General features: G+C 38.6%; 41 protein-coding genes, 1 pseudogene and 2 riboswitches (1 of these 44 running past the window's edge). Of the genes and pseudogenes, 36 read left to right on the top strand and 6 right to left on the bottom strand.

Features of this window, described 5'->3' with window-relative positions; translation table 11 throughout:
- From H541_RS13475 to H541_RS0100405, 14 genes and pseudogenes are all read left to right on the top strand, one after another.
- Positions 1-233, top strand: a pseudogene (locus H541_RS13475) (group II intron reverse transcriptase/maturase); the annotation flags it as partial.
- A gap of 213 nt (positions 234-446) precedes the next feature.
- Positions 447-1565 carry a hypothetical protein gene (locus H541_RS0100465; RefSeq protein ID WP_022795391.1) on the top strand — a complete coding sequence of 373 codons (1119 nt, stop codon included), beginning with the start codon at positions 447-449 and terminating at the stop codon, positions 1563-1565.
- 320 nt (positions 1566-1885) lie between these two features.
- The gene (locus tag H541_RS0100460; protein WP_022795390.1) at positions 1886-3058 is read left to right on the top strand and encodes an aminotransferase class I/II-fold pyridoxal phosphate-dependent enzyme; all 1173 of its coding nucleotides are present in this window, start codon (positions 1886-1888) and stop codon (positions 3056-3058) included.
- Positions 3058-4173: a PTS sugar transporter subunit IIC gene (locus H541_RS0100455; protein ID WP_022795389.1), complete on the top strand. Its 1116-nt coding sequence runs from the start codon at positions 3058-3060 to the stop codon at positions 4171-4173. The genes H541_RS0100460 and H541_RS0100455 overlap by 1 nt, the downstream gene beginning before the upstream one ends.
- 653 nt (positions 4174-4826) lie before the next feature.
- Positions 4827-5567, top strand: coding sequence for an alpha/beta fold hydrolase (locus H541_RS0100450; protein WP_022795388.1), 741 nt, complete (start codon positions 4827-4829; stop codon positions 5565-5567).
- Positions 5568-5775: 208 nt separating this feature from the next.
- A complete protein-coding gene (locus tag H541_RS0100445) occupies positions 5776-6534 on the top strand; it encodes a tyrosine-protein phosphatase (RefSeq protein WP_022795387.1) in 759 nt (252 codons plus the stop codon).
- A gap of 144 nt (positions 6535-6678) precedes the next feature.
- Positions 6679-7965, top strand: a complete 1287-nt coding sequence (locus H541_RS0100440) for a PTS sugar transporter subunit IIC (protein WP_022795386.1) — start codon at positions 6679-6681, stop codon at positions 7963-7965.
- Entirely contained in the window at positions 7955-8695 is a 741-nt protein-coding gene (locus tag H541_RS0100435; protein WP_022795385.1) for a ChbG/HpnK family deacetylase, read from the top strand. The genes H541_RS0100440 and H541_RS0100435 overlap by 11 nt, the downstream gene beginning before the upstream one ends.
- A gap of 16 nt (positions 8696-8711) precedes the next feature.
- Positions 8712-9425 carry a GntR family transcriptional regulator gene (locus H541_RS11100; RefSeq protein WP_022795384.1) on the top strand — a complete coding sequence of 238 codons (714 nt, stop codon included), beginning with the start codon at positions 8712-8714 and terminating at the stop codon, positions 9423-9425.
- A 448-nt stretch (positions 9426-9873) separates the two neighbouring features.
- Positions 9874-10758: an aminoglycoside 6-adenylyltransferase gene (locus tag H541_RS0100425; protein WP_022795383.1), complete on the top strand. Its 885-nt coding sequence runs from the start codon at positions 9874-9876 to the stop codon at positions 10756-10758.
- Positions 10759-10893: 135 nt separating this feature from the next.
- Complete coding sequence (locus H541_RS0100420) at positions 10894-11754, top strand: metallophosphoesterase family protein (protein WP_022795382.1); 861 nt, start codon at positions 10894-10896, stop codon at positions 11752-11754.
- Between the two features lie 347 nt (positions 11755-12101).
- On the top strand, positions 12102-12767 hold the full coding sequence (locus H541_RS0100415) for a SatD family protein (protein WP_022795381.1): 666 nt from the start codon (positions 12102-12104) through the stop codon (positions 12765-12767).
- A gap of 1 nt (position 12768) precedes the next feature.
- A complete protein-coding gene (locus H541_RS0100410; RefSeq protein WP_022795380.1) occupies positions 12769-13536 on the top strand; it encodes a DUF3307 domain-containing protein in 768 nt (255 codons plus the stop codon).
- A gap of 65 nt (positions 13537-13601) precedes the next feature.
- Complete coding sequence (locus tag H541_RS0100405) at positions 13602-14198, top strand: STM3941 family protein (protein WP_022795379.1); 597 nt, start codon at positions 13602-13604, stop codon at positions 14196-14198.
- Positions 14199-14304: 106 nt separating this feature from the next.
- On the opposite strand, the gene H541_RS0100400 is transcribed toward H541_RS0100405, so the two are convergent.
- Positions 14305-16080 carry an ABC transporter ATP-binding protein gene (locus H541_RS0100400; RefSeq protein WP_022795378.1) on the bottom strand — a complete coding sequence of 592 codons (1776 nt, stop codon included), beginning with the start codon at positions 16078-16080 and terminating at the stop codon, positions 14305-14307.
- Positions 16067-17851 carry an ABC transporter ATP-binding protein gene (locus H541_RS0100395; protein WP_022795377.1) on the bottom strand — a complete coding sequence of 595 codons (1785 nt, stop codon included), beginning with the start codon at positions 17849-17851 and terminating at the stop codon, positions 16067-16069. Before H541_RS0100395 ends, H541_RS0100400 begins: the two co-directional genes overlap by 14 nt.
- A 272-nt stretch (positions 17852-18123) precedes the next feature.
- On the opposite strand from H541_RS0100395, the gene H541_RS0100390 reads away from it, so the two are divergent.
- Positions 18124-18372 carry a SemiSWEET family transporter gene (locus H541_RS0100390; RefSeq protein WP_022795376.1) on the top strand — a complete coding sequence of 83 codons (249 nt, stop codon included), beginning with the start codon at positions 18124-18126 and terminating at the stop codon, positions 18370-18372.
- A 208-nt stretch (positions 18373-18580) separates the two neighbouring features.
- Here H541_RS0100390 and H541_RS0100385 read toward each other — a convergent pair whose 3' ends face one another.
- The gene (locus tag H541_RS0100385; protein WP_026501487.1) at positions 18581-19255 is read right to left on the bottom strand and encodes an aspartate/glutamate racemase family protein; all 675 of its coding nucleotides are present in this window, start codon (positions 19253-19255) and stop codon (positions 18581-18583) included.
- A gap of 274 nt (positions 19256-19529) precedes the next feature.
- Here H541_RS0100385 and H541_RS0100380 point away from each other — a divergent pair, with 274 nt between their 5' ends.
- A complete protein-coding gene (locus tag H541_RS0100380; protein WP_022795374.1) occupies positions 19530-19973 on the top strand; it encodes a GNAT family N-acetyltransferase in 444 nt (147 codons plus the stop codon).
- Between the two features lie 123 nt (positions 19974-20096).
- On the opposite strand, the gene H541_RS0100375 is transcribed toward H541_RS0100380, so the two are convergent.
- Positions 20097-20735, bottom strand: a complete 639-nt coding sequence (locus H541_RS0100375) for a DapH/DapD/GlmU-related protein (protein WP_022795373.1) — start codon at positions 20733-20735, stop codon at positions 20097-20099.
- A 261-nt stretch (positions 20736-20996) separates the two neighbouring features.
- A riboswitch (TPP riboswitch) is annotated at positions 20997-21086 on the top strand.
- Between the two features lie 159 nt (positions 21087-21245).
- Between H541_RS0100375 and H541_RS0100370 the strand changes: the two genes are divergently transcribed.
- The 11 genes from H541_RS0100370 (at position 21246) to H541_RS0100320 (ending at position 32347) form a co-directional block, all read left to right on the top strand.
- The gene (locus tag H541_RS0100370; RefSeq protein WP_026501485.1) at positions 21246-21809 is read left to right on the top strand and encodes an ECF transporter S component; all 564 of its coding nucleotides are present in this window, start codon (positions 21246-21248) and stop codon (positions 21807-21809) included.
- Positions 21809-23179, top strand: coding sequence for an ABC transporter ATP-binding protein (locus H541_RS0100365; RefSeq protein ID WP_022795371.1), 1371 nt, complete (start codon positions 21809-21811; stop codon positions 23177-23179). Before H541_RS0100370 ends, H541_RS0100365 begins: the two co-directional genes overlap by 1 nt.
- 1 nt (position 23180) lies before the next feature.
- Positions 23181-23864, top strand: coding sequence for a CbiQ family ECF transporter T component (locus H541_RS0100360; RefSeq protein ID WP_022795370.1), 684 nt, complete (start codon positions 23181-23183; stop codon positions 23862-23864).
- Positions 23865-23930: 66 nt separating this feature from the next.
- Positions 23931-24626, top strand: coding sequence for a thiaminase II (gene tenA, locus H541_RS0100355; RefSeq protein ID WP_022795369.1), 696 nt, complete (start codon positions 23931-23933; stop codon positions 24624-24626).
- Positions 24604-25122: an energy coupling factor transporter S component ThiW gene (gene thiW, locus H541_RS0100350; protein WP_022795368.1), complete on the top strand. Its 519-nt coding sequence runs from the start codon at positions 24604-24606 to the stop codon at positions 25120-25122. The genes tenA and thiW overlap by 23 nt, the downstream gene beginning before the upstream one ends.
- A gap of 46 nt (positions 25123-25168) precedes the next feature.
- A complete protein-coding gene (gene thiM, locus H541_RS0100345; RefSeq protein WP_022795367.1) occupies positions 25169-25996 on the top strand; it encodes a hydroxyethylthiazole kinase in 828 nt (275 codons plus the stop codon).
- A complete protein-coding gene (gene thiE, locus H541_RS0100340; protein WP_022795366.1) occupies positions 25993-26655 on the top strand; it encodes a thiamine phosphate synthase in 663 nt (220 codons plus the stop codon). Before thiM ends, thiE (H541_RS0100340) begins: the two co-directional genes overlap by 4 nt.
- Positions 26636-27490, top strand: coding sequence for a bifunctional hydroxymethylpyrimidine kinase/phosphomethylpyrimidine kinase (gene thiD / locus H541_RS0100335; protein WP_022795365.1), 855 nt, complete (start codon positions 26636-26638; stop codon positions 27488-27490). Before thiE (H541_RS0100340) ends, thiD begins: the two co-directional genes overlap by 20 nt.
- Positions 27491-27601: 111 nt before the next feature.
- Positions 27602-28237 carry an NAD(P)H-binding protein gene (locus H541_RS0100330; RefSeq protein ID WP_022795364.1) on the top strand — a complete coding sequence of 212 codons (636 nt, stop codon included), beginning with the start codon at positions 27602-27604 and terminating at the stop codon, positions 28235-28237.
- A gap of 338 nt (positions 28238-28575) precedes the next feature.
- A complete protein-coding gene (locus H541_RS0100325; protein WP_022795363.1) occupies positions 28576-28878 on the top strand; it encodes a DUF6506 family protein in 303 nt (100 codons plus the stop codon).
- A gap of 304 nt (positions 28879-29182) precedes the next feature.
- Entirely contained in the window at positions 29183-32347 is a 3165-nt protein-coding gene (locus H541_RS0100320; RefSeq protein WP_022795362.1) for an alpha-mannosidase, read from the top strand.
- 167 nt (positions 32348-32514) lie between these two features.
- Here the strand turns inward: H541_RS0100320 and H541_RS0100315 are convergent, their stop codons facing one another.
- Positions 32515-32835, bottom strand: coding sequence for a cation transporting ATPase C-terminal domain-containing protein (locus H541_RS0100315; RefSeq protein WP_022795361.1), 321 nt, complete (start codon positions 32833-32835; stop codon positions 32515-32517).
- 155 nt (positions 32836-32990) lie between these two features.
- A riboswitch (M-box (ykoK) riboswitch) is annotated at positions 32991-33179 on the bottom strand.
- 233 nt (positions 33180-33412) lie between these two features.
- On the opposite strand from H541_RS0100315, the gene thiE (H541_RS0100310) reads away from it, so the two are divergent.
- Positions 33413-34051 carry a thiamine phosphate synthase gene (gene thiE, locus H541_RS0100310; RefSeq protein ID WP_022795360.1) on the top strand — a complete coding sequence of 213 codons (639 nt, stop codon included), beginning with the start codon at positions 33413-33415 and terminating at the stop codon, positions 34049-34051.
- Between the two features lie 56 nt (positions 34052-34107).
- Positions 34108-34470, top strand: a complete 363-nt coding sequence (locus tag H541_RS0100305) for a hypothetical protein (RefSeq protein ID WP_022795359.1) — start codon at positions 34108-34110, stop codon at positions 34468-34470.
- A gap of 217 nt (positions 34471-34687) precedes the next feature.
- Here the strand turns inward: H541_RS0100305 and abc-f are convergent, their stop codons facing one another.
- Positions 34688-36265, bottom strand: coding sequence for a ribosomal protection-like ABC-F family protein (abc-f, locus tag H541_RS0100300; RefSeq protein WP_022795358.1), 1578 nt, complete (start codon positions 36263-36265; stop codon positions 34688-34690).
- 788 nt (positions 36266-37053) lie between these two features.
- Here abc-f and H541_RS0100290 point away from each other — a divergent pair.
- From H541_RS0100290 to glpK, 7 genes are all read left to right on the top strand, one after another.
- Entirely contained in the window at positions 37054-38049 is a 996-nt protein-coding gene (locus tag H541_RS0100290; RefSeq protein ID WP_022795357.1) for a mannose/fructose/sorbose PTS transporter subunit IIA, read from the top strand.
- Between the two features lie 38 nt (positions 38050-38087).
- On the top strand, positions 38088-38891 hold the full coding sequence (locus H541_RS0100285) for a PTS mannose/fructose/sorbose transporter subunit IIC (protein WP_022795356.1): 804 nt from the start codon (positions 38088-38090) through the stop codon (positions 38889-38891).
- A 21-nt stretch (positions 38892-38912) separates the two neighbouring features.
- On the top strand, positions 38913-39824 hold the full coding sequence (locus H541_RS0100280; RefSeq protein ID WP_022795355.1) for a PTS system mannose/fructose/sorbose family transporter subunit IID: 912 nt from the start codon (positions 38913-38915) through the stop codon (positions 39822-39824).
- A gap of 50 nt (positions 39825-39874) precedes the next feature.
- Positions 39875-40261: a DUF956 family protein gene (locus H541_RS0100275; protein ID WP_022795354.1), complete on the top strand. Its 387-nt coding sequence runs from the start codon at positions 39875-39877 to the stop codon at positions 40259-40261.
- A 235-nt stretch (positions 40262-40496) separates the two neighbouring features.
- Positions 40497-41876, top strand: coding sequence for an NAD(P)/FAD-dependent oxidoreductase (locus H541_RS11095; RefSeq protein ID WP_169461092.1), 1380 nt, complete (start codon positions 40497-40499; stop codon positions 41874-41876).
- Entirely contained in the window at positions 41866-43368 is a 1503-nt protein-coding gene (locus H541_RS0100265; RefSeq protein WP_022795352.1) for an AcpB/EbpR/MafR family transcriptional regulator, read from the top strand. The genes H541_RS11095 and H541_RS0100265 overlap by 11 nt, the downstream gene beginning before the upstream one ends.
- 144 nt (positions 43369-43512) lie before the next feature.
- Positions 43513-44128, top strand: the 5' portion of a protein-coding gene (glpK, locus tag H541_RS0100260) for a glycerol kinase GlpK (RefSeq protein WP_022795351.1). It continues 884 nt past the right edge of the window; only the first 616 of its 1500 coding nucleotides appear in the window; the start codon lies at positions 43513-43515; its stop codon lies off the right edge, out of view.

The raw sequence follows: 44128 nt of genomic DNA, 5'->3' as shown, positions 1-44128 counted from the left end.
GAATCAGACAGCTTATTCTCAAAAGATGGAAACTACCAAAAACAAAAATAACGAAGTTATTAAAATATGGATTAAATTTAGATAGTGCCAAAAGAATCGGTTATTCCAGAAAGAAATACTGGAGATTATCTAAATCACCAGAGGTTCACTGGGCCCTTACAAACGAAAGACTCCACCACTGGGGCTTAGTATCCCTAAGCGAAATGGTAGAGTCTGCTTACGCAAGATATTGAACCGCCGTATACGGATCCGTACGTACGGTGGTGTGAGAGGTCGGAGCCGTGAGGCTCCTCCTACTCGATTAAAAGCTGTTTGACCATTTAGTGAAAAAAATAACTAAGTGTTGATAGCGCTTACATTATGTGATAAAATGAAAAAGGAAGGAATGTCACTCAGTAATTAAAAATGGAGGGAGACAAGTAACGAAAAAGATTGCGTTAACAACAATGGCATTATTAGCACTATTTTTAGGTGCAGGCTGCTCATCCAATGGAAATGGTGACTCAGGGTCAGATGATACAGCGACTGAGAAAACGGAGAAGAAGGAAGAAAGTAAAGAGGAAGAAGCAACGCCAAATGAGGTTACAATTGCAGATGGTAGTTCGACTGACGCGGCTCCAACAGATAAGGTATACATGAGGCAATTATTAACGGCTCCTCATGGGACCAAGTCTTTTGCGGTGGTGACTGTCACAATGTCTGCTGAGACGATTCTGGGTGTTAATCTAGACGAGTTCCAATATGTATCTCCTGCTGATTTTGATGGTGTTCCAAATGCTGATGGGGGCTTTGGAGAGGCTTTTCCCGATGACACAGTATTGGCAAGTAAACGAGAAAATAATGACGCTTATTCTAAGATGATGGCAGAAAAAGGTGGCGCCACTCAAACGTGGGACGATAGCATTAATGCTATTAGTGAGTTTGCAAAGGGTAAAACGGCAAATGAGCTCAAAGAATCAGTGACAGAATTAAATAACCAAGGAGAGGATGGCAATCCATCTGATGTTGTGAGTAGAGCAACTTTCTCCGATACTGCTGGTTATTTACAAGCAATTATTGACAGTGCCACTAAAGGAAAGATTTATGAAGGTATAAAAACCGATAATGCTGACTTGAAAGAAATCCAAGTCTTGGCTTCACCGCATGGCGATAAATCATTTGCGGTTATCACTGTCGGTTTAGATGGGGATCGGTTGGCAGTTGCTGCTTTAGATGAATTCCAGTATGTGAGTGCCGCTGATTTTGGTGGCGTACCTAACTCAAATGACGAATTTGGCGCTGACGTTAAAGATGGCTTAGTTCTAGCGTCTAAAGAAGCTAATAATGATGCCTATTCTAAAATGATGTCTGAAAAGGGTGGTGCAACTAATACTTATTCGGATAATCTAGCGGCAGTCATTCAGTTTGCCCTAGGAAAAACTTCTGGCGAATTGGAAGCAACAGTTGGAGAATTGAAAGGTCTTGGCGAGGATGATAGTCCTGCTGATGTTGTGAGTGGGGCAACTTTCTCCGATACGGCTGGTTACTTACAAGCTATTGTTGATGCCATCAAGGCTGCGGAATAAAATATTAAAAATTAAAATAAAATGAGACTATTCTTACAAAAGACTAAAGATACTGTTGACAGCAGTATCTTTTTTAGGTAAGCTATACCCAACTTGTAAAGGGATGATCAAAATGTCAAACTCATTAAAACTCAAACAAGCTAATTTTTATTACTTTTGGTTTTTCACGATTGATCTGTGAGCCAAAAGTTTTTCGTGTTGGCCCTCGCAGATCATAATAAATGACTGTGAGGGAGTTAAAAGTATTGTTTGATCTTTTAATGATCGACTCCTCTCAGTCTTTAGTGATTGAGGGGATTTTTTTATAAGGAGACTAAAATATGGGGGTAAAAGAAGTGTTAACAATAAATACAAATCATCGATTGGATGGTATCCAACCATCGAGCATTCTATCATTTAATGAGCAAATATCAACGATAGCAGATATCGTGAAATTAACAGTGGGGGAGCCAGATTTTAATACACCAGAGCATGTGAAAGAAGCTGGTATTAAAAGCATTCAACAGAATGAGAGTCATTATACGAATTCATCCGGACGATTAGATCTAAGAGAAGCGATGTCTCATTATCTGGAGTCAAAATATGATGTTCATTATGATCCATCAACCCAAATTGTTGCGACTGCAGGAGCGACAGGGGGGATATATGCAGGATTAACAGCCTTGTTAAATCCAGGAGATGAAGTGATTATCCCTGTGCCCACGTTTCCCCTCTATATTCCTATTACCATTATGAATGGTGCAACACCAATTTTCATCGATACTTCAAAAACAGGTTTTAAATTGAACCCCGAAGTTTTAGATAAAACATTGAAAGAACACCCTAAAACGAAAGTAGTCGTTTTAAATTTCCCAAATAATCCGACTGGAACAACTTTCGATGAAAATGAATTAGAAGACATTGCTGCGGTATTAAAGAAGTATCCGGTTTATGCCATGTCTGATGAAGTATATAGTGAGCTAATTTATGATCAAAAACATGTCTCATTAGGTCGCTTATTGCCTGAGCAAACGATTCTTTTAAATGGTGTTTCAAAATCCCACGCGATGACTGGATGGCGGGTTGGCATATTAGCTGCTCCCAAAGCTATTATTCCTAAAATTGCAATGGTTCATCAATTCACTATTACCAACGTCACAGCCATTGCCCAAGCTGCAGCTTTGGAAGCTTTAACGGCTGGCATCGACGATGCTGTTCTGATGCGGGACGAATACAAGCGTCGGTTAGACTTTGTCGTTTCGAAATTGTCTGAAATGGGGATCGATTTTGTTAGTCCCAAGGGAACATTCTATTTATTTTGTAAGATACCGCAAAGAATGACACAAGATAGTTTTGCATTCTGTCTGAAGTTAGCAGAAGAAGCTAAGGTTGCTGTCATCCCTGGAGCCTGTTTTCCTAGTGGAGAAGGCTACTTCAGACTGAGTTACGCTGCGAGTTTTGAAAATCTTAAGTTAGCGATGACTAGAATGGCAAAGTTCATGGAGGTTAATTAATGACTAAGTTAACAGAAGTAATAAGTACATCCAAAGAGCAACCAAATGTCTTACAGCATAAGCTTTCTGCTAATCCTATTTCTGCCTTTAAAGCATTTATGATGAATATTCTGAATGGCGTGAGTGTTGGAGCCGTGGTGTCTTTGGTCCCCGCAGCCTTGTTAGGAAACGTGATGTTGGCGTTGTTGCCGATATTTCCGATGGCTAAGACCATCATTGACATTTCTAATTTGTCGATGATTTTATTAGCGCCAGTCAGTGCACTAGTCAGTAGTAGATTGTTCAAATTAACTGCCATTCAAAGTGCTACCTTAGCTCTGGTAGCCTTAGTTGGTGCTAAAAATTGGCAGATTGATAACGGCATTTTCATGATTAAAGGCACTGGTGATATCTTAAATATCATCATCACTTTGTGTTTGGGCGTTTACTTTATCCAGTTGGTGGGGAGTAGGTTGAAGGCTTACAATATATTGTTATTACCTACACTAACACTTGTTATTGTTGGGTCGATTAGCACGATACTTTATCCAATAGTGGCCCAGATAACAACAGCTTTAGGCGAATTAATCAGCCAAGTTACCCTAGTACAACCTGTTTTGATGGGGATTTTAATGGCTGTGATATTTGGCATCATGATCATTTCACCAATCTCAACTGTTGCGGTGGCTCTGACGATTTCACTGGAGGGAATTGCCTCGGGAACTGCTAATTTGGGGATTACAGCTTGTGGATTTACGCTAGCGCTACTAGGTTTAAAAGCTAATGGCGTGGGTGGCTCACTCGTTCATTTCCTCGGTTCACCAAAAGTACAGATGGCTAATGTGGTTGGTCACCCTAAAATCGTCATTCCAGTCATTCTGAACGCGGCTATCTTAGGTGGCTTAGGTGCTATTTTTGAGATTCAGGGGACGCCATTGAGTGCAGGATTTGGCTTTTCAGGACTAGTAGGGCCACTTGCGGCATATAACGCCGGAGATCAATCCATGCAATCGGTCTTGGTGATTATCCTTTTGTTTTTCGTCTTGCCAACCGCTTTAGCAATTATAGCTAGATTACTGTTCATCAATAAACAGCAGTTGATCAGCGATGACGATTTGAAATTACGCATAGATTGATGTTTTAGAAAAACGATTGACTCTATCATTGCGATTCTGTTGGAATTTATTTTACAACACACCTTGAAGAGAAAAATAATTACTTATTATAGTTGCAAACGGTTACATACTATGCTACACTATGAGTGTAAGGAACCGAAGATTCCCACAATTAGTTCTTTAGATAAAAATAGGCTGTAGATTTGAGTCGGGATTGAAAAAATCGGCGTTAGATTTATGGATGTTTGTTAAATGAAAGCTAGTTGAACATTTCAAGCTTTGAGCTGAATGTAAGTGAATTTAGGTTTACAAAAAATGGTCGCTAGTCGTGAGACTTAAAGACCGAACAACCGAAAGGTGTGGGAGTTTGAATTATTCCTTACAAACTGAATACGACCTAACAGGTGCTTAATTACAAGTTGGAGCAACACTTAGACACTCCATCACGAAATGTATGTAAACAAGAAGCAGCAAATCCTGTTAGGTCTATTTTTGTGCTCTTTTTTTGTTAGCACAGAATTTTTCTTTAACAGATTTTTTCTTTATATGGATAAAGAGAAACGCATTAGAAGGATAAATTCTAGATGGCTATAAGCATCTGACGACCGTCCAATAATGGTCTATGGTAAACTATAGAACGACTATATCAATCCATTTAGGTGAGGGGATCGTGTATGAAGTTAGAGGTTAGAAAACTAAAAGTTGGAATTGTTCCTGTTTTAGAGGTTGTTTCAAAAGAAAGAATCAATGAGCGATTGCCTCTCATTATTTATTATCATGGATGGCAAACGTCAAAGGAACTTGTATTAACGCAAGGGAGAAAGATTGCCCAAAAAGGTTTTCGGGTCATCTTGCCAGATGCTGCAAATCATGGTGAGCGTAAAACACCAGTATCAGATATTCCTTCTTTTACCTTCTTTCAAAGTATCCATGCTAACTTGTTCGAGTTTGAATCGCTCATAGCCTATTTCAAGCGTGCCAAATTGACGAATGAGTTTATTGGCGTCGGCGGTGTATCAATGGGAGGTATGACGACATGTGCGTTGATGACCCATCATCCCGAAATTAATGCAGCCGCTTGTGTCATGGGCTCACCATCCTTAATAGCTTATAGGGAGATGTTAAAAACACATATTTCGGAAAGAGGAATTTTTTTACCACGCGACTATGACGATTTGACCAGTTGGATGAGATTGTACGATCTAAGTAGCTATTATCAACACCTTCCTAAAATTCCACTGTATTTTTGGCATGGGAAAGAAGACGAGAAGATTCCCTTTTCGCAAACGAATGACTTTGTCAAAAAGCATTTGAATCCCTTTATCATTTTTCATGCGGCTAATGAAAGTCATATGGTTAAGGGACCCACTATGGACAAGGTAGCTGATTTCTTTGCATCATCATATCAGATTTAGTTGTTTTCAAAAATATTATCAAACTTATAAGCGATAGATAATCATTATATCGCTTATAAGTTTGATTTTGTTGTATAATTTGACTCCACTACGTTAATATGATTGAAGAAATAGAATAAAACGAGCTTAAATTGGCCAAATTTAGGGGGACAAGGATGATAAAGATGATAAACTAGTAGGTATATAGGATCAATATTGGAGGTTATTTATGGAAACAGTTGTTAATTTTAGAGATCTTGGTGGGTTAAAAACAGCTAGTGGGCAAACTGTCAAATCTAAACGGATTTTAAGATCTGGTCAGTTAGTAGGTGTATCGGAAGATGATCGTAGGACTTTGGAAAAGGACTATCAACTCAAGAAAATTATCGACTTTAGAAGTGAGGATGAAATCAAAAGAGAGCCAGATGATGTTTTAGAGGGCACTACCTACCATCATATCGATATCATGGCAGGAATCCATACGATGAATGCTAGTTTAGAAAGTATGCTAGTATCTTCTAAAGAAGATACAGTTGATCAGGCAATGAAGAAAATCTATGAAGAGATGATTACTAACGACACTGCTCAAAGAGGTTACAATACTTTTATTACTGAATTATCTTTACAAGAACGAGGTTCTACACTGTTTCATTGCTTTGCTGGTAAAGACCGAACAGGCGTCGGGGCGTTATTATTTCTTTCAATTCTAGGCGTCAATAAACAACAGATTTTGGGCGATTATCTTAAGACTAACCAACAGCGAAAAAAGGCGAATGAAGCATTAATCAAAGCAATGTCAGCTAGTTTCACCAACCCAGCACAAGCTGCAATATTGGAGACACTATTGTCCGTTGATCAAGTATATCTGGACCACTCTTTTGAGATTATCAATGAAAAATACGGGAGTTTAAGCTACTATATCACCAATATCTTGCAAATCAGTCTAAATGAACAAAAAGCGCTGAGGGAGAATTACCTGACAGAATAGTGTAAAAAAACGCCTCAGCGTTTTTTTGTATTTTCGTCTGCCTAAAAATAGCACTACTTAACATTTAAAGCTTGACATTGTTATTGGGTTAAACTAATATGAAAGCGTAATCAAACAGGGGTAACCCAAAAAGGAGGAAATAAAATGTTTAGTGCAGACAGTCCGTTAATAAAGAAACTCGAGAAGTTGAATGAATGGTTGGACAGTTTATCGTTTTTAAAAGTATTAACATCAGGTTTGACGATGATTTTACCAGTCATCATAGTAGGAGCTTTCTCTTCGCTATTTGCCAATTTCCCCGTGGAGTCTTATCAAGAGTTTATCCAACGCGTTGGTCTAAAAGAAATATTTACTCTTGGTGGCCAGTTTTCTACGAACATTATATCTTTGATTGCTGTTATGAGTATCACTTACGTCTATGTACAGAGCAAAAAGATTCCTGCTATAATCCCTAGTATCATTTCACTCATAGCATTTCTGATACTCACTCCCTTAGAATTAATTGATGAAACTACTTATATCTCATTTGAATGGTTGGGTAGTGCAGGATTCTTTGTTGCCATTTTAACGGCTTTTGCGATAGGAAAATTATATGTCATCATGATCAAAAATGAGTGGATTTTGAAAATGCCAAAATCTGTTCCGACAATGGTTAGTCAGTCATTTGCTAGTTTAGTACCATCTGCTGTCATTATACTGATAGCGATGATACTCAGATATCTATTTAGTTTAACTGGTTTTGGCAATATACACAGTGTTATTTTTACACTGATTCAAACACCTATCACAAATCTAGGGAACTCATTAGTAGCATTGATTATTATTACGCTGTTATCTAGGCTTCTATGGATGATGGGAATCCATGGTATGTTGGTCTTAATGCCTATTTTATTAACTGTCTTTATGCCACTTGATCTTCAAAACCTAGAAGCATACACAAATGGTCAACCCTTACCTAATATTGTTGGATTAGCTTTTTGGATTTTATGTACTTCAATTGGTGGTGGTGGAGCTACATTAGGACTAAACTTTTTAATGGCTTTCAATGCTAAAAGTGAACAGTATAAAACCCTAGGAAAGCTTTCGTTACCGTCAGGTATTTTTGGAATCAACGAACCTTTGATTTATGGAATACCGATCGTATTTAATGCCCTATATGCGATTCCATACATATTTGCTCCGATAGTCAATTTGATCATCGGTTACTTTTTGATTCAATCTGGACTAGTTCCTGCACCATCTGAAGCTTCAATACTAGGCATGCCTATCCCTATCTTTTTTGTAGGTTTGATTCAAGGAAGTTGGAAATTAGGAGTTATGCAAATTTTCTTTTTAGTGATCAATACAATCATGTACTATCCGTTCTTTAAAGCCGGAGATCGAACCTTACTTTTAAAGGAACAAGAGAAGGAAGCAGAATATGAGTCGTAAAAAGTTTTTAATAATAGATGCAGATGATTTTGGGTTAACGGAAGGTGTCTCAAAAGGAATCGTTCAAGCAATAGATAGAGGAGTTGTAACTGAAACAAATCTCATTGCGACAAGTCCATTTTCTCAACAAGCCATTGAGTTGGCAAAAAAAGAACACTTGATACGTATGGGAATACATCTGACTCTTAATGTTGGGAAACCTCTGTTTTACACAGATACGTTCGTTAAGTTAAGTGAACAGGAAAAAAACAAAAGATACTATGATATTGTTTTTAATGAATTTAAACAGCAAATTGAGTTTTTGTTATCTAGTGGTTTAGAATTAACACATTTAACCTACCATAAAAATATTATTGATGATGAAGGTATGGCGACCATTATAGCTAATTTGGCCTTACAATATCAGGTAGCAGTCAGGAATTTAGTTGATCCACGATTGAATGACGTTTTGAAAGAAAGAGATGTTGTTGCTGCTGGTACCAAACTCATAAATCCACCTAATCAACCCTATACCTTAGAACTGGTAAAGGAACTATTGAGCTCATCAGTATCAGAAGTGAGTGAATTGATCTGTCATCCAGGATTAGTAGATTCAGAATTACGGGCAATATCTAGCTTGACCGATCGAAGAGAAGAAGAGCTTTCGCTGTTTACGAGTAAGGCGTTTAAAGGTATGATAGAGGAAATGGGATATACCTTAAGTGACTATTCTATTCTTAAAACTCGTTAATAGAGGGGTTTCTATCATGTCTATTAAAAGCAAATCTGATCACATCTACTTGGATTTAAAAAAAAGAATCTATAGCGAGGAATTTGATCATTATCAAATCTTACCAACGGAGAAAGAGTTGGAGTTAGCATATAATGCTTCTAGAAATACTGTAAGGAAAGCTATTCGACTTTTAAACATAGAAGGATTAGTGTATAGCAAAACTGGAAGCTCTAATGTTGTATTACGCCGTGTTCCCATTACTGATGAGTTGATTAGTACCGGAAATATTATGAGACCTTCTAAGATAAAGCACAACGATATTGAAACAGTTGTTTTATCCTTTAATCAATCAACGGTAAATGCAAAACTGGCTAACAAAAGTACCTTTGATGAAGGCGAATCTGTTTTCCATGCTGTACGACTAAGAATCATTGGTGGGAAACCCATGATGATCGATGATAGCTATTTTAGAGAAGAGATAGTTAGTGGCTTAAATCAGAAAATAGCCTCTCAATCGATTTACGAGTATATCCAAAAAACACTTGGTCTGAAAATCATTGGTTCTAAAATGGCAGATCGGGTTGTTAAGGCAGAAAAAATGGACCGAGATAATTTAGTTTTGGGTGATAAAAACTGTATCGCTCAAACTCAGAATTGGGCGTATATTGATAGTGGGGAAATTTTTGAATATACCGAAATTCACTTTTCCCCAGAGTTTTATGTTAGAACGAGATTTGTTCCCAGATAAGTCATTGGGATACAAGTCACAGAGAGAATTTCTTTAATATAGTCAGAATCATCAAGACATTGTGATAAAGGTAATAATTGCAATGGCAGCTCATTTCTTTTGGATTGACATTGAAAAACATAGTAAAATAAACAAATAATAGAAGTATATTTATTCTAAACAAGCAGCTGATGAGGCTGCTTTTGTGTTATAATTGACATGGAAGGACATAAATAGTGAAAAAAGTAACAATATATAAAAGTGTAAAAAGATGCTTTCCTATAGGCAATAATGACTAACTATGATTAATAATGAGTAATAATAATTAATAGTGTCTAGCATTGGTTAACGGCGGTTAGCGATAATGTGGAAAGGTAGTGGTAGTTTCAAAGGTAAAATGGTCAGTAAAATTAGGGATCAGATATTTCGTCTAACACTATAAAAGCTTTCAAAAGAGAGGGGTTTTAGTATGGCAGATGGTATCATGAAAGACTTGATGAATTTTTATAATAAGCAAGAGGATATTAGAGTTTTTGCAATGAATGGTTCTCGTGTCAATGTCAATATTCCACCTGACGGTTATCGGGATTATGATGTTGTTTTCTTCACCGATGATGTGGGCAAGTATAAACAGGATGCTAGTTTTTTAAGTCATTTTGGAGATGTCTTGATGGTAACTGAGCCAGAAGCAGATGGTCCTAATCTTTATCCTGATGGGAATGGCTATACTTATTTAGTACTTTATCAAGACGGAAATCGTATCGATTTTCAAATCATGGCTCTTTCTCTTTTAGAGCGTTATTTATCATCTGATAGTCTGACTCAGATTATAGCTGACAAAGATGGACGGATTGAAGGGACTATCGAACCGAGTGATCGTGATTATTGGATTGGTGAGCCGTCTGAAGAGCTTGTGACGAGTTCTATCAAGGAATTTTGGTGGCAGTCGACCAATGTTTTGAAAGCTACGTTAAGAGGGGAATTATTACTATCTCAATTCTACTTGAATCTGACTCGGGATGAATTGATTCGACTAATGACCTGGGTAGTGGCTACTGAATATGGCTTTGATCGAAACTATGGCAAGAAATCGACTCAAATTCTACGGTATTTATCTGATGCGGATAGGCAAGCTTTATTAAATACTTTTAATACCGTATCTGAGAAGACTATATATGATTCTCTAAAGAAAATGATGAAGTTAGAAGAGCGTTTTATGGCGATGATCAGCAATCAGTCTGATTTCTTTACGGGGTCCTCTCTGGATGATTACGGACAAGTCTCTTTGCAATTTCTTGAGAGTAAGAACGAAAAAGAATTGGCAGGTTATTTCTCTGATCGGATTTTTTGCTGATACTATCTGTTGATGGAATGACATTCAATTCATAACGTTTAGTCTGCCGAAATGATCCCAAAATTGTTATAATAGCCCTAGTTACTAGATTGTCAGAATGAAAAATATGAACGAGTAACAGAGGGGTGGGTAGAGTTGATTCATAAAATAGCGGTTTTATCGGATGTTCATGGTAACCAAACAGCACTGGAAGCAGTCTTTGCAGATGCACATGCAAATGGGGCTACGGACTTTTGGTTTTTAGGCGATTTATTACTTCCAGGTCCAGGTGGGGAAGCGTTATTTGAGTTATTGGAAGAGAATAATGTATCAGTTTATGTCAGAGGAAACTGGGAGGATTGTTTTTTAGCAGCTCTGGATGGCAATGTTGATTTAACAGATGAAACAGATGTTTATTTTGTTCAGCTTTCGCACTATTTGTTAGATCATATTTCACCTTCTAGGGTCGAGTTTATTCGTCAATTGCCACTTCAAACTATCAAAGAGGTCAATGGCTTGATTGTCAGTTTGACTCATCATTTACCACAGAAAAACTATGGTCCTGAGCTTCACACCTTTCGACCCGTCGAAAATTTTGCCCCATTATTTCAAGAGTTTGAAGCCGATATAGCTATCTATGGACACATTCACCATCAAGTTCTGAGGTACTCCAGTAATGATCAATTAATTCTCAATCCGGGTTCTATCGGACAACCAGTCAATGATTGGTACAGGCTACATGGAGACTTACGAGCTCAGTACATGTTTCTAACAATCGATGAGGCAGGAATAGCTGATATTGATTTTAAACGTGTTCGCTACGATACGAGTCGTGAGATAAAACGTGCTGAAGAAGCAGAGTTATCGTATTTAGAACTCTATAAGACCTTTTTTACAACGGGCTATCCTGTGACTCATGATATTTCATTACTGAAAGACTATGGGCATAGATTTGGTTATCATGAATCGGCGATACAGTTTTTAAAATCGCTAGGCCATTTAAAAGACAGTGAGTGATTGAGAGATCATTTGATTAAGTCGTGTTGTTCAGCTAATACTAATTAGTAGGATTAATCAGGCTATGAAATCCAATTTATAAGTTTGAAAACGCGTATATCAAACTTATAAATTGGATAATTTTGTCTTTCAATGGTAAACTATCAGTAAAAGTAATAGTAATAACAATAGTAATAGCCATAGTGATAAGAATTGCAGTAGTAATAGCAATAGTATTTGAGAATCAGCTTTCCTTAGTGCCATAGAAAAGATTCACAAACAGGGTACATGAACAGGATACGTGCACAAATAGATACATCGATAATTAGACTTAAAGTTGTAAGCTAACAATCAAAGGGGGTCATCGGGTGAAATTTTATGCAGTGATTGGTGATATTGTGTCCTCTCGTCATATTTCTGATCGGGAGGAAACGCAACAGTTTTTAAATCAAACGCTAGAGGATATTAATCAAATGTACCAAGAGGTCATCGTTTCTAATTTCACTATTACTCTTGGGGATGAGTTTCAAGGGCTATTAAAAAGTGGGGAGCATTTATTGGAAATTGTCGATCGGATTCGGTTTGCTCTCGATCCAATCGCCGTTCGTTTTGGGATTGGAGTCGGTACGATGGCAACGTCAATTAAAAAAGAAGTCAGTATTGGAGCTGATGGACCAGCCTATTGGCATGCGAGAGATGCTATCAAAGCTGTGCACGAGATTGCTGATGTGGCCAAATGTCGTATAGCCGTTTCGGTTGGTTATTCCTCAACCGTTATTGATCTGGTGAATGAGACCTTGCAACTGAGTGATTATATCGAAAGTAAATGGGTCACTAGTCAACGGGCGTTTGTCCGAAAGCGTCTGTTAGAAACGGGCTATGATTTAACTGTGCCACAAGTGGAAATAGCTCGGATTGATAAAAGTACACCTCAAAAGGTCAATGCTAAGATAAAATCTACTGGTTATTATCAGTTTATTTCCACACGGCTTGCAATTGAAAAGACACTGACTGAATTTGAGTTGGAGGGCTAAGATGATACCATTGACGTTTCAATACTTTATCCTTTGCCACTTGATTGGTGACTATTATTTTCAAACACAACAGATGGCGGCTCGTAAGCAAAAAGAGTTAAGGGCATTGGTTGTTCATTGTGGTTTATATAGTGTCCCGTTTTTATCAGCCTTTATCCTATATGATGATTCATTTGTAGCCTTGCGGTATTGGATTAGCTTATCACTTGCTCAAGCCATCGTAGATTTTATAAAATATTTTTGGAGCCGTCGTTTTAGTGTGATAGCGAAGGAATATTCACAGTGGCTTTTTCTACTAGATCAGGCTAGCCATCTGCTCTTGGGCTTTCTAGTGATTAGTGTATTAGCTCTTAGACTACCGCAAACGGTGGTAGACTCAGAGGTATGGTCCCTATTCCTATCTTGGTCAGCTTATCTGTTACTCTTGTTTAAGCCAACTAATATTTGCTTTAAACTGGTGTTTGGGAAGTACCAACAAAGCTACCATGAAGAAGAGGTTACTGAAAGAAATATCATTCAGAAAAAACCACTTGAAGAAACCGTCTCAGGGGCAGGGGCTTTGATTGGAAACCTAGAAAGAATGATCATGGCTATCTTTCTCAACCTTGGTCAATTTGCTGCATTAGCTATTGTTATGACTGCTAAGTCCATCACGAGATACAATAAAATTGCTAAAGAACCAGCCTTTGCTGAATACTATTTGATAGGTACGTTGTATAGTATACTGGTCACACTGATTGGATTTTTCCTATTTGTGTATCGGCTATGACTGTTGGTGCTATGATTGTCGTTGCTATGATTGTTGTTAAATGACAATGAAAGATGCTAGCTATCATGAGCTTCTATCATAATTATCAATGGAGAGAAGAGGAATTAAAAGTGAAGGCGACTGAAGATGTGGGTAAACGGGTAGTAAAAAAGAAGTTAACGAAATTGTATATCACTGCTTTTATTGCTGTAGTGATGACTGGAGTTGCTCTATTTGCTGTTTATAAAGGCTATGAAGAGGATAGACTGTTAGCTCTGATTGTGGCTTTCATTGGTGCTGTTGGTTTCGCGATGATCAGTTTATTAGTTATTCGTCAAATGATGACTGACCGCTATTTGTTAGTAGTTGATGGTCAAGGATTCCATGATTTTTCGTCCCCCAATTCACCTAGATACGTCACTATTGAATGGGATAATGTTATAAGTGTCAGTCTTAAAACGATTATTGATCAGCCAATACTAGCAGTTGTTTTAAAAGATGATAAAGTCTTGTTTGATGAGATGACTAGTGCTCAAAAGAAGGCGGCTGAGGCAAATAGTGGGATGGGCTTTGGGGCAGTTGCAATCAATTGTAAGTTAGCCAAAGACGCCACCCCTGAAGAGCTTCTTGACTTATTTAACCACTATCTAAAGGAACGTGTGGAACAAGTAAAAGAAAATTGATGTTTAACAAATATGAAAAAATAATTCTATAAAAAATAATTCTATAATAGAAGGGTATCAAAAAAGCCAAGGCTACCGCTTAAAACAGTGGTCTTGGCTTCTTCTCTTACTGGGTAATAGCTTGGTCAAATTGGGATTGATAGAGGCGTTGATAAACTTGTCCAAGAGCTAACAGTTCATCATGGGTACCTTTTTCGACGATATTACCGTCTTCTACAACGAGTATTAAATCAGCGTTTCGAATGGTTGAAAGTCTGTGGGCAATCACAAATGAGGTTTTGCCTGCCATTAATTTTTTCATAGCTTCTTGAATCAGTCGTTCGGTTCTGGTGTCAACATTTGAAGTAGCTTCGTCAAGAATCAATAGGTCAGCATCTAGTAACATGGCCCGTGCTATGGTCAGTAATTGTTTTTGCCCCTGGGAGATACTTGTGCCATCTTCAGTTATTTTGGTGTCATAGCCTTTAGGCAATTGTAAGATAAAGTCATGGATATGAGCTGCTCGGGCAGCTGCTTCTACCTCAGCTAAAGTAGCATTTTCCTTACCATAAGAAAGATTTTCGAAAATACTGCCTGTAAAGAGCCAAGTATCCTGTAAGACCATCGCATATTTTTTCCGCAAGCTTCTTCGTGTGGCTTCTTTGATGTTGTAATGATCTAGGGTGATGATACCCTTATTCGGGTCATAAAAACGCATCAGTAAATTGACAATGGTGGTTTTCCCGGCTCCAGTAGGCCCGACGATGGCAATTAAGTCACCAGCAATTGCTTCAAATGAGAGATCATGGATAATCATTCGGTCTGGTTGGTAGCCAAACTGAACATGGTCAAATTCTACGTCCCCATTCACTTCCTCAAAGACATGAGCATTTGGAATATCTTTAACTTCTGGCACCTCATCAATTAAGCGAAAGACACGATCAGCAGCTGCAAATGCCGATTGGAGGTCACTCAAAATATTAGCTAATTCATTGATTGGTCCAGAGAATTTTCGGGAGTACAACACAAATGACGAGAGATTTCCTAAGGTTAATTGTTGGTTCAAAAAGAGCAAAGCTCCCAAAACACTAATCAATGATAGCGAAATATTATTGATAAAGTTGATGGAAGGACCAGTCATACTTCCATAGTATTCAGCATTGTAGTAGGCATCGACGGCTTCTTTGTTTTTCACATCAAAACGCTCAATGAATGTCTCTTCTTGGTGATAGATTTTAATGGTTTGTTGGCCCGTCAAGGTTTCTTCCACAAAGCCGTTGACCTCGCCTAGTTTTTGACTCCTTTTCTTGAATAGCGGTTGGAATTTTTTCATCAAAAACCGCGTCAATAGAATGGAAGCAGGCACTGTGAGAACAAAAACGGATACCATTGGGAATGAAATGATGATCATCATGATCAAAGAGCCAATAATGGTGACAAAGCTACTCAGAATTTGGACGGTATCATTCGCTAAAGATGTATTAATTGTATCGATATCATAATCAAAGCGACTGATGATATCGCCTGTTTGATGTTGGTCAAAGTAGCCAACAGGCAACTCTTGAAGTTTATCAAAGAGGTCTTTTGCAAGCCGATAAGAGATTTTGGCACTTAAGTGAATCATTAAGCGACTGATGACATAACTTAGCACTGATGAGATCACAAAGAAAAGAAGCATTAAACCACAATAGAAATAGACTCTGGAAAAATCGACTTTTCCTGGTCCAAGTTCAATCGCATTGATAGCATAACCTGACAGTAGTGGACCAAGAAGAGCCAAGAGATTACTCATAATCATGAGAGTAGCTGCTAACAACAGTGTCCATTTAAATTTGTAGAGATAGCCCCATAACTTCTTTAAGGTCTGTTGATGATTGCTAGTATCTTTTTTAAATAGTTTCATCTGTGACAGTCACCCCCGTTTGTTCTTCATAGATTTCTCGGTAAGTCGTGTTATGGGACAGAAGATCTTGGTGATTACCTGATCCAATGATTGTTCCGTGGTCTAGCAATAATATGATATCAGCATGTTGAATGGAAGCTATTCGTTGAGCGATAATCACCTTTGTTGTATTAGGATAATCCTGTTTGAGGACTGTCCGTAATTTAGCATCTGTTTGATAATCTAGGGCACTAGAAGAATCGTCTAGTATTAAAAATTCTGGCGATCCTGCCATTGCTCTTGAGAGAAGAACTCGTTGTTTTTGGCCACCGCTCAAGTTGTTTCCCTTAGCCTTTAGACGATAATCTAGTTTTCCAGGAACCTTATCAATAAATTCTTTTGCTTGGGCATGATCGATGCTTTCTAACAAATCTTCTGTCGTAAAGTGTCTGCCAAACTGGATATTGTCAGCAATTGACTGGGAAAATAAAACGTCTTTTTGTAAAACAACACCAAATTTTTGATGTAAGTCAGCACTTTGAATGGTCCGAATATCGTGACCGTTGATCAAGATTCTTCCTGATGATACATCATAAAGTCGCAAGAGCAATTTAGCGATAGTTGACTTGCCACTGCCGGTAGGTCCAATGATACCGATGGTTTGACCACGTTTTAGGCGGAAATTTATATTGGATAATGTCTTCTTGCGATTGTTAGGATAAGTGAAGTCTACCTGTTCAAAGACTAAGTGGTCAGATATATCGGTCCTAATTTGGTCACTAGAGTCACTGGAGATAGAAGGAAGATGGCTTTTAGCTTCAGCCTCTTCTGGTGAGATTGGCTCTAATTCTGGTGTTTTCACCAAGACTTTATCAATCCGGTTGGCAGAAGCTATTCCTCTTGTGAAAATAACGAAAATCCGTGTGATATTGAGCATTGCGGTTAAAATAATCGTGAAATAGGATAGAAATGCGATGATGACACCTGGTTGAGTCAGGTTTGCATTGACACGAAAAGCACTGACTAAGACGACTAGAGTGAGACCGAGGTTAAGAAATAGATCCATCAAAGGTGGAGTAGCAGCCATTGTTGTCCCGGCCTTGATTTGAGAGTTAATGAGATCGCGATTAACCTGATCAAATCGATTGATTTCATAATCACCTTTAGAAAGAGCCTTGATCACCCGAGCGCCAGAGATATTTTCTCTGACTACTCTGACCAGACGATCAATTTTAATTTGGACTTGTCCATATAATGGGATTCCTTTTTTAGAGATGATCGTTGTGACAATGATTGTTAAGGGCATAATAGAAACGAGAACAAGAGTTAAAACAGGATCAAGAGTGGCGGTAATCGCAATCCCACCGATTAATAGAATTGGGGCTCTGATCCCAATCCGTTGCATCATCCCGATAGTTTGGTGGACATTATAGGTGTCACTTGTCAGGCGAGATACGAGAGAAGGAATCCCAGTTTCGTCGATTTGTGGGATAGAGAGGTAAGAAACGGTCTCAAATAAATCATGCCGGATCGTCTGTGTGGCATCTCGCGCAACACTAGAGGCCATGCGATTGGCAATGACATTGCCACTAATGGCAAAAATAGAGCAAATGACCATAATACCACCCCAGAGAAAAACGACTGAAACATTTCGCTGTGGAATCACTGAATCGATAATATAGGCCAAGATCCAAGGTAAGAAGAGATCCATTATAGTTCCTAAAAATTTGATTGTCGTGCCAATTGCCATCCGTTTAAAAAATGGGCGAAGATACTTGAGTAATAATGTCATGGAAAAACTCCTTATCTAAACAACAGATGATCCGTTGTTAGAGTAACTGTAAACAGCGAATAAATGGGTTATAAGTGAATAAATGAATTATAGATGAATAAGCATGTTACAAGTGAATAAGTAGGCTATAAGTGCCAAATAGTATGGTTGTTATAATAGTGATCAAAGAAAAAACAGTAAAAAAATGATTTTAAAGTAAAATGTGTTATGATATTAAGCATAAAGAGGAGAGATGATAATAGATAGATGAGATCAAAATCTCACAGGAAAAATTGACAAAACTCGGATGGGTCGCTACTGCAACGTCATTTTTGATGTACATAGCGTATATTCCCCAAATCATGAAAAATGTGAATGGTGACCCTGGTAGCTCGATTCAACCACTTGTAGCAGCTATCAACTGCTCACTATGGGTCTTTTATGGCATCCATAAAAAGAAGAGAGACTGGCCACTTGTCATTGCCAATGCACCTGGTATTGTGTTGGGATTGATTACTTTTATAACAGCAATAAATCAATAAAACCTAAAAAGCTAATGAAGCTAATAAGCTAATAAAGGTAAAAAGGGTAAAAAAGCATTAAAGTCAAAAAGCTTTAAAGGCTAAAAACATTAAAGGTAAAAACAATAGATTGATAAACGAGCAAACCAAGTCTGTGATAGGACTTGGTTTGCTTTTTGATGATTTAGTTAATGATGATAGAAATGATGATGCTAGTGACCTGAAAAATCTAGTGCTTATCTGTGGTTTTGAAGTATTCAATCATTGTTTCAATCATCGCTTCTCCAGCATCGATACACGGTAATTCGGTGTATTTTTGATAATCTGCCAGAAAGTAGGGGAAATGGGTGCAACCGATGATGATAGCTTCTGTACGGTTGTTTTCAAAGAAGGCAATTGTCTCTAGTAGCCCATAACGCAAAATGATTTTAGGTGGTTCTAGTTTTTTCTCAACAGCTTCAACCCATGAGATATTAGCGACTGTCAATACACTGATCTTAGGATTAGAGTGTACCATCACTTTCTCAATACCAGCGCTACCTTGTGCATTTGCCGTCAATACACCAACTTTTTGATAGTGATGGGCAATGTCTTTGTAGATCATAAATGGGGTGACGATAGGGATATTTAAAGTATCTGCTAACAATTCAAAATCGATGGCACTACTTAAAGAATTGCAATAAACAAACAGATAACTGACGTTTTTTTTCTTGAGTACATTCACGATTTTTTTAATAGCTGCGTGTCTCTCATCATATGATCTTGTTTGAAATAAGGTTTGTTCGCGTGGGTTCTTTGAAATAGAAACGGGGATGATTTGTTGAGAGGACAGACTACTGGCTTTGATCAAATTGACTCCCATTTCTGTGTCAGTCGGTGTCCCCGCCATCACTGCTATACTCACGTTGATCATCTCCATCGCTAATTATTAAGTAAACTAGCATTATTGTATCAAACTTTACAGAGTCATGTGGATAAAACGCTTATCTTTTACCAATTGTCATGTGGAAGTTAAAGAAAAGTGATGGTATGTGAGTGAGCAATCGTATGAAAAGTGAGTTGTTGTATATAGTGTTAGATAAAGTAGAGAGTTGTAGTATATAGTGTTAGATAAAGTAGAGAACTGTAGTATATAATAGAATGAGTTGTATCTCATAAAATCAAGAGGAGATGTATCCATGATTAGGCCTATCAAACGAGAAGATTTGGCTACTATTGCAGAAATAAATGCGATAGAGTTAGGGTATTCAGTCCCAGGAGAAGTAGTCGAGAAACAATTTAACACCGTTATTTCGGATTCTAATCATATTGTATTGGTTTATGTTGACGATATGAATCAAGAAGTCCTCGGGTATGTTCATGCTGAAAAGTATAATACGCTCTATTCTGACGAACTATTGAATGTTTTAGGTCTGGCTGTTACGACTAAGGCTCATCATAGGGGGATTGGCAAGCAATTGATGCAGGCTTTAGAAGATAAAGCAAGGGCACGAGGTATTTGGAGTATCAGGTTGAACTCTGGAGAAGAGAGGCATGAGGCACATCGGTTTTACGAACATATTGGTTACGTCTCTCCTAAAAAGCAAAAAAAATACTTCAAGGATTTGAGAAACAAGTTATAGTTTGGAAACAGGTTATAGTCTGAAACACAAAGAAGGGACGCACTTTTGAATAGTGTGTCCCTTCTTTGCTCTATCTTTTTTATTCTATCGTAGTTATTCTATCCTAGTTATTCTATCGTTTTTCTACTCGTTTTTGGTCTCGTCGTAGTATTTTTTGACGAAGGCATCAATCGGCATTCGCAAATCATCATAGCGTTCTTCTAATACTTTTCTGTCCCAATCCCACCATTTAATCGCCAATAATTTATCTGCAATTTCTTTTGGAAATCTTTCTTTCAGGATTTTTGCTGGGATACCTCCGACGATAGTGTAGGGTGGAACGTCTTTTGTCACTACTGCTCCGGAGCCAATGACTGAACCATCTCCTACGGTGATACCTGCTTGAATAATAGCCCCATGACCAATCCAGACATCGTTTCCGATGATGGTCGTATTAACGCGTCGACCGCTCAGAAAGTCTTGATCCGCTTCTGGAAAGCCGTAACCACCCCCGTTATAGGCAAACATGTGTTGGGAAGGGCGATCATAAGGATGATTGGTTGGTCCAATCCGAATCATGGCTGCCATACTGACAAATTTGCCAATCCGAGTATTTTGGATGAAACAGTATTGTCCAGTATAGGTATAATCGCCGATATATGAATTATCGATAAAATTTTGATCCCCAATCTCGACATATTCGCCGTAAGTGGTGTCTTTTTGTTCACCATTCTTACCAATGACAGGGTGATCTTTATAAAGTTTCACTGTATCTATATGCAACTGAAAACAACTCCTCGTACGATTCTAGTCTAATTGATTTCTTTTAGCATTATCACGGCTAGAATTCTCATTTTTTTAAGTTTATACGACTAGATTGTAAATAGCAAAATTTTTGTCAAAGGCTATGGGATAAAGCATTTTTACCGTTAATTTGCTAGTTAGTTAGCAGTAAATTGATGACAAAAACTGTAAAACGGTTACAAATATTGGAGCAAAGTATAGTTATCGTTTGTGAAATGTGCTAAACTTAGGCTACATTTGAATAAACACTTGGGGTGCGTAAAAGCTGAGATTATACCCATTGAACCTGATACAGTTAGTACTGTTGCAGGGAGATGTGTCGCATAGTATTGTTATGAGCTATTTTTACGTACTCGACTCTATTTATTATAGGGTCGGGTATTTTGCGTTGTAAAGAGTTAACAGACTATCATCCACATAATAACTCATATTATAACTCATTTGTGCGGTTCCAAGTTTTATTTAGATAGTAAAGAGGAGGGTATTATGATGGATAATAAATGGACATTGCAACAAGTTGTTTTCTTGGCATTTTTAGGGTTTTTATTTGGAGGTGTCTTCATGGGCGCCGGTTTTCTTTACGCTATCTTGTTATCAGCATTAACACCAATGGGCTATAGTCCGTTTGCCAATGAAATATTGTTTGGCTTATGGACGATGGCAGCCCCTGTTTCAGGCATGTTGATCCGGCAAAAAGGAAGTTCAGTTTTGGGTGAATTGTTAGGGGCTCTAGCTGAGATGTTGTATGGTTCTTATTTTGGACCAGGTGTTTTATTATCGGGATTGATCCAAGGTCTAGGAACGGAATTTGGCTTTTTCATAACGGGCTACAAACGCTATGACTATGTGTCATTACTTTATGGTGCCATCGGTACGACTGTCTTCAGTTTTGTGTATGAATTCTTCAAGTTTGGTTATGGGACATATGGTATTGGAATGGTCCTAGCCTTGTTCGTAGTCAGATTTATATCGGTTAGTTTCTTTGGTGTCATCGTGACAAAACAAATTGTCACTATTTATGAAAAAGCAAGTCGGACTGCGGTGGCTCATTGATGCAAGGAATCACTTTACAAAATATCACCTTAGAAAAAGATGATAAACTTCTTTTTGATCATCTCAACCAAGAAATTAAGGGTAATCAATTGGTGTTGTTGAGTGGTGATAGTGGGTCAGGTAAGTCGACCTTAATGCGGATGATTGCGGGTTTTGTTTCAAGTGACTATGAGGGTCAAATCCTAGTGAATGGGGATCTACAACTGCATCGGTCGATGTCTGATAGAGCACGGAATGTTGGTATGGTTTTTCAAAATCCGGATCAACAGTTCACGATGAAAACGGTAGAAAAAGAATTGATTTTTGCACTAGAAAATATTGCCTTAGACCCTAGTGAGATTGATCGAAGGATTCAAGAAATAGTTAACGTCATGGGTTTGGACCCGTTATTACATCGTGAGATTAACACTCTCTCTGGTGGGGAGAAGCAAAAGTGTGCAATAGCCGTGATTCTTGCTATTGGAGCTCCCATCGTTTTATTAGATGAACCCTTTTCAAGTATTGATCCGGCCAGTCGTCAGGATTTAATGGTATTGCTTGGAAAACTCAGAGATGAGGGTAAGCAAATTTTGATCAGTGATCATGACTTTTCAGGCTACCAAGAGATTGTAGATCAAGTACTTGTTTTGTCAGGTGGGCGATTGACCGAAACCAACATCAAAGAACTACTCTTAAAAGACAAAACCCCTCGATTGTATCAAGCAGGATTTGAATCCCCAGTTCTGTTTGGTTTTAGGGATTGCTCGATTACTAGAGGGGAAAAGACTTTGCTTGCTATCAGTGATTTTTCCTTGAAAGAAGGTATCACAACGCTAACCGGCGATAATGGAAGTGGCAAATCAACACTTTTAAAAGCAATGGTTCAACGGCAAAAATATCGGGGCAAAATGCTCTATCACGATCGTAAGCTCAAAAAATCGGTTCGTTTATTTTCTCAAATGAGTTTAGGGGTCCAAGCCTCTGAACGACAGTTTGTGACGATGACGCCACAAGAAGAAATAACCTATAATATTGATCTTTCGGATGACTTAAAGGCAAAGCAACAAGAAGCATTCCATTATCTAGGAATCAGCAATAAGCTTGAAAAAAGCATCTACCAATTAAGTGAAGGCCAGAAAAAAATGGTCCAATTGATTGCGATGCTCAGTTTACCACTCGATTTTTTGTTATTAGATGAACCGTTTAGTGGTTTAGATGAACGAGCTTGTTCCTATTTTGTTGATTGGATCAAAGAAAAATCACTCGTCGCTAAACAAAGTTTCTTAATTGTTACCCATCGCTTAGATCCGTTAGATGGTATTAGCCATTACCATGTCAAATTGGAAAATCAATCCTTAAGTTATAATTCAGTAGGCGAGGGGGAACGCTAAAGTGGAAATCACAAGCAGTTATAAAGGTATTAAAACAAAAGCAAGTTATGTTCTACCTTTAACCGTCCTGATCTTTCTATTTACGATAGAAATTTCCTTTACCAGATCCATCACCTTGAATGTTTTCTTGGTGGGTTCGATTATGGTCTATTTAGTCTGGCAAAGAAAACTTGCTGCTACTTTAATGGCCTTGTTTCTTCCCCTAATCCCGGCCTTAGCAACATTTTGGTCGGTTTATGTCAATGGCAGTGGACTCACAGACGCCTGGATCTTGTTTAGCCGTACTTTCGCTTTTGCGGGTCTAGGGATTCTTTTCTTAGTAGGGATAGACTTGGAGGAGTTGCTGCTAAAGTGTGAAGAAATGGGCATGCCAAAAAACTTTGTTTACGGAATTTTAGTGGTCGTCAATGCTGTCCCTGAAATCTTGAGAGAAGTGTCGGAGATTGAAGAGGCTAGCTTGCTTAGAGGAAAGAAACTTCATTTTTGGTCTAGTCTGGTGTATGTCAAAGTTATTTTTGTTGCCTATTCGTTTAAGAATCGTTACACAGAAGCTATGTATTCACATGGTTATGATGAAGACGGGACGAGAACACACTATGAGCGGCTGGTAACCCCACGCTGGTCTTGGTTGGCGATGTGTCTCTATTTCGTCGTGAGCCATATAGTTTGGCTTATCCAGTCATGATTAGTTACTAGTAGAGCTTGAGCGTATTAAGAAGCGAGAACTGACTATAAAAGGAGGAATTAATCAGTGTCTTTTACAACCATTGCAAGAAGTAAAACGGAGCCATATTGGGAGGGAAGTTTTGGTCATCCCTTCATCAAAGAACTTCAAAAAGGTAGTTTAGATGAAAAAATCTTTCGTTATTATCTGATCCAAGATGATTATTATCTTATGCATTTTAGTCGTTTATATCAACTTGTTGGCGATAAAGCAGACGATCAATACTTAAAAGACTTGCTCTATACGAATGCACATGATTTGAAAATAGGAGAACAAGCGATTCGCGAGGTATTCTTCGATCAGCTTGGCATCGACCCAAACGCCTCAAGTCATACAAAGATCGCACCAACTGCCTATCATTATGTGTCGCACATGTATCGACAACTCAGTGAATCAAATGCAGCTATCGCAGCTGCTAGTTTGCTGCCATGTGCTTGGTTGTATCATGATATAGGGGAACAGTTGATCAAGCAAGGCTCTCCTACGCCCATTTATCAACAATGGATCGAAACGTATGCAACAGAAGAGGCTACCCAAAAACTCAATTCGGAATGCCAAGTTTTGAACCGTCATTATGACAACAGTTCACTAGAAGATCAGCAAAAGATGGTTAATGCCTTTGTGATTAGCAGTCAGATGGAGTATGCCTTTTGGGAAATGGCCTACACTTTTGAAACATGGCCGGAAGGGAACTTAGATTATGTCAACACGATACAATACTAAAAAACTTATTATACTCGCCATGATGATTGCTTTAGATGTAGTGCTATCCCCCTTATTTCGTATAGAAGGGATGGCGCCAATGTCTAGTGTCATGAATGTGATTGGTGCTATGTTACTTGGCCCTTTTTATGTCACGGTGATGGCAACCGTCTGTGGCATTATCAGAATGACTTTATTGGGCATTCCACCGTTGGCTTTAACAGGAGCAATTTTTGGAGCGTTACTAGCAGGTCTCGGCTACAAGCATTTTGGGAAAAGTATTTTTGGCGCGATGATAGGGGAGATACTTGGAACTGGATTGATTGGGTCTTTAGCGTCCTATCCAGTGATGGTTTGGTTTACCGGAGCCCAACAGGAACTCTATTGGTTTGTTTATACCCCTCGTTTTTTTGGTGGTGCAATATCAGGATCAGTGATTGCCTGGTTGTTTTTCTTCAAGTTAAAAACGATCAAGATTGTTAAAGACATTCAAACGTTATTTTGGATGCATGAGTGAGTAATAGTCAGTTGAACTGTATTAAGCATGAATGGGAGTGATTCATTTGTCTGATCTAGCGTATTTGGTTAATGAAGCTAAACAAAATTTACCCTTAAAGTCACCCGTGTTAGTTCACTGTGTGACGAATGAAATCACCAGTGAACTTGTTGCTAACGCGATTCTTTTTGTCGGTGGGAAACCGGTAATGGCTGATGATCCACGAGAATTTAGAGATTTCGCTAAGCATACTGACAGTCTTTTATTGAACTTGGGACATTTGTCAAAAACGAAACAAAGCGCTATCGTCAAGGCTGGTTTAATAGCCTATTCGCAGTCAAAGCCCATTGTTTTGGATCTAGTTGGAATCCAGTCATCGTCTCTCCGATATAAAATTGCGCATAGACTGAGTAAAGTTCACCCCGCGGTTATCAAGGGGAACTTTTCAGAGTTGAGGGCATATTGTAATCTTCATTCTACAGCAAAGGGTGTCGATGGTTCAGAGGCAGATCAAACGCCAAAAGCCATCACTGAATTACGTCTGGCGTTAGAAGCGAGGGCACGAAAAAATCCGCAAACACTTTATCTCGCTACTGGAGCGACTGACCTGCTCGTCTGTCAAGAAACGAGTTTATTGCTGATAAATGGTGTTAGCGAGTTGGAATGTTTCACTGGTAGTGGGGACTTGTTAGGTGGGTTGATTGCCGCTTTATTAGGGGCGAAAATAGATCCAATATCAGCAACTGTGACGGCCGTCAGTTACCTGAATTGCTGTGGTGAAATTGCACAGTCAGTTACAACTGGTCTTGCAAGTTTTCGCCATGAAACACTCGATCAATTATCGCTATTGTCTCAGAAAGATTGGAGCAGCCGCATAAAGGGGAAAATCGTATGAGTCTTTTACCATATACATTGTATCTTGTTACTGGTCGATATACTTTCGATGAGGAAGCATTTTTAAAACGTGTAATAGAAGCCTGTGAGAATGGCGTAACAATGGTTCAGTTAAGGGAGAAGGATATCACAGCAGCTGATTATTTTAAGTTAGCTCAAAAAGTCAAGGCAATCACTGACCGCTACCACTTGCCGCTAATTATTGATGATCGGGTGGATATCTGCTTAGCAGTTGATGCTAGTGGGGTCCATATCGGAGATGAGGACCTTCCGGTTGATATCGTCCGTCAGTTATTAGGACCAACTAAACTGATCGGAGTATCAGCAAAAACGGTCGATAGGGCAGTTGAAGCAGAGCGTCTAGGAGCTGATTATTTGGGGACAGGTGCTATTTTCCCGACAAAAACCAAGGATAAAGCACCACTCACATCACTAGAAACCTTGGCAGCTATTTGTGAGGCTGTGGCTATTCCGGTTGTTGCGATCGGCGGCATCAAAGAACACAATATCAAGACATTTGCTGGGTCAAAGATTGCAGGACTTGCCATCGTCAGCGATATTATGACCGCTGTAGATGTTGCTCAAAAAACTAACAAAATCAGAAGTCAAATCGATCAGGTTATCGGGAGGAGTGAAACAGATGACATCGAGTCAAAATAAAATAGAAATAAATACAACACCACAAGTCGTGACTATTGCTGGTTCTGACTCAGGTGGTGGCGCAGGGATACAAGCAGATTTGAAGACTTTTCAAGCCCGTCACGTTTTCGGAATGAGCATCGTCATTGCGTTAACAGCGCAAAATACGATCGGGGTTCAAGACAGCCTGGCAATTCCAAGTGACTTTATCTCAGCACAATTCGATTCACTAGCTGCTGATTTCAAGATTAAGGCCTGTAAAACAGGTATGCTGGCAGATAAAGCCCATGTGTTGACGGTTGTTGACAACCTTAAAAAAGTGGACTTTGGCCCGTTAATTGTCGATCCAGTCATGATTGCTAAGGGCGGGCATCCTTTGCTAAAAGAGGATGCTATCGATACTATTAGAACAGAATTGCTCCAAATCGCCCATGTCGTTACCCCTAATCTGCCAGAAGCTAGTGTATTGCTCGACAAGGATATCACCACTGATGATGATATTAAAGAAGCAGCCCAGCGGTTACAGGAAATGGGCGCTAAAAATGTGATTATCAAGGGTGGACATGCACAAAGTTCTCTGTCAAAGGACTTTGTATTACTTGAGAACAAACAGGCATTCTGGCTAGAATCCAAACGGGTCGATACAGTTCGCACCCATGGGACTGGTGATACTTTTTCAGCGTGTATAGCGGCTGAACTAGCTAAGGGATTTTCAGGTGAGGAGGCCATCGTAACTGCCAAGAAGTTCATCCAAGGAGCTATTTCTCAAAGCATCTCCGTTGGTCACGGTCATGGGCCGACCAATCATTGGGCCGAATTAGATGAGGATATCACAATAGTTCCAGTCAAGCCATAGAGCGTTTGTAAGCGTATTATTAGTCACTAACCCTTGATTCCCTTATAATAAAGAAAATGGTAGCCTTAGGTGCTAAAGAACCAATGATGTTATGAGAGGGGAGAGCGAAAAATGAAAATTTTTGTGGTAGGAGCTAGTGGACGTGTTGGCCGTCAGTTGGTTAAAGCATTAAGCAAGGAAGACCATATTATTTATGCTGGCTCAAGACATCCAAGTGAAGAATCATTGGGTAATAATGTCATATACAAAAAACTGGATCTTCATGATAGTAGTGAAGCAATTGCTGAGACTATCGGAGATGTTGATGTTATTTATTTTGTAGCTGGCTCTAGAGGTAAAGATCTTCTTCAAACCGATCTTTATGGGGCTATCAAAGTGATGAAAATTGCTGAGAAAATTGGTGTAAAACGGTATATTCAATTAAGTGCGATTTTCGCGCTTAAAACTGATCTATGGCCCGAATTAATTCCAGAGAGTTTAACTGATTATTATATCGCTAAATTGTTTGCTGATAGGTATCTTATTGACCATACTGAATTACCTTATACAATAGTTCAACCAGGAGAACTAATGGAAAGACCAGGCACTGGTAAGATAGCAGTAGATGTCACAGATCAAGGCCAAATTGCAATAGACGATGTTGCCATTGTGCTTCAAAAACTTCTGGATCATAAGAACACGATTTATAGTGTGATATCCTTACATGAAGGGCCAACACCAATTGATGATGCCCTTCATAAGGTCTAGTTTTTGGGATTGGTAGACCTACAGATGTAGTCGTAAGGCTGTAGCGTTAGACTTAGAAATGCATTCTAAAAGATATTGTTTTAAAGAGAATATTTAATAAACTATCCTATTATTTTCGTATTCAATAACCAAAAGCACACAGTAATTGGGATACTGTCGTTCCTAAAAGCTGTGTGTTTTTTATGTGCTTATCAGAGTTTTAATCAGGATTCTTTTTCCACATAAAGTGTCATCAACATTTTTGTAAACGATAACAAATATTGTCTTTTATGCTATAATAATCTCAAATGAGCACTATACTGATGCTTATAAAATTTATTTTGCAAGGAGGGTTACTGATGGTATTAAAAGCTGGTTTTATTTTTTTAGCACCTGGTGCTGATTATAAGAAAGATCATCAGATTGTTGAAACACCTGGTGTAGAATTACATGCTGTAGGAGCGGTGGATTATGACGACGCTGTAAAAGCAGCAAAACAATTGGAAGAAGATGGCATCAAAGCAATTGAACTTTGCGGTGGGTTCGGTATTATTGGGACGGCAAAAATAAAAGAAGCTGTGTCAAAGGATATTGCTGTTGGTGTGGTGAGGTTCGATAATCACCCAGGACTCAAGTTTAAGAGCGGAGACGAGTTGTTTTAGAAATTTGTAGATATGAGTAAAAATATAGTAGTGATGCCTCGTCTCTTAAGACTAGTTAAAGATAAACTTGGCAAACAGTTTTGCAGAAAGTTTTGCAATAGAAACACTTATGCATTGTAGCATGGTTCAAACACTGATATTCTAGGTGTATGAACCATGCTTTTAATTTTATTTAGAACTGATAATCAACATAAAAGGTAGATACTATAGCTATAAAGGTAGATACTATAGCTATAAAGGTAGATACTATAGCTATAAAAGTATAATAAACTTAATGAAATCAAGAAGGATGAGGAGTGCTGTCATGCAATCACAACTATTCATTTTGGAGAAACTACAACGGCGGGTACAAGAATTGTCGAAGTATCGCTACAAGCACATCGAAAAGTTAGACAACTGGCAAGTGATCGAGGACAAGAGTAAGATGCAAAAATATCCACCTAAGGATTGGGCTCATAGTGAGTCTTTTAAGCTTGGAGATTCATGGAAAGGCCGTGACTTTTATCTGTGGGTCCATCAAACAATAACAGTGCCTAATGTTCCTAACCCGCTGCTATTTCTTGATTTTGGGAAAACTGGTGGCGGCTATAACTCCGGATTTGAGTCCCTTTTATTTATCAACGGACAGCCCTATCAAGGTGTTGATTCTAACCATAAAGAAGTCTTCTTGTCAGATGATTTAGTAGGTCAGGAAATCGTCCTTGATCTTAAATTGTGGTCAGGTCTTGAAGGTGGTGGGCCTGAGAAAATATTGACTCACACCTTTTTAGAAGCCTTTGTCGGAAGCTTGTCTGACAAAACTGATGATCTGTTCTACTATGCAGATGCTTTGTTGAAAACAATCCATGTGTTTAGTGAGGATGATCCACAAAGATACGAGCTACTAGATGTATTGAACAGAGCTTTTCTGTTAATTAATTGGCAAAACGCAGGATCCCAGGAGTTCTATGACTCTATCGAGGCAGCTGATACCTTTTTAGTTGAATCACTAGCTAAAATCGACAAAAAATCTCTAATTGAAATCACTGCAGTCGGCCAAACACATATTGATGTCGCATGGTTGTGGCGATTAAAGCATACTCGGGAAAAAGTTGCACGTAGCTTTTCAACGGTTCTAAAGTTGATGGAAAAGTATCCTGAATACATCTTTATGCATACAACCCCGCAAGTCTACAAGTATATCAAAGAAGATTATCCAGAGCTATTCCAAGAGATCAAGAAAAGAGTGGCAGAAGGTAGGTGGGAAATTGATGGTGCAATGTGGTTAGAAGCCGATTGTAATATTCCAAGTGGAGAATCACTGACTAGACAAATTCTATTTGGTAAACGGTTTATCAAAGAGGAATTCGATCGTGACAGCCATTACTTATGGTTACCAGATGTCTTTGGCTATTCTTGGGCACTGCCGCAAATACTGCGTAAGTCTGATATAGATACCTTTATGACCACTAAAATCAGTTGGAATCAGTTCAACCGGATGCCTCACGATACATTTTATTGGAGAGGAATCGACGGTAGTGATATTTTAACGCATTTTATAACGACTCCTGAACCAAGTGAAGGTGGCTATAGTGGTAAAGATTGGTCCTACACCTATAACGGTCGTTTGGAACCTAGCACAGTGACAGGTATCTATGATGCCTATCAAGACAAAGATATTAATCATGACCTACTTTTAGCCTATGGATATGGCGATGGTGGTGGAGGAGTGACCAGAGATATGATCGAGAAAAGACGACGGCTCGATGATATTCCGGGCTTACCGCAAGTGAAGACGGGTCGTGTCGATGATTATTTCCGCAAACTTCACCAAACGGTCTCAAAGACGGACCACTATGTCCAAACGTGGGACGGCGAATTATATCTCGAATATCACCGTGGAACCTATACTTCACAAGCATATGTCAAGAAAATGAATCGTCAAATGGAATTGACCTTAAGAGAGCTAGAAATGCTGTATACTAGCCAGCATATCGTTAGTGGTAAAGACTATCCAACAGATGAGCTTACTGCGATTTGGGAAGTGGTATTGAGAAACCAATTCCATGACATTATCCCAGGATCTTCTATTAAGGAAGTGTATCAAGACCACAGAGAAGAGATGTCCTCAATTGTAACTAGTTCTCAAAATCTGATTAATAATTTGGAAGAGGAAACACAAGAGGCATCAAGTAAAGAGGATACTAAACAAGATGAGCTAGAAAATGCTAGTTATCAGGTAATCAATACTAGTGGGTGGTCAAGGAGTCCCGTAACTATCATTCCGGGTATCGAAAAGGGCATTGCAGTCGATGAGAATGGGCAGTCACTCCCTACTGTTATTACAGATGAGGGTGCTTATGTGAAAGTAGATGCTATCGAGGCTTTGAGCACTAAAGCAATTACTTTTAAAGACAGTCCAGAAAAAAGAGAGTTAGCTTTGACTAAGTCAGCTTTAACGATTAGTGAACAAAACAGTAATGGATTAGAAACACCTTTTTATAGCATTGAGTGGAACGACGATTATCAGTTTGTTAGTCTCTTTGATAAGCAAAATGACCGAGAAGTTTTAAAAGGTAATGGGAATGTCTTACAAGTGTTTGAAGATAAACCAATAAACTTTGATTGTTGGGATATCGAGCTCTATTATCAAGAAAAAATGACGATTATTCCATGGGAAACCCTAAAGGTAATAGCTAATAATGCTCTATATGCTGACCTAGAGCTGACTGCGACTATCAACCAGTCGACGATAAAGCAAACCGTGAGAGTGTATGCAAACGATCGGAGAATTGATTTTATCACCCATGTAGATTGGAAGGAAAGACAACAGCTGTTAAAAGTGTCCTTTGAAGTTGCTATCCGAGCTACTGAAGCTACTTATGATATTCAATACGGCAATGTGAAACGGCCTACTCATTGGAATACCAGTTGGGATCTTGCAAAATTTGAAACAGTGGGCCACCAATGGGCAGATCTATCGCAACGAGATTATGGTGTCAGCCTGTTGAATGATTCAAAATATGGGTATGATATCAAAGAAAACAGATTAAGGTTGAGTCTCTTGAAGGGCGGTATTTATCCCGACCCTACAGCAGATATTGGCCAACATGACTTTACCTACAGTTTACTACCACATAAAGGCGATTTCGTTGAAGGTAAAACAGTGGAGGAAGCCCTAGAGATCAACCGTCCGTTAACAGTTTTAAAGAAAAATAATCCGATTGATATTCCACTAAAAATAGTAGCTGGGGAACCATTAGCTATCGATGCCTTCAAGTTAGCCGAGGATCAAAACGGCTGGATAGTGCGTTTCCATGAGCATACAGGTGCTAGAAAGAAAGTGGAAATAGAATTACCAAATGGTTTTGGATGGTTGGAAACAAATATGGTGGAAAGGGATTTAACTGAAGAAAAAAGTAGTCCTGTTATAGTCGAGCTGACCCCTTATGAAATCAAAACAATTCGGATCAATAAGATAGTTAAATAAGATAGTTAAATAGAGATAAGGAAAACAAGGACAACAAAAAAAGACCCAATGGGTCTTTTTTTGTTGAGTAATTAAATGCTACAGCTATTATTACAGCTATACTATTATTACAGCTATTATAAAAGCTATCACTAAAACTACTACTAATGCTAGTGCCAAAGCTATAATTAAAGCCACTCACCGTTATTGAAGTGGATGTACAATTTTTTGGCGATTTGCAAGGCTAGTAAGTAAGCAAACAGGATACCAACCATCCAGATCCAATAAGAGCCTGGTAGTGGTAGGAAATCAAAGAATGCGTGTAGTGGTGTGATAACAATCAGAATTCCCATCAATACTGCCCCTATGCTTGCCCAGATCACTGGGTTGCTAGCGCTACTTTCCACAAATGGAATTTTACGAGTTCTTAAGACATGGACAACTAGCGTTTGACTTAGTAGTCCAACAACAAATAATACTATTAAGTTGGACACATTGTGGGGAGGCATGTACTCACCTACTTTCTGGGTACTTTCTACAGCAACAACTAAAGTTTATTAAATAAAATAAACATTAAGACAACAAAAAACGCCACTCAACAAGAGAGGGCGTTGTTAGTCAACTAGTGTAAGCCATTTTAATAAGCCTGGTTGGATAACAATCAGCGTCGTTCTCGATGTTGAGTTTTAGCACGCAAAGGCGTAGATTTTGCATCAGCTACATTAAAAAAGGCCTTTTGTCGACCAGTCTTGTTGACCCAGATCGTTAGTAAACGATCGTTTATAGCCGTCTCTCGATGACTATAGGGTAGTAGCTTGTTTCCATTGCGGAGCCTCACCTAACAGAACGGATGGAAAGTGACTCTTTCCTTAATCCAATTGAATGGTACTGTCTGAGCAAATTAAAGTCAACTGATATGTGTTAAAGTTTACACAAAAAACATTGTTATCGTTTGCTATTAGTTTGTGTGCTTACTATAATGACTTTAAAGATATAATTAGGGTGTGCTTGATGATGCAAAGTAGCATTTGTAATTCTGTTTTTCAGTAGTTCATGAATACAATAGGAAATTGATGGGGTGACCAGATGATAGATTATTCTTTGTATTTAGTAACAGATCGTACTCACTTTTCAAAAGAAGAATTTTTGAGTATTATCGTTGCGGCTTGTCAACATGGCATCACGCTTATCCAATTGAGGGAAAAGGATATTACCACAATTGAGTATGTCAATTGGGCACGTGATGTAAAGCAAATAACTGATAACTATGGTGTCCCACTGATTATCAATGACCGTGTAGATGTCTGCATGGCTGTAGATGCTAGTGGTGTTCATATTGGTCCGGAAGATCTTCCTGTAAAAGAAGCTCGGAAGATTATTGGAGAAGATAAGATATTAGGTGTTTCAGCCAATGATGTTCCAGCAGCTATTTCTGCTTATAAGGATCAAGCTGATTATATAGGAGTTGGTAGTATCTTCAAAAAGAATCAGCCTGTTGAGAGACAAATGGCAGCGTTAAAGCAGTTGAAATCAATCGTCACTGATATTCCTATTCCAGTCGTAGCAATTGGTGGTTTGACAGAAACAAACCTCTATTTGCTGAGAGATAGTGGTGTTGCAGGAGTTGCTATGATTAGTGAAATCATGCAATCTAGTAATGTGACCGAAAAAACGAAACAATTGAGAAGAAGTATTCAGCTAATGAAGGGTGGTATTTACCACTAATCAACAATGCTGTGTAAGGTGTATCTGAGAACATATTTTTACGAGGGGGACGGTATATGAAGTGGACGGTTACCATGGAGGATCTGGAGAAGTACGCTCAAAAAATTGGCGGCAGTAATGTAGTTGCTGGTTATGTGGAAGATTATCATCTGTTTAACATACCGGGATATCGGTACTATGTGATTGTAGTGAACGATGAAGGAATCACCTTGATTCATTTAAGTTTAAAAATGGAGGTTAAATCGGAAAGAACAATACATTATGACGACATTGAAGCTGTTACAGTCTCTGGGTTACTTCTGAAAAAAGTAACCATTAAGACTAAAGATGATAAAATAGCGCTACTTGTAAAAACGACTATTATCGGTTTAGGAGCTGCACAAAAAAGCTTGTTAGAACGGTTAGCACGTTATAAATGATACTAGAGATCAATGACAGAAGAACTGTCACTAGGACTGTCACTAGGACCGTTACTAGAGTAACTCATTGGAAAGTAAAGTAAAATAAGCCTCAAATCTTGGTGTTACTAAATCAAGATTTGAGGCTTATTTAGCGCAAAAGAACTTAAACTTCTATCACAAAAAGAACTTAAACTTCTATCACAAAAAGAAATTAATCTCCTATCACAAAAAGAAATTAATCTTCAACTTGAACTACATGGCGATCTTGGATCATCAACTGTCGGTTGCTGAGTTTTTGAATCATGTATCTGTCATGGGATATAAAGACTAGAGTTCCACTATAATCTTCTAATAAGTGTTCAATTTCTTCTTTGGCATAGATATCGAGATGGTTAGTTGGTTCGTCTAAGAGCAAAAAGTTTATCTTTTGTTGCAACAGCGGCAGTAGGGCAAGTCTGACTCGCTCGCCACCGGAAAGGCTTTTGAGGCGTTTGCTAACGTCTTGAGCGTAGAAACCAAAGTGTGCTAGTGTTCTGCGAGCTGCTTCTTCGTTGGGCATGATTGTCTTGGCATAATCAAGAATTGAGACATCGTAAAGTGGAAACTCTATTTGTTGAGGGAGATAGCCCATTTTGACATGATTTCCAAGCTCAATAGTTCCCTCGTCTGCTGTCAGCTCTCCCACAATGAGTTTCATCAATGTACTTTTACCGGAACCATTTCTGCCAATGAGAGCAATGCGATCATTCCGTTTAATGGTAAAGGTAACATCTTCTAATAGTATCTGATCCTCTATTAAGGACCAAAGATCGTTAACTTTAACCACATTGTTAGCGGAACGATCTGCGACTTTGACTGATTCTAGTCTGTTTCCACTTTCTTGGGGAACGTAGGGGAGAGATATTTTTGCAAGTCTTTTCTCCAGGCTTTTGGCTTTTCGATAGAATTTTTCGTTGCCTGATTCGTTGCCCCATTGTCTATATTGTTTGATTTGTCCTTTAAGCTTTTGTTTTTCTTGTTGCTTTAGTAGGAAGTTCTTCTGAAGGGCTTCAACACGTTCTTTTTTCAAAGCAGTATAGCGGGTGTAATTACCGTTATAAGGAACAATCTGACCGTCTTCTATTTCTAATGTTTTTGTGGTGACGCGATCCAGAAATTGACGGTCATGAGAAATAACCATATAAGGGATCTGCAAATGGCTCAAATAGTTTTCTAACCATTCAATTCCGGCGATATCCAAGTAGTTGGTGGGTTCGTCCAATAATAAGTAGTCATTGTTTGACAAAATAACCCTAACTAATTCGACCCGTAGCCGTTGACCACCACTCAGTTGGTTGAGTCGTTTATTTTCAAGTTCTGAGCTGTTTAAAGCTTTTAAGGTGCTTGCAATCCGGTCTTCGATATCATAGCCACCGTTTTCTTCAAAGTCGTGTTGGAGTTTACCATAGTGAGTCATGACTTTTGCCAGTTGTTGATGATCATCAGACACAGTTGCCAGTTTTTCTTCATATAAAGTTAATTGGTGGTAAAGGTCATTCAGAAGCTGATCTGATTCAAGCAGATAGGTTTTTACGATCTTATCAGAAGGGGTAAAGGTTTGTTGTAAATAACCGATTGTTAGATTTTTTTTACGATTGATGACACCCTTAGAGGGATTTTCTTCTCCGGTGATCAATTTAAATAAGGTGGACTTACCAGAGCCGTTTTCACCAACTAGACCAATCCGATCAGATTGCTCTAAGATAAGCGATAGGTTTTCAAATAGTGGGTCTTGATTCAGTATTTTGGTGATGCTATTGAGTTCAATCAACATTGTTTTATCTCCTTAGGGCTAAAAAATAGCCATGTGTTAATATGACCAGTTCTGATTTCCCTTAGAGACTATAGACCCACTTCTACGATGTGCTGTAGGGGAAGGAGGAGTATAGTGTAAAGGTAGTGTCGAACAATTATATGGTCATGGTTTTAGTGTTATAGCAAAGCAAGCCCATAAAGCTATTCAGCCAATAAAGCTTAAAAATGGACGCACTGGTCCCCTAAGGCTATAAAGTAAAACCAATTGCATGGCAAATAACAGCAATTAGATTGTCATTTTTTGGTTTGATCTGATGCTGTGTCATGCAAGTCATAATAATTGTTCCTCCTCTACAATGTGATGTCTTTCATGTAGCTCATCATAACCGATATGACAAGGAAAAACAATAAGCCTTTGTCAATTGACTCTAGGTGGTTGTATACACTAATTCCTTAAATTTTTTAAAACAGAGTCGTTGTGTATATACACTAATGAACTGATAATTGAACAAGTTATTTTTTGGAAAAAAGAAAAAATGAAAGTTAAGAAAAGCTTTAGAATAGGCAATTCTACAATTTTTGATCTTATACACTAAAGTTGGCATGGTTTTTGCTTATATAAAAGTGTTAGAAGACACTAATACAACTTGGACGATAATGAGGCTATAAGCGGTGCTAAAAGTGTTTGAGTATCGTGGCAGTATTGTCCAAGGTATGTGCCATGTTTAGAGGAGGGATTATCTAAGAAAAGTGGTCAAGGTTTAGTTTATGACGAGTTGTTTATATTTTGGATGAGGAGGTAGAGAGATGGTAGGAATTATCCTAGCAAGTCATGGTCAATTCGCTGAAGGCATTTTACAGTCTGGGGCAATGATCTTCGGTGAACAAGAAGATGTCAAAGCAATCACTTTGATGCCTAGTGAAGGGCCAAATGACGTCAAAGAAAAAATTCACTCAGCGATCGCATCGTTTAGTGATCAAGATGAAGTCCTATTTTTAGTTGATTTATGGGGAGGTACACCATTCAACCAAGCTAATTCTGTTTTTGAAGAACATAAAGACAAATGGGCAATTGTTTCAGGGTTGAACTTACCGATGCTCGTAGAAGCTTATGCAGCACGCTTGTCGATGACATCAGCTCAAAAAATAGCAGTCCACATTCTTGAAAAGGCTAAAGAAGGTATCAGAATCAAACCTGAATCTCTTGAAGTCAAGAAAAGTGCCGTTGTGAGTGAAACAGGAGAAGTTAAACGGCCATTACCACCTAATACTGTTGTGGGAGATGGCAAGATCAAAATCGTATTGGCACGTGTCGACTCTCGGTTACTTCATGGACAAGTTGCAACCGCTTGGACGAAATCCACTAATCCAAATCGGATCATCGTAGTATCGGACAGTGTGGCAAAAGACGAACTACGGAAGAAATTGATTGAACAAGCATCACCACCAGGTGTTAAGGCCAATGTTATTCCAATCAAAAAACTGATTGAAATTTCAAAGGATCCTCGTTTTGGAACAACTAGAGCTTTGTTGTTATTTGAAAATCCTACTGACGTTGTTAGAGCAGTAGAGGGTGGTGTTGACATCAAGGAAGTCAATGTTGGATCATTAGCGCATTCAATTGGGAAAGTCGTTGTTAGCAAAGTGTTATCAATGGGGAATGAAGATGTTGAAGCTTTTGAAAAACTAAAAGCAGACGGTGTTAAATTCGATGTCCGTAAAGTGCCAAATGATTCCCACAGTAATATGGAAGAAATATTGAAGAAAGCAAAACATGGTTTAGCTGAAAATAAAGCTCAATAACCTGTTTGCGATAAAACTATTTATGGAGGGATAAAAAGATGGAACTAAATTTTATACAAATTATTTTAGTAGTTCTAGTTGCCTTTCTAGCAGGTATGGAAGGGGTTTTGGATCAATTCCAATTTCACCAACCACTCGTTGCTTGTACTCTGATTGGGTTAGTGACTGGTAATCTTACTGCCGGCATCATGTTAGGTGGTTCGCTTCAAATGCTTGCTTTAGGATGGGCAAATATTGGGGCAGCAATAGCACCTGATGCTGCATTAGCATCTGTAGCATCTGCAATTATTTTAGTATTAGGTGGTCAAGGAGAACAAGGTGTAACAACAGCAATAGCAGTCGCAATCCCGCTTGCAGTAGCCGGCTTGTTCTTGACAATGATCATGAGAACTTTGGCGGTTCCAATTGTCCATATCATGGATGGTGCAGCTGAAGAAGGAAACTTTAGAAAATTAGAAATTTGGCAAATTATAGCAATCTGTATGCAAGGGGTACGTATTGCTATCCCAGCAGCAGCTTTACTTTTCATTCCAGCTGCAACAGTAAGAGCAGTCCTTGAATCGATGCCAGCATGGTTGACTGATGGGATGGCAATCGGTGGTGGCATGGTCGTAGCCGTAGGTTATGCTATGGTTATCAATATGATGGCTACTAAAGAAGTATGGCCATTCTTCGTCATTGGTTTCGTAGTGGCAGCAGTTTCTGAATTAACTTTGATCGCACTAGGAGCTCTTGGCATTGCGTTAGCATTGATTTACTTGAACCTTTCAAAAATGGGTGGTTCATCAAGCGGTGGTAACAATACTGGTGACCCAATAGGCGACATCTTGAATGACTATTAAGGATAAAGGAGGAAAATAATTATGGCTGAAAAAATCGAATTAAGTAAAAAGACACGTTTAGCAGTAGCGTGGCGGTCGACTTTCTTGCAAGGTTCATGGAACTATGAACGGATGCAAAATGGTGGCTGGGCATTTGCTATTATCCCTGCTATCAAGAAATTATATCCCAAAAAAGACGATCAAATTGCCGCATTAAAACGCCACATGGAATTTTTCAACACGCATCCTTACTTAGCATCTCCTGTAATGGGTGTTACATTAGCACTTGAACAAGAACGTGCGAATGGTGCACCTGTCGATGATGTGGCCATCCAAGGGGTAAAAGTTGGTATGATGGGTCCTTTAGCTGGTGTTGGTGACCCAGTCTTCTGGTTCACTGTAAGACCAATGTTAGGTGCATTAGGTGCCTCTCTCGCAATTGGTGGTAACATTCTTGGACCAATCATTTTCTTTGTAGCTTGGAATATTATTCGTTGGGCATTCATCTGGTATACACAAGAATTTGGCTATAAGGCTGGTTCTAAAATTACAGATGACTTATCAGGTGGCTTATTGCAAGACATCACAAAAGGTGCTTCAATCCTTGGAATGTTCGTCCTAGCAGCCTTGGTACAACGGTGGGTATCTATCAATTTCCAACCAGATGTTTCGAAAGTCCAACTGGCAGATGGCGCCTTTATCAAGTGGGATGAACTTCCGGCTGGAACTGAAGGTATAAAATCAGCATTCGAACAAGTTAATCAAGGTTTAGCATTGTCTCCTGAAAAAGTGACAACTCTACAACAAAACTTGGATCAATTGATTCCTGGTCTTGTACCATTACTCTTGACCTTGTTCTGCATGTGGTTATTGAAGAAGAAAGTTAGCCCAATTGTCATCATCCTTGGCTTATTCGTTGTCGGTATTGGTGGACACTTGATTGGGTTACTTTAATCATAGGTTTGTAGGCGTTAAATGAGTCAGTCAGAGAAGTGGTGGTATCAGTGGTACAATCGATCAATTCAAAAGTTGATCTCGTCATCGAGGGCACGTCATTCCTTGGTTTGACAGATTATGGGAAAATCATGATTGGAGATCGCGGTTTTGAATTTTTTAATGATAGAGATGTTAATAAATACATTCAAATTCCTTGGGATGAGGTCAATCTAGTGATTGCTTCTGTCATGTTTAAAGGAAAGTGGATTCCTAGATTTGCGATTGAAACAAAAAAATCTGGTACCTATACCTTTTCCTCAAAAAAAACAAAAGTTGTCCTTAGAGCTATCAGTCAATACATTGATTCTAATCACATGGTACAATCACTGAGTTTTTTCCAGGTTATCAGAAGAGGTCTAAAAAACTTGTGGGCGACAATAACCCATAAATCATAAAGATGTAGATAGAGTGGAGATGATTCTCCGCTCTATTTTTTTCTCTAAATAGAGATATTAATAGAGATATTAATAGAGGCATCAATAGAGGCTTTATAACGACTATTATTTTGTGCTAGCGCTTATAAATGATAGGATAGAAGAGTATGAAAGAGTACAAAAAAGTATAAAAAAATATACCAGAGAGAAAAAAAGGGTGTAAACTTATACAAAAAATGGTGAAATGGGTGACGTGATGAAAGTAGTTATAATTGGAGGCTCATATGCGGGTATCACAGCAGCACTGACCTTGAGACAAAAGAGCAAGGCTATTGATATTATGATCCTCGAAAAGAGTTCTCAGATCGGTTTTATACCTTCTACCGTGAGTTGGATTTTAAGACATCCGGGTCACAGTCATGAAGACTTTAATTGGATTACTGTAGAAGATCTTGTAGAGCAAGATATCTCAGTCCGTGTTAATGAAGAAGTTATTAGCTTCGATGACCACAATGTCACTACCGATGCTAGAAGCTATTCCTTTGATCGATTGATTATCGCGACAGGATCAGGGCAGCAATCCCGGTTGATGACAACCACTAATGACGACCGAGTGATGACTGTAAAGGGGTGTCATCAGGTCGATAAAATCATTGAACTTTTACCACAAGTGACAAAAGTAGCCGTAATTGGAGCTGGTTTGGTTGGATTAGAATTAGCTGATGCTCTTGCCGATTTAGGGAAGATTGTCCACGTTTATGACCACTTTTCTGCGATTTTGTCACGTCACTTTGATCCGGATGTGATATTACCTGTTGAAGAAGCTCTCAAAAAGGCCAACGTGTCTTTCAATTTAGGTAAATACGTCACAGAAATTATCAAAAGTTCAGCAAATCCAGATCAACTGCGACTAGTTCTTGAACACGAGGATGGCGATGCTCTAGGGGGTCAATCTTCAAAAGGGACTCAAGACTTCGACTTGGTAGTGATTGCGGTCAATACGAGACCAGATAACGCAAAATGGGAGTCGCTTGTCCACTTGAATGAAGATCAGACCATATGGGTGGATGAGCATCTACGGACTAGTCTACCAAATGTATTTGCCATTGGTGATGCCATCAGTGTCAACTTTATACCGCTAGACTATCCTTATTATATTTCCTTAGTAAACAACGCAGTACGAACGGCTAAAGTTGCTGCGCTCAATTGTTTAAGTCCATCGACTGAAATGGTTAAGGATGTCGGCTCTGCCAGAGATGTTAAAACGATTATGGCTGGGTATGAGATTGCGAGTGTTGGCTTAACTGGAGCAGAAACTATTTTTTATGCTAGTGACATCGAGACTGCAACCATATCTGTAACGAAAAGAGTGAAAAGTTCAGAGCAACTGACTTGTCGTTATTTTTATGACTCAGTTACCCATGTTTTATTAGGGGCTCAGCTCATTAGTCACGATAAGTTTGACTATGAGTTAGCTATTTTAACAGAGGCAATCGCAACACAGCGAACAATCGAGTCTTTAGCCTCTAAAACGATGCCCTATACAAGTGACTACAATTATCCCATTAGTCTATTTGATCTGTTGGTACAAACCAATAAGGTGGCTATAAAAGGACAAGACGACCATGAGAATTGAACAATTATTAGATAAAAAAGAGCAACTAATGGTGAGTATTCTGAAACAATTAGTGCTAGAGGGTGGATCCCTTCCTCATAGCGTTCTACAAGAATCTGTAGGCTTATCAAAACAAGCTTATGACAACTACGTGGTTGAGATGGGTCAATTTTTAAGTAGCCATTTTAAGTCTGATTCTAACACAGCATTTGTTAAAAATGATGGTTACCAGTTAAGTCTTGATTTGCCAGAGAAAATCGGTTTGAGTGCGATTGTCGGTCAATTTATAGAGGAAAGCAGTAAATACCAGATCTTAGATTACTTATTAATCCATCGCGAATTCTCTATCAATCAGCTGGTGTCTACATTGATGCTGAGTGAATCGACTGTCTTTCGTAAAATTAGAGAAATTAATTCAGTTTTAAAGGAGTTCCAGATTCAAATCAAGAACGGTCGAATGGTAGGAGAGGAATTACAAATCCGTTATTTTTATTACCAATTGCAATTGGTTGTGAAAGTTAGAAATGGACATAATAGGACTGCCACTGCTCTAGAACAAAGTTCTGCCTCTTATCAACTTTTTGAAAATGCCCTTAAAAAACAACTCAAAACAAGCTTTAGCCGGTCTGCAATACAGAAATTGCACTGTTGGTTATATGTAACCCAAAAAAGAATCATCATCAAAACCTTGGAGCAAACAGACCTATCAAAACGGTTTACGGTGTTCTTGAATGATCCCTTATTTAAAGATGTCGACCAAATTGTATCCCTCTACTTTAGTAGAAGTTCTGTTGAGGATAATATCTATGAGAGTCAAATGTTGTACATCTTTTTGATTTCATTTTTCATTTTCGATGAAGAATACTACTATCATTATGATCTTTTGAGAAAGAAAAAATTACCTACGGCTACATTAGATGTCTACATTAGGGAGATGATTCTGTTACACTATCGCCCAAGACGGATTGCTTTATCACTTGAAAAACAGGTTGACTATAATCTGTCTCAACTCAATAATCAATTGTATTTCTTCAAAGGAAGAATCTTTGAAGTTGATGTGCATCATCTTGAAGCGGAGTTAGAACATCTTTTGGGGAGAGCTCTGAGCACATTACCGACCAAATTATTACGGGTGGCATTATCGCGTTACTACTTAAAACGAGATCAACATGATGGTTTACAAGACTATGTCCTTAAAAGTTATAGCAGCGTCTTATCTTTGATTGATTTCCATAGTTTAAAGATCATCACTGTCGGCTTGGATTTTGACAGAGATGATATTTTGGGGGAGCCTTTTCGTCAGTTGGTGACAACTGAGCTCCTGGCTATGAATGGTTTAGTCGTCAAAGAGTACGTTCCTAAAGGACGATTTGACCTGGTGATCACCACAGGTTATGTCGATGATTGGAGTGTCAAAGCAGAAAGAGTGTATGCTGTTTCTGAGTTTAATTCTTCTTATGATATCAAAAAAATCAAAGAAATCATTTATAATTTGAAACGTTCAGTCAACTAAAAGGTTATTATATCAACGTTTTCATCAAAAACTGTCAAAAAATAATGAAAACAATTGTATTTTGAAAGATGTTTAGAGGTAAATAAGGATATGATTGTACTGTAGTAAGGAAGCGTTTACAGAAACTTGAGGAGGAATTTAGGAATGGTAGACGGAAAATTTATTATGGCAATTGACCAAGGGACAACAAGTTCCCGTGCAATTATCTTTGATAAGAAGGGGCACCATGTTGGGAGTTCTCAAAAGGAATTTACTCAATATTTCCCAAAAGACGGTTGGGTTGAACACAATGCAAATGAAATTTGGAACTCGGTCCAATCAGTTATTGCTGGAGCATTCATTGAATCAGGGATTAAACCGGATCAAATCGCTGGGATTGGGATCACGAACCAACGGGAAACAGCTGTGGTTTGGGATAAGAAAACCGGGATTCCAATTTACAATGCCATCGTGTGGCAATCTCGTCAATCAGCTGGTATTGCGAACAAATTAAAAGAAGACGGACATAAGGATCTCATCCATAAGAAAACGGGATTGATTATCGATGCTTATTTCTCAGCAACCAAGATCAGGTGGATCCTTGATCATGTCGAAGGGGCTCAAGAGCGTGCTGAAAAGGGCGAATTATTATTTGGGACTATCGATAGTTGGTTAGTTTGGAAATTAACCGATGGCCAAGCTCATGTTACAGATTACTCAAATGCTAGTCGGACGATGTTATTTAATATCGATACACTAGACTGGGATGACGATATTCTAG

The sequence above is a fragment of the Bavariicoccus seileri WCC 4188 genome, assembly GCF_000421665.1.
GTDB classification, from domain to species: domain Bacteria; phylum Bacillota; class Bacilli; order Lactobacillales; family Aerococcaceae; genus Bavariicoccus; species Bavariicoccus seileri.
Note: the sequence above shows the minus strand (reverse complement) of the source record. Positions and strands in the feature narration are given on the sequence as shown.

Coding starts and splice junctions, on each gene's coding strand:
- thiD (WP_022795365.1), top strand. CDS start 26,636: ATGACATCGAGTCAAAATAAAATAGAAATAAATACAACACCACAAGTC.
- H541_RS0100330 (WP_022795364.1), top strand. CDS start 27,602: ATGAAAATTTTTGTGGTAGGAGCTAGTGGACGTGTTGGCCGTCAGTTG.
- H541_RS0100450 (WP_022795388.1), top strand. CDS start 4,827: ATGAAGTTAGAGGTTAGAAAACTAAAAGTTGGAATTGTTCCTGTTTTA.
- thiW (WP_022795368.1), top strand. CDS start 24,604: ATGTCAACACGATACAATACTAAAAAACTTATTATACTCGCCATGATG.
- H541_RS0100325 (WP_022795363.1), top strand. CDS start 28,576: ATGGTATTAAAAGCTGGTTTTATTTTTTTAGCACCTGGTGCTGATTAT.
- H541_RS0100410 (WP_022795380.1), top strand. CDS start 12,769: ATGATACCATTGACGTTTCAATACTTTATCCTTTGCCACTTGATTGGT.
- H541_RS0100315 (WP_022795361.1), bottom strand. CDS start 32,835: ATGCCTCCCCACAATGTGTCCAACTTAATAGTATTATTTGTTGTTGGA.
- H541_RS0100280 (WP_022795355.1), top strand. CDS start 38,913: ATGGCTGAAAAAATCGAATTAAGTAAAAAGACACGTTTAGCAGTAGCG.
- H541_RS0100455 (WP_022795389.1), top strand. CDS start 3,058: ATGACTAAGTTAACAGAAGTAATAAGTACATCCAAAGAGCAACCAAAT.
- H541_RS0100445 (WP_022795387.1), top strand. CDS start 5,776: ATGGAAACAGTTGTTAATTTTAGAGATCTTGGTGGGTTAAAAACAGCT.
- H541_RS0100425 (WP_022795383.1), top strand. CDS start 9,874: ATGGCAGATGGTATCATGAAAGACTTGATGAATTTTTATAATAAGCAA.
- H541_RS0100365 (WP_022795371.1), top strand. CDS start 21,809: ATGCAAGGAATCACTTTACAAAATATCACCTTAGAAAAAGATGATAAA.
- H541_RS0100370 (WP_026501485.1), top strand. CDS start 21,246: ATGGATAATAAATGGACATTGCAACAAGTTGTTTTCTTGGCATTTTTA.
- H541_RS0100320 (WP_022795362.1), top strand. CDS start 29,183: ATGCAATCACAACTATTCATTTTGGAGAAACTACAACGGCGGGTACAA.
- H541_RS0100265 (WP_022795352.1), top strand. CDS start 41,866: ATGAGAATTGAACAATTATTAGATAAAAAAGAGCAACTAATGGTGAGT.
- thiE (WP_022795366.1), top strand. CDS start 25,993: ATGAGTCTTTTACCATATACATTGTATCTTGTTACTGGTCGATATACT.
- H541_RS0100290 (WP_022795357.1), top strand. CDS start 37,054: ATGGTAGGAATTATCCTAGCAAGTCATGGTCAATTCGCTGAAGGCATT.
- H541_RS11100 (WP_022795384.1), top strand. CDS start 8,712: ATGTCTATTAAAAGCAAATCTGATCACATCTACTTGGATTTAAAAAAA.
- H541_RS0100440 (WP_022795386.1), top strand. CDS start 6,679: ATGTTTAGTGCAGACAGTCCGTTAATAAAGAAACTCGAGAAGTTGAAT.
- abc-f (WP_022795358.1), bottom strand. CDS start 36,265: ATGTTGATTGAACTCAATAGCATCACCAAAATACTGAATCAAGACCCA.
- H541_RS0100305 (WP_022795359.1), top strand. CDS start 34,108: ATGAAGTGGACGGTTACCATGGAGGATCTGGAGAAGTACGCTCAAAAA.
- H541_RS11095 (WP_169461092.1), top strand. CDS start 40,497: ATGAAAGTAGTTATAATTGGAGGCTCATATGCGGGTATCACAGCAGCA.
- H541_RS0100380 (WP_022795374.1), top strand. CDS start 19,530: ATGATTAGGCCTATCAAACGAGAAGATTTGGCTACTATTGCAGAAATA.
- H541_RS0100400 (WP_022795378.1), bottom strand. CDS start 16,080: ATGAAACTATTTAAAAAAGATACTAGCAATCATCAACAGACCTTAAAG.
- H541_RS0100405 (WP_022795379.1), top strand. CDS start 13,602: ATGAGCTTCTATCATAATTATCAATGGAGAGAAGAGGAATTAAAAGTG.
- H541_RS0100465 (WP_022795391.1), top strand. CDS start 447: ATGGCATTATTAGCACTATTTTTAGGTGCAGGCTGCTCATCCAATGGA.
- H541_RS0100460 (WP_022795390.1), top strand. CDS start 1,886: ATGGGGGTAAAAGAAGTGTTAACAATAAATACAAATCATCGATTGGAT.
- thiE (WP_022795360.1), top strand. CDS start 33,413: ATGATAGATTATTCTTTGTATTTAGTAACAGATCGTACTCACTTTTCA.
- H541_RS0100435 (WP_022795385.1), top strand. CDS start 7,955: ATGAGTCGTAAAAAGTTTTTAATAATAGATGCAGATGATTTTGGGTTA.
- H541_RS0100285 (WP_022795356.1), top strand. CDS start 38,088: ATGGAACTAAATTTTATACAAATTATTTTAGTAGTTCTAGTTGCCTTT.
- H541_RS0100395 (WP_022795377.1), bottom strand. CDS start 17,851: ATGACATTATTACTCAAGTATCTTCGCCCATTTTTTAAACGGATGGCA.